Here is a 54,631-nt window from a genome sequence, read left to right as displayed (position 1 = left end):
CAGGTGCGCGGTCAGCTGGCGCGATGCCGCCTGCTCATCCACCCGCAGTACGCTGACGCCGAGCGCCGGATCGACGCTGTCCAGCATCAGGAACGGTGTTCCGCTCTCCTGCAGCAGTTCGATCCACGGGTGGCGGTCGACGCTGATGTAGATCAGCCCGTCCACCTGCTGGCTGAGCAGGGTATTCAGCAGCTGCAGCTCGCGCTGGCGGCTGTCGCCGGAGTCGCCGAGCAGCATCACCATATCGTTCGCCAGCGCCTCCTGCTGCAGCGCATGCGCCAGTGACGCGAGGAACACGTTACTGACATTCGGCAGCACCAGACCGTAGGTCTTGCTGGTGCCGGAGGCAAGCGCCCGCGCCACGTTGTTCGGGCGATAACCGGTTTTTTCAATCGCCGCCAGCACCCGCTTCCGCGTGGCCTGTGCTACCGGGCGCGGGCCGTTATTCACCACATAGCTGACCACGGCAACCGAGGTTCCGGCCTCGCGGGCAACATCGGCGCGGGTGGCGCGTCGGGGTAGAGGTTTATCCAATTATCAGTTCCTTGTGAAAACAACAAAGCTGGCCGGGGAAAAACCCGGCCAGCTTAACTGCCCCCCTGCGGCCGTGCTCAGATCGCATCTTCCGGCGCGTTGAGATCGCGGCCACGGGTTTCCGGGGCAACAAAAGTGGTCAGGAAGCCGACCGAGGCCATCAGCGCAAAGTAAGCGGCGATCGGCCACCAGTGGCCGGTCCAGGCCAGCAGCGCGGCGGCAACCAGCGGCGCGGTGCCGCCGGAGAGGATCGATCCCAACTCTTTCGCCGTCGCCATCTTGGTGTAGCGGTGGTGCACGCCAAACATCTCCACGCCCCACGCCGCCTGCACGCCGAAGATCCCCAGCGAGGCCAGCCCCATCCCGGTAACGATAGTGGCGATGACGATCGCCGGCTCACGCGAGTCGAGCAGCATAAAGGCCGGGAAGGCGTAGAGGATCAGCAGCAGACAGAAGCAGCGGTAGGTAATGCGGCGGCCAAAGCGGTCCGACAGCCAGCCGGCCAGCGGAATAATCAGGAAGCCAAGCAGCGAGGCGATAAACACCGCGGTGGTGGCGACAGATTTATCCACCGCCAGCACCTTCACCACGTAACCGATAATAAAGCCCTGCGCCAGATAGGAGGGGCCGTTCTCACCGATGCGCAGGCCGACCATCACCAGGAAGGCGCGGCTGCGGCGCCAGAACCCACGGGTGTCGGCCACCGGCGGGCGGGCCAGCGCCTGCTGACGCTGCGCCAGCACTTCGGCCTGTTTACGCTCAAACACCGGGGTTTCGCGCAGGTTGCGGCGGATCCACAGCGCCACCAGCGCAATCAGCGAACTACAGAGGAACGGGATACGCCAGCCCCACTCCTGCAGCGACTGCTGATCCATCTGCAGCACCGCCAGCCACACCAGCGACGCCACCAGCGTACCGCTGTTCGAGCCGAGGGCGATAATCGACGACACCAGGCCACGACGCTGCGCCGGGGCATATTCCCCCAGCATCACCGTGCCGCCGGAGAGTTCCGCACCGGCACCAAAGCCCTGGCTGAAGCGCAGGATCACCAGACAGGCCGGTGCCCACAGGCCAATTGACGCGTAGCTGGGGATCAGACCGATTAAGGTAGTGGAGAGGCCCATCAGGATAATGGTGGAGACCATCACCACCTTGCGGCCTTTGCGGTCACCCAGCCAGCCGAAGAACAGCGCGCCGATCGGGCGGGCAACAAAGCCAACCGACCAGGTAGCAAAACTGGAGAGTAACGCCATCGCCGGGGTGGCGTTGGGGAAGAAGACGTCGCCGAAGATAATACCGGCGGCAAGACCATAGAGTGCGAAGTCGGCGTATTCCATCGCCGTGCCAAGCCAGCAGGAGAAGGTGGCCCGCCAGAAATCCTTGCGGCCTTCCGGGGTGGCTAAACGTTCATCTGCCGCCGAACCGGCCGGCAATGCTGCTTCCTGCGCAACGTGCTGAGGTGTAGACATGAAAAGTATCCCTGATGTGAGAAGTACGGTTCGCCCTGCCGCTGGCACCACCGCTTCCCGTCGGGAAAGGTGCCAGTGAGAGGACTGGTTCAATCATTACGACGAAAGGTGAAAGTAAGGTTCCCTGGTGTTGGAACACATATCCGCTACGCGTCTGCCGGCTTTATAATTAGCCAGTCATATAAGTAACGCGAAACAAATTCTTAACCTTCACGCCGCGATTAACCCTCCGGCACCGTGAATTTTCACTACGCCACTATTGTATCTACGCGTGTAGATAAATCAAGGCAGCAAGAGGGTAATGATCAGTTTTTCTTGACATTCACAACAACGGAAAACGGGAAAAACGAATAAAATCAATGCAATGATCTGCGTGAAAAATATGCATTTTTTTCCTGCTGCGGGGAAATGCCCCTGTTTAAGGCAAATTTCCCCGCCGCCCCCGGCCGCTGCACGCACGTTGTACCCCGCACAGATTTCAGCCAGATGACAGTTCAGGAAAACTGCGGCGTTTTTTTGGGTATGGCGGAAGTGGATAGCGGGGCTGTTTCGTCAGCGATCGGATTTACGGCTACGCAGGACAACGGGTTAGTTTTGGGGTTTGTCATCCCACTCCCCAGCCGTTAAGCTCTTTGCCTTTGTCGCTAACGGACCAATAACCATGACCATTACGCTGATGCGCCACGGCAAGTCCGCCCACCCGACCAGCGGCCGCTTTTCCTGCGGCGAGATGGTGGCCTGGTGCATCGCCTACGATCGCGCCGGCATCTGCGACCAGCCACCGGCATCCAGCCTGCAGGCCGCTCAGCAGGCCGGCATCCTGGTGTGCAGCCCGCTGCCGCGTGCACGCGCCTCGCTGAAGGCGCTCGGCAGACAGGCACAGGAGGTCGCCACCCTCTACCGCGAGGCCGAACTGCCGGTGCCGCCGCTGCGCTTCCCCGCCCTGCCGCCGGTGCTGTGGCTGGTGCTGCTGCGCCTGCTGTGGCTGTGCGGCTACGCCCGCCAGGCTGAGTCGTACAAGGCGGCCTGCGCCCGTGCCGCCCGCGCGGCGGATAAGCTGGCCGACTACGCCACCCAGGGTGACGTGCTGCTGGTAGGGCACGGAGTAATGAACCGGCTGATCGCGCGGGAGCTGCGTAAGCGCGGCTGGCAGGGTGAGAAGCCCGGCCGTCGCCACTGGGGGTGTGCGGTATATCGCGGGCCTGGGGAATGAGTGCGATAACAGGGGACGTGTTTAAATCAATCACCTGCCGCTGATACAACACAGACTACAGGTAGCGAGTAGGTTGTAGGGTTCAGCGCGGAGTATGTGATGCGTCCCGACGTGATTTAATCTGCGATCCCCAGCCGCTGGCGCAGCGCCAGCCGCGAGTCGGCCAGCCGTTCGGCTGCGCGAACGTCATCCGGGATGGCGCGCGCCAGCGCCATCGCGCCGATCATCTCCGCCTGCACCGAACGCGCCTGCCGCTCAGGGTCAGCCAGCCCCAGCCCGGCAATCTCCCTCGCCAGCAGCCCTTCCAGCGCCTGAATACCGAGAGCGAAACGCTCTCTTGCCGCCTCCGGCAGACGCCCCGCCTCCCCCGCCAGCGACGGCAGCGGGCAGCTGGCCTGCGGCCCGGTGCGCGCCACGTCCGAGAGATACAGGTCAATCAGCATCCGCAGCCTTTCAGCGGCGGAACCGGCGGCAGACAGCCCCTGCAGACTCTGCGCAGCGTCGCTAAACATCTGGTCGACAACGTGCGCCACCAGATCGTCACGCGAGCTGAAATGGGCATAAAACCCGCCGTGGGTCAGCCCGACGCGCTTCATCAGCGCCGCAACGCCAATTCCTTCCGTACCGACGACGCGCATAATCGCCGCCGCCTCCTCAAGGATGCGCTGACGGGTGCGTTGTTTGTGGCTGGTCTCTGACATTGTTCACCTGCTGTATGCCTGACAGGGCGGAGCTATCAGAGTAATTATTATGACCGTCATATTCAACCGCCGCCGCGTATTGACATTCAATATGATGACCATCATATTAAGCCACAGACAAAAATGATAACCATCATATTCAGGAGAGACCCATGACTCAGCAAGGCACAGCAGCGATTACCGGCGCATCCAGCGGCATCGGCGCCACCTACGCACAACGTCTGGCACAGCGCGGCTACGATCTGCTGCTGATCGCCCGCGATCGCCAGCGGCTGGAACAGCTCGCCGCAAAACTGGCGCACGACTACGGCGTCAGCTGCCAGGTTCTGGTGGCGGACCTGACCCGCCCGGAGGATCTGGCGACAGTCGGGCAGCGCCTGCGCGATGACGCCAGCATCAGCCTGCTGGTCAATAACGCCGGGATGAGCGTGGAGGGGGATTTCCTCGACAGTGACATTGAACGGGTGCAGAGCATGCTGACGCTGAATATGCTGGCCCCCACCCGCCTCGCCCACGCGGCGGGCAACGCCTTCAGAGCGCGCGGCGCGGGAACGCTGATTAACGTCGCCTCGGTGCTGGCGCTGGTGCATGAACAGGCCAATGGCGCCTATAACGCCAGCAAGTCCTTCGTGCTGACCCTGAGCCGTTCGCTGACGCAGACGCTCAGCCCGCACGGCGTGCAGGTGCAGGCGGTGCTGCCGGGCATTACCCGCACCGAAATATTTGACCGCGCCGGCCAGTCGCTGGACAACATCCCAGCGCAGATGATTATGGAAGTGGAAACGCTGGTCGACGCCGCGCTGGCCGGGCTGGACCTGGGCGAAAGCGTCACTATTCCCTCGCTGGAGCGGCTGGAGAACTGGCAGGCGTTCGACGCCGCACGCGGCGTGCTGCTGCCCGACCTGTCGCTCAGCCAGTCCGCTTCGCGGTATCGCAATGGTGATGGGAGCAGCAGCGGGCAATAACAGGCTCGGCTATGGCTGTGGCTGTGGCAGAGGCAAGAGCAATGGTGACGATGGCAGTGAGCTGTAGGATGTAAGCTGTGGGCTGGGGCTGTGGGCTGTGGGCTGTGGGCTGTGGGCTGTGGGCTGTGGGCTGTGGCAACTGTAGTCCGTGTCGGAAACGATAGAAGCGGTTGAAATCTAACCCGTTTCAATCGCACGTTTTTGCCTTAAAAAGCATCATCTGGCTGCTAAACGCTGGATCGCATCGCTCAGTTACTTTATAATCCTGCGCCTCAGGCCCCATAGCTCAGTTGGTTAGAGCACGCGACTCATAATCGCTTGGTCGCTGGTTCAAGTCCAGCTGGGGCCACCAAATTTTAGCTTTAAAATCATATACTTAAGCCACCTTTCAAGGGTGGCTTTTTTGTTGGTAGTTTTCGAGTGGCGATGAAATGGCGATGGATTTTCAGCGCCACATGCCGTTTCTGTCGCCAGCGCTTAGCTGCTATCTTACTGGATTAACTTTTGTTACCCGAACCACTAACAAGGACAGGTAATGAAATCCCTCCTGGCAATCGCAATTCTTTTAACCCCTTTAGCTGCATCAGCTGATTTTGTTCATCCGTTAGATTTCGATGGCTCAGAAGCTCAAAAACAAGAGGTCCTTGGTTACATTGAGGATCGCGTTAAAGCAGACTATTGCGACGGTCAGCTGGATATGTGCCAGCCATCAAATCTTAGAATGATGGAAAAGCAAAACCTGCGCGCATTCAAGATGCTGACGCAAGCCAAGGATCGCGCCATTTTGGATAAAGTCATTGAGGACTACTGCGAGGGCGGGCTTGATATGTGCACTTATGACACTATCAATATGATGTACAACCAGAACGTCAAAGCCAATCAGGAAAAGTTAGCCTGGTAAAAAAACATGCCCGCTTTCGCGGGCAATGTCAGTGCAGTAGTGATGGCTGAATTCCGTGACTCGTGTGAAGCGGCACTTTGTTGACAGCCCCCGGAGAAACAATTATCTGCACGATTGTTTCATGGGTTTTAAAAGTGCAACTGCAGTTAATATTCGTGCATTGGTGATAGCGTTCTTTTGTCTCGTCAGACATGTATCGGCTGCTTTTAGCATGAGCGGCGGTCTGGCATAGCGGGCAGTGCATAATCTGGTCGTTCTCCCTGTTGGCGTCCAAACTTAATACCCTTAATTCACATAAAGAGCAACAAAATTCACTTATTGTGAACAACCTTTACTCTGCCTCATATCCAACATTTTTTATCAGTACCTCAAAGCTAAGCGCTGTCGTAAAACCCCGCTCGCTTAAGCTGTGCGTGACCTTACTGATTACCCATGGCTGCGCATCGATCACCGACTTAAAGCCACTGACGGCCACCGGCGTTTCAGGAAACAGGTCAGCACGCCCCATTGCCAGGGTAAGCGAGAACTCAGCCACCCCGCGCTGCAGCTTGTCCCACTTTGCCTTAGCCGCACGCATTGCCGCCGCCTGCGTGGCGTAGACCGTGGTGATCGCAAAAACGTTATCCTCACTCCCGGCCATGTACTCGCCCTGCCTGGCTTCGACAGGCTTTACCACTTTCGCCGCCGGATGCTGGGCTTTCTGCGCGCTCTGTGTTTTTGGCTTGCGCTTCACCTTAACCTTTTTCGGCTTCGGGTCTTTCGTGTGCAGCCAGCCCGCAGTAACACCGGTGTACGCGCCACGGTCAGCAATGCTGAAACTGTGCTGGTCACCGTCCTGGCGGGTTAAGGTCACCTGCGGAATCGGCTTCCCGCCAGCGGTGACACCACCGCCCGGCCTGATAAGCAGCAGCCGCCCGGCTTTAATCGCCGCCACGGCACCGTTAATCGTGGCGATGCGCGTCAGGAATGCGGCGTCAGTCTCCTGGGTCTGGTCGATGTGGCTGACTTTAATCGCGGCCAGCCCGTCACCGACCATCGGGGTGAGATTGTTGCGCCTGGCGACCTGAGCAATCACCTCTCCCAGCGTCGTATTATGATATGACGCCTCCCGCCGGGAGTTGAGCGAACCGCGAAAATCGGCACTGCGCGCCCGGATCGTCATGGCATCCGGCGCGCCGTGGTGCTCAATCTCATCGACCGTAAAATCGCCCTTACTGATAAGGGGTAGCCCCTTCCAGCCCAGGAACAGGGAGATCACCGCACCGCGTGGCGGCATGGCTACCTGCCCGTCGGCATCATCCAGTTCAATATCAAGCTGATCCGCTTCAAAGCCGCGGTTGTCAGTCATGGTTAGCGATATCAGGCGGGGGCTGATGTCCGCCGTAATATCCTTTGAATTTACCCTGACCATAAAGGCCGGACTGCGTGGCGCGCCGGCGGGCATGGCGAGACTGCTTACCCCGGTCATCCCAGTAACCCCCCGGCCTGGCTGATAAAACTCCCCGCCGACGCTTTCACGCTTTCAATGGCTGACGTCACCTGGCCCGGCAATGAGCTGATGCCACCGATCAACCCGTCGGCCTGTTTTTTCATATCGCCAAACATCGATGTCAGCGACTCGTCAACGCGCAGCATGCTCAGTGAAAACATGATTTTGCTGGCCGAGCCGTCAGAATAAAAATCGCTGCTGGTCGCGGAAAAGCTTTCAATCACGTACATTCCGTAGATCGTGCCGTTCCCGCCGATAAGCGGCCAGGCGCGCCCCTCGTCGGCCAGTAGCTTAATCGTCAGCAGTGAGATAGCACCGCCCGTTATCTCCGGGCGCAGCTCACCCGACAGCGTTATTTTTTCGTCACCGACGCCGACAAACTGCGCGGCGGCGCGCTGGCCAACACGGCTGTTGGTCGGCCAGCGATAATCGGCATTCTGCTGCAGCTCGCTGTACGGCAGGGTCTGGCGCATAAACGGGATCAGACCGTAAATCATCATCATCTGTTAATCACTCCATCCCATTTTAGTGTTCTGCGCGGCCCGCTGGCTGCGTGCATCCCGCTGCTTTTGCTGCGCAATCAGCGCCAGCGCGTCATCCTTGCTGATGCCCGGCGGCATATTGATGTGATAGGTATCGTTGCTGGTGACGCTGCTTGTACTGCTACCAACGCCGGGTGAAGAGACGGGACGATACCCCGCGCCGCCGTTTGCCAGGCTGTACTGCATCCCCGGATACTGAGCGCCCGCCGGGGCATCTGTCGGCAGGTTGTCTTTGAGTTTCTTCGACTTGTCGTCAACCATGCCGAGCTTTTTCAGCACCCAGTCAATGCCGTCCTGCAGTGCGGTAAGCGGTGACAGCACAACATTAATCCCTGCCGCCAGCAGCTCGCCAAACTGCTTGCCCATATCACCGGCGGCCTGCAGCCCGCCCTGCGTCATCTTCACCGGCTCAATCAACCCCTTGAACTTATCCCACACCCAGCCGAGTTTCTCGCCCAGCCAGTCAAACACCGGCTTGAGCGGTGAAAACGCGTCTGAGATTGGCCCCATTGCGGCCGTAAACCCCTGCACCATCCCAGCCAGAAAGGCGCCGATCGGCTCCCAGTATTTACGGATAAGCAACGCCCCACCGACGATTGCAGCGGCAACCGCGATAACCGGCAGGGAAATTGCGCCCAGCGCTGCGGCCACGGCACCACCGGCAATGCTGAATCCGGCGCTGAGGAATCCCGCCCCGGCAATCAGCGCATTGATCCCGGCCATGACCGGCCAGACAACCAGCCCGACGCCGCCCAGCACGGCAACCAGCGCCGCCGCCGCACCGGCAACCATGACAATCTGCTGTGCCAGCTTAGGGTTAGCCGTCACCCACGCATTCACCCGATCGAGCCAGCCCGCCGCCGCCTGGGTCAGTTTGCGCAGCACACCATCATCATCATTGAACAGATTGAAGCGCAGGCGGGACATGGCCCCCTGCAGCCGCCCGATATCGCCCTGGAGGTTATCGCGCAGCGTGTCGCCCATGCGCTCCGCCGCCCCGGACACGTCGCCCAGCTTGTTCTTTGTTCCCGCCAGCGCGGCGAGGAAGGCGGGGATCTGGTCAACGGACAGGTCTTCGATCGGCGTGCCGAACAGCGCAATCGCCTGGTTTGCCCGCGTCGCCGGGTCTTTGATTTTTAACAGGCCCCGCGCTGTTTTCTGCATCGCAACGCGCGCTTTCTCTCCCCCTCGCGCAATGTCGCTCGACATTTTTTTCGCATTAAGGCCGATAGCTGCATATGCCGCGACGCTGTTTTTTGACATATCCGATCCACGGATGCTGAACTCTTTGACCGCATCACCCGTTTTATCCAGCGCAAACTTCCCCTGCTGCGCCATATCAACCAGCAGCGTCATGGCTTCAGAGCCACTGAACCCCATGTTACGGAAGTGAGTGGAATACTCGTGCAGGATTTCCGGCAGCTCACCGCGCATCTGCGTTGACACGCGCTGCATCCCGGCAACCATCAGATCAAACGCCTCATCGCTGTTTTTAGCGAGTCCGTTTTTCATCATGATCGCCGCAATCTGGATGCTCTCCGTTGTGTCGCTACCCAGCGCGGTCTGAATGTCCAGCGCCTTGCGTGATATGCGATTAAGCTCACTTTCCCCGACGGCACCCAGCGCGCCCAGGGTACTGCGCACCGCACCGACCGCCTCCGCAATCTGATTGATATCGTTACTGGTGCCGCTGGCGTTAATATCGCGAATGACGCGGGTGTACTGCTCCCCCCTGCCGCTGTCCTCACCGTTCTGAGCCGCGATGCGGTCACCCTGTCCGTCCGTTTCCACCGCCGGCGCGATCATCCGGCTCCCGGCATACAGGGCTGCAGTCCCCAGGCCCAGCGCGGCGGCACTGGTGTTACGCACGCCCGCCACAACCGCTTTGCCCTTCTGATATCTCTCGCTGACGCGGTTCAGTTTCTCCTGTTGTTTGTTGAGCTGCTCCAGCGCCTGACGCTGCCTGCCCAGGCTGAGCGTGGCCTGGGCTGACTGGCTTCTCAGGCGCTGCTGTTCACTGCTCAGGTTGCGGGTTGAAATGCCCGCCGCTTTGAACGCTTCGCGCTGTTGCTGCACGGACAGGCGCAGGGAATTGCTTTTCACCTGGAGGTCGGACGCCGCCTTACGGGCCTGCTCCAGCGCACGGGTCTGCTGCGCCGTCGGTCTTTCGGCGTTGCGGAACTCAACGGCCAGCGCCTGCGCTTTAGTTTTTGCTGCAGCAAGTGCGCGGTCGGTGACAGCAAGCTGCGCGCTGACCTGGCGGAAACTGTCAATCTTTCCGGCCTGTGCATCCAGCGCCCTGATGCTGTCCTGCGTTTCGCGGATACCGCCAGACAGGCGGCGGGTTTCGTTCTGAACGGCTTTGAAGGGGCGTGTCGCCTGGTCTACGGCTTTCAGCAACACCTGCAGCCGAAGGTTATTACTCATCGGGGTTTACTCCGCTGCGGATCATCGCCTGGTGCCGCCAGTCGAGCAGGTCGGCCAGCGGCATGATGTACATCTCAGAAGGAGGCCAGTGAAAAATCGTGGCAACGTCGGCCATCAGGTCATTGACCGTCAGCGTTCTGGGCCAGTCTACTCTTCCGACTTCGGCGACAAAAAACCGATAATGACCCCGGCGATTGAGATCAGGTCTTCGGGTGCCAGATTCAGGCACTCCGCTTTTGTCAGCGTGGGCTGGCTGATGCGGGGCAGTACCATCAGCAGCGCGTCAACGTCCGAACCGGCAAGGTCAGCCAGGCGGACGCCGCGCAGCGCACCGGCGTTCGGTTTACTCAGCTCAATCCGGCCGATTTCGGTTTCACCACGTTTTACCGGGCTGGCCAGCGCAATCACGTTTTCTTTCTGTTCCATCGTGTTATCTCTTTTCAAAGGAAGAAAGGCCAGCGCCGGGCGCTGGCGCTGTTATCAGACCAGGCCGAGGTTTTTACGGCGCTGCTCCAGGCGGTCAACGCCGTCAACGATTTCAACCATGTTCACGGTGTCGATCTCAATGAGCGCCTTGCCGTTCCAGGTGAGTTTGAAATAGGTGTTTTTGGTCGTGATTTTGGTTTCGGTATCTTCACCCTGTTTGGCTTCGCCAAAATCAAACGCCTGATGACGGCCGCGCACCTCGATCTCCACCGCGATTTCTTCGCCGGTGTCGTCGCGCTGGTAAGACCCGGCGAAGCGCAGCGGCACGGCGCTGCCGCCCCACTGTTTCAGCACCAGGTCATCCATACCGCCAATCGTCCACTCCATATCCAGCGCGTCATCATCCAGGCCGTTATCAATAAACCCGGCACCACTCATGCCGCCACCGCGATAGGTATCCAGCTTGCGCGACAACTTCGGCAGCGTGACGGCGCTGACCACGCCCTGATAGCTGTTTGAATCATTGAAGAGGTTCAGCCCCTTCAGCTTGCGAGGTAAGGCCATTTATCCGGCTCCTTAGCTGTTAACCGATGCGGCGAAGTTCGCCAGATAGGTGTCAGTGATGCGCTGGCGCAGCGTCAGATCTTCCAGCGGCGGGACGGGGGTGTAGTCGTAGTCGATAAACAGTTTCCCCGCCTTAAGGGTTGCCGTGTCGTTGGCGCTTTCGTCATACCAGCACGACGCGCCCAGCAGGTAACCGGCGCTGACCATTTCGCGGAATTTGGCATTGATACCCGCGATAATGTCGCGTACCAGCGTTGGCGTCAGCGGCTTATCGTTGGCCCACATGTGCGCCTCGGCGATGGTGTCCGCCAGCACCTGCGCGGTGCGGGTGTAGTTCTCAAACGCGAAAAGCGGATCGTCACTGCAGGAGCGGTTGCCCCAGAAGCGGAAACCGTCTTTGCGGATAAGCGTGGTCACGCAGGCTTCGTTGAGCAGGTCGGCATCGGTGCCGCTCTGCTGCAGATCCCAGAATACCGAAGCGGATACGCCGGTCACGCCATTGACGCCAACGTTTGACAGGGTTTTATGCCAGCCGGTGTCATTGTCGATTCTGGCGCGCAGGCCCAGCGCGCGGGCGGTTGCCCAGGCGGTTTCTGAGGCGTTGGCCGTGGTGTTCCAGGCGAGAAAGTCCGGCCAGATAACCATCAGCTCACGCTGGCTGAAATTTTCGCGGTAGGTGATCGCATCTGAAATGGTCTTGCAGTTCCAGGCCGCGACGTAAGCAAAGGCGCGCAGCTGCTGCGCGATGCTGGCGAGTGCGGTTGCGACCGGCAGCGAGTCCAGCCCCGGTACCCCGAGAATGCGCGGCTTAACGCCCAGCTGGGTCTGCGCGCTGAGCAGCGCCTTCATGCCGGTGTAGCGCCCGTTTTCGTCGGTGCGACCGATGATATTGGACGTGGTCTCCGCGTCGGTCGTGCCCGGCTTCACGCGCACCACGACGACAACGGGTTTCGCTTGGTCGGCGATGGCCTGCAGCGAGGCGGACAGGGTGCCTTTGGTTCCGGCTTTAGCAATCGCCGCCCGCGGGTTGGTCAGCAGTACCGGGGTATCAAGGGGGAATGCGGCGGCGTCAGCATCTTCTGCGGTGCAGACCATGCCGACAATTGCCGTGGATACGGTGGAGATAGTGCGCGTGCCTTCGTTAATTTCGACGACACGGACACCATGATGAAATTCAGCCATCTGATGCGCTCCGTTAATTAGGTGCGCTCAGATTGTCAGCTCAGGCAGGACGGTGCATCCGATTGGCGTTCGGCCACGGCTCAGCGGGCAGAACCCGCCGGGCAACCTATTTACCGGCTAAACCGCCTCCTCTTTGACACCGGTGATCTGCTTCTGGAGTACGCTTCTCACCTCGCCGTTAATCTCAACGAGGCAGCAGTAGTTAAACGGCGCGTCCATTTCACTGACTGCAATCACCACCGCTTCAGTAATGCCGTTGGTGGTATTAAACGTAATGACGCAGCCTGCCGTGACGTTTTCAACCGGCATCCAGCCTGCGCTGGTATCCGCTAACAGGGTTTCCGGCTCGCTGCCGGTTTCGTTAATATCTGACATCAGGACATTCCCCCATGACCGACCGCATAGTTGTTGAATACCGGCGTGTTAAATACCACGCTCAGAATATCTGTTTCGCCGTCCGTTCCGGCGGTGTAACTGGACGACGTGATATAGCCCACACCGGCGGAATCTTCGCCCGCCACCTTAATTTCTTTCTGAATGGCACGCCTCGTACCGCTCGGATCGCAGCTGAGCCAGAGCACGGTCAGCGCCGGATTAAGCCCGCCCTTGCCTGCCGAGAGCATTACCGGTCCCTGGTAACGGTAAGGCACCGGGATAGTTCTGCTGGCGACGGCGGCCAGCGTGCCTTTTCCACTGATAACCGCCGGGGCTGATACGCCGTTTTTAAAGGAGGTGATCCCGCCGCGTAACATTGCGCTGAGGTCAGTATCTGAACCACCCACCTGGCGACCAGATGCCCCCTTGTAGTTGGTGTTGTAACCCAGTACCGACGAGTTTGTTTCTCCCTCATTGGCGATGATGGTCATCCCGGATTTCGGCGAGGCTCCCGAATCAGACGCTGAGGTGTAGTTATAGGCCGGGCCATCTGCACCGCCGCCATTATCGTCCAGCCCGTGCCTGAAACGGTTACTGGAAATAACGCCCGCGTGCTGGTAGTCAATCTGAAGGTGCGCCGACATATTGTGCGGCACCTCAACATAAGAGTGATGCCCCGGCTTCGAAACCGCCCAGCGCCCGGTCGTACCATCCCCGCCGCAGCCGTTGCGCGCAAAATAGTTTGAGCTGACGACCACGCCCCAGGCACCGTGATTGATATGAACCCCGGCAAGCGCGTTACGATCCAGCGTTGCGCCGATAAGCTGACCTTCTCCGCCCAGGCGGATACCGTAACCGGCATTCCACTCAAAGCGACCGCCGATGTTTTTCCAGAAATTCCCGGCAGTCCAGGCCCCCCCGGCTCCGCAGAACATGCCCACACAGTCGATCATGCTGCCATCGGAGGCGTTGCCGGTCATGTCATCATTCATCGTGCTGTATCCCCACCCTCCGGCCAGGAAGGAGTGACAGGTAATGACCTTCGACGTAATGCCCATCAGCATGTTGTCTTTAGCGAAACCGAGCGCAGTGACGCTTACCGCTTTGGCTCCTGACAAGAGGTGAATGCCATACTGTGCATTGAGGTTTGCCGGGTTTGATTTACCGGCAGCGATGGCTTTAGCACCGTAAGATGCATCCTGAAAATCAATCAGGTCGTAGCGCTCCGGCCTGGCAAACAGATCCTCAACGACACCATGCTTACCAATGATAAGCCCCCGGCTTTTCTCACCGCTGTGCATCGTCTGGATCAGGGTCAGACGCCCGGCGTTCTGCTCCAGGATACCCTGCCCGATAGCAGTATACAGACCGGAACTCATGCCCCTGAACGCACTGCCGTCCGGCGTGGTAATGTCCTGAGAAATATTAAAAATCCCGTTCTGCATCTTAAATTCCATCGAGCCACACTGCACCATGTCCAGCAGGTACGGTGTGACGTCGACGTCATTATTTCCCCCGCGGATCTTCGGCAGCTTGTCGCGTGGCAGGAACATCACATCACGGGCCGGGCCACCGTTGGCAATTTCGGAGGTGATTTGCAGGAAAGCCGCAGAACCGTACTGCGGGTGCGGATTATCTGCCGCCACATGTGTACGCATCAGTTCATCGGTATGTTCGCGCACCGTAAGCACGTTTTCCTCAACATACTTACGGGTGGCAAGCACCACCGACGGGTCGATTTTCAGCGTGATGGCGGTCGTACTGCTGACGATAATAATCATCCGCACGGTTTGCGTACGGCCAGACCCCTCCTGCAGCTTTGGCTTGTAGGTGTCCGGGCAGTTGGCGACCGCCAGCAGGATGCCCTCAGAGTCAAACAGGCCAATTTCCCTGATCCAGAATCCGCCCTCGTCCTCAGGAATAACCTGCTCAACCACAATCTGGCTGCTGTTGTCTTTGTCGATATTGAGGCTGTTAATCAGCGCCCGACGCTGTTCACCAATAAGCGCCGTCTGCGCCGGGTCAGGCACCGGCACACTGCCGCCTCCGTCACCCACTGCCATATGCGTAATATTTACTTTCGTGCCGAGGGCCGCAGCATTTGCCAGCCGTGCGGCCCCCTGACTGGTCAGAAGTGCATAGAATTTAGCTGCCATCGTTAACTCGCATTGTGTCGATTATATGGATACCACTGGCAACCAGAGGTGAAGCTGATGCCGTGATGGTTTCAGGAAAATAGGGGTAAACAACCAGTTCCTCACCGAGATAACAGGCCACGCCGACGGGCGCGGCTCCTGTCGAATCCAGCGTAAGATTCAGCCCGGACATATGGCGGCTGGCAGGCTTGGTGTCACCGATTAGCCGGTCAAGCTCCTGATACAGCTCATCCGTTATCCCGACGTCTTTAACGCCGATATCCAGATGAAACGTGCCAGGCTCACCGCCGGTCTGCCACCATTCATCAATGCTCAGGCTGAATCCCAGCGACTCCACCACGCGCCGCAGCGCGCCCACGGTTCCCTTATGACGGTGAATAAACATGGATGACGCGACGATTTGCCGCTTTTTCGCCTCGCTCCATTTCTCGTCCCAGCGATCCACGGAGAACGCCCAGGCGAGATAGGGCAGGAAAATTACCGGGCAGGTTTGCGGGTTCCACAGGTCGCGCAGTGGCACGCCCAGGCTGCTGATGCCACTACCGGCCAGCGCCGCGTTACGCTCATACAGTGATGATCCCGGCGGCAACAGGCTACTCATCAGAACCGCCTGAGATAATGGTGTAGCCGGTACAGTTCGCGGCCTGCGTTTCATCAAGCACCATGTCGGCCAGCGGCGCGGCCAGTTCAACACGCTGCACGCCCTGAACGTGGAGTGCGGCATAGATTGCCGATCGCCGAATATCCCGGCCCAAGCGTCGCTGCTCGTTGATGTAGGTCTGCAGCCTGGTGTCCGCAGCGGAAAGGATCGGTTCAACCGCCGGGCCGGGATACACATACAGCGTTGCATCAATCCGGTATTCGACTATCTGCGCAGATTGCACGGTCAGCCGGTCCCCCACGGGGCGGATATCTTCATCGTTCAGCGCTGCCGTCACGTTTGCCAGCAGATCGGCTGCTGCCGTTCCGTCACCCTCGCGGGAAAGGATCGTGACCACGACCACAGCACCGGACGGGCTGGTAACCGATGCATCCGCCACGCGTCCGTCGGCTTCGCTGGCGTGTTTTTTATAGGCTCCTTTCGGACCGGCCACGCTCATCCCCTCAAAGGCTCCGGGGATGCGTTCGCGAAAATCCGCGTCGCTTTCGTATACGGCCTCTACGGGTGGCACCGCTTCATCATCTGCAGGGGAGATAACCAGACGCTGCATGTTGAAATTGGCCGCCAGCTGGTCAAGGTCGCTGCCTGTCGCATACGCCACCATGACCGCAAGCGCCGCCTCATTGATGCGCTGGCGCAGGATCAGCTCACGATAGGCGTTCTCCTGCAGCAGCTTCACGATGGGTTCAGACTCCAGCGCCAGCGCGTTTGCCACCGCCTGCTGTTGTTCGGCAGGGTACAGCGAAATCAGTGTGGCCTTGCGTTCGGCCAGCAGGGTTTCATAGTCCAGCTCTTCGACCACGGTCGGCGCGGGCAGCTGGCTGAGATCGATAGTCGCCATGATTCAACTCACAGGAATGGTCAGGGAAAAATCGGTGCCGGTATTTGCACGGCTGCCGGTGATTTCCACCACCGCGCTGCCGTTGTAGTCCGGTTCATAGGTGATGGCCGTTAGTTTTACCCGCGGCTCCCACTGGAGGATCGCCATGTAGCACGCGGACATTATCTGCAGCGGCATCGCCGGGTTTTGTGGCTGGCCGATCAGCACCGAAAGTAGTGAACCGTAGTTACGGCGCATCACCCGGGAGCCAATCGGCGTCACCAGAATATCTCTGACCGACTGGCGGATGTGCTCAATGTCAGCAATCGCCAGGCCGGTGTCGCGGTTCATGCCGCTGTACTTTTCGCCGGTCATTGCGGGCCGTCCGTTCTGCCACCGCCGCGCTCAATGCCGCCGTGGTCATGGTCGTCTACTACCACCCCGTTAGAGCTGAGCTTTCCGCCGGAATGAGTAATATTCCCCTTCATCTCACCGCCTTCTGTCACCTCCAGCGAGGCCGTAATCAGCTTTTGCGTGCATTCCACCACGGGGGTATCCAGCAGCACGCGGGTAGCGGCCTGGATCACCGCCTCCTTAATGCCCGACGCAGTAAGCACGCCGGTGGCCGGTTCATACTCGATCACCGCGCCGTCAGGGAATGACCAGTGCAGGGCATCGGCGGATGCCGACGGGGCCGGATGTTCATCGGAGAAAACGGCGGGCAGCACAAAGCCGGTATCCAGCTCGCCGCCCAGGCATAAAATAAGCACCTGTTCGCCAACCGATGGCGCGTTCCAGCTGCGGGTGTTACCGGCGCGGGCGGTCAGCCAGGAAAGCCAGCCAGTGGTGTTATTCCCTGTATCGACACGGCATAACCCGTCGTCCAGTTTTACGGCGGACACGGTTCCGATGCGGATCAGGTTGCGCAGCAGGCGCATGATTTCGTGGATTTGTTCGTTCATGCAGGCATAATGAAGGCATCGCTCAGGGGTTGGCAAAACAGGTCTGTCTGGTGGTGCATGACAGAACACTTCAACGCAAGGAATTCTATGAATACTAATTTTTTCTCCCAAGAAGCCACTAACCAAGCAATAAGAAATTATTTAGAAAAAATCTCAAACGCAGATACACAATCAGATTTTGATGTAGAGAGAAATGAACACCTCTCAACAATTTTAAATAGTATGATTAAAAACAAAACTCAATGGGACAATGACGCGCCAGTATTTATCAAAAGACACTCAGAAGATTTTATGGCTCTTTTAACTGAAAGAAGCATGCATAATGATCGAGTAGATATTGTTTACGCCATTGCGTTTAACCTTATCTTGGAATATTATTTAAACTCCCACCAAGAATTAGGGTCAGAATTAGAATCGATAAAAAAATTCACAATCAACAACATTGATAACTTTAGCGACTTTGCCAAACCCGGATTAAAATACAGCCTGTATGAGCTACCACTTTACCTAATGAAAAGATTAATATCAGGGGAAGAAGCAAGAGCCATAAAACTTTTAAGTTCAACTATTGAAAAAGCTGAAGAGTTAAAGAAAAAATGGGATGGGGAAATAGAATTAAAAAAAAGAGAAGTCGAAAAACTTCAATCGACACTTGATAGACAAAACGATGCATTCAACTTTGTCGGTCTTTATGCTGGGTTTAGTAAAATAGGGAAAATGAAATCAGAGGAATATAAGTGGTCAAAGATAACCCTTTTCACTTTGGGGGCGTCAATGCCAATTATTATTGCAGCCTCAGCCGTAACATTCATTAAGCTCAATATACAACTCAAAGAAACGATTGACCTGATAAAGTTAATACCATCCACATCTATAACCATACTTCTTTTTTATTATTTCCGCGTCACCCTGTCAAACTATAATTCAATTCGCGCACAAACCATGCAAATCGAACTAAGAAAAAGCCTGTGCAGATTTATACAACGATATGCTGAGTACTCTAAAGAAATAAAATCAAAAGATGCAAATTTACTTGTAAAGTTTGAGGAGGTGATATTTTCAAACATAATGGTATCACCCGAGAAAATCCCATCCACATTTGATGGACTTGAACAAATGGCAGCATTAATAAAATCCCTAAAAGGTGGGAACTAAGATAATAAAAGAGTGAAGTTACATTCATCATTCGTGTGAGATGAACTTTATAATTTCACTCTCAATCATCTGCTGGTCAGCATCGCTGATACCGAGTAACGGACGCGCCTCATAAGGCGTAGCTTTCGCCCCCCGCGATGGCCGGTCACGCAGGCCATAGTGATGCACCCGCGCCATACGCTGCACGCTCCCGGCGAATTCGACGACCGCATCACCGTTTACGCCCTTGGCTTTCAGGTACTTTGCCGTGCGCAGCTTCGCGAACATCTCACGCTTAACACGCCCGCGCTTTCCTCTCAGCGGTTGCTCTTTGCGCGGCTTAAACGGCGTGCCGTCCGGTGAATGCTGGCGCTTGATGTTTTGCTGCTGACTGGCGCGCAGGCGCTTTGCGGCACTGGCCGCCAGCTGCCGGACAGCTGAGGGTGAAAGGTTGCCGATCAGATGCCCCAGCCGGTTCTGAAAGTCATCCAGTCCGTTCACACCCGACCCCCGCTAACCGGCACACCGTTGGTGTAAATCTGATAAGGGGTATTATCCGGCAGCGGCGGTTCACCAACGTGATCAACATGAAGCGCGCCGTCCACTGACCGGACAATCACGCGCTCAGTCAGCTGCAGGTCAATACTCAGATCACAGGTTGTGTCACTGAGCACGTCAGCCTTAAACGTGAAGCCGGTACGGCGCTTTTCTTCCGTCGCCATAATGTCAGGCTGGTTCTCACGCAGCCAGGCCAGCACCGGTACGATAATCAGATCAATATCCCCCGCATAATCGGTAACCAGAATATTGAGCTGATACTGATACTCAAACGACAGTGAGCTGGCGAGCGTGCTGACAATGCGCCCGCTGTCGACAAACATATTGAGGCTTTCAGGGTTGCGCTGCAGCAGCGGGCTGCTGGCCGTCATGGCCTCGCGTAACTGGTTCGGTTTCAGCATCGTGTTTCTCCTGGCACTCTTTGATGATTTCCACCTGCAGCCCGCAGGATGCAAGCGCGGCCTCTAACTGCCGGTTGTCTGCCGCCAGATCGCCGGCGGTTTTAAGGCTGTTGCCCGGCATCGGGCAGCTGACCACGCGAGGACAGCCAATCCAGATAATCTCGGGCGTTTCTGAATGCCGGTCTGGCGTGCAGCCGGATAACATCAGCAGGCAAAGCAGCATCAGACCAGTTGCGCAGGGCCGGGTTAGCATGGATTTCCCTCTGTATTTGCAGCTCACGCCCCAGGGCTGCATCACCGGCACGCCCCTGGAGTAACCGCAGCTCGGCCTCTCGCCTGCTGCTCTCTTTTTCCTGCACCTGCAGGCGGGTGATAGCCTTATCACGGCTCTCAATTCCGGCTGACAAGGTGCCGATCACGCGCTGTGCGCTGGTCAACTCGCCGCTGACCTCATTCAGCCGCCAGCCGGTGTACGCCAGCGCCAGCAGCGCCAGCGCCAGCACGGCAGCAATCAGGCGCGACATGTTGTCACCGGGTCGTTAAACATCAGCCTCAGCACCCGCGCTATCACCATGGTAATCAGGTAAATCACCAGCGAAACCAGGCTGCCCGTCGATACCAGTAAAACGATAACCAGCAGCCATATAACCCAGCGACCGTAAGGACTGGATACCCCGATAAACCTGCCCGCCACTGACGTGACCAGCGTCTGGATCAGGCGGCCGCCGGGCAGCATGGTTTTCATCAAAGGCGTACCACTCAGGCACAAGTAGACAAAAGCAACCCACAGCAGCACATTAACCAGCGAAGCCAACAGGCTGGCCGGTGCAACCACAGAGAGAATGATCCCCATCATCGATAAAGCGGTGGCAAGACCGATATACAGCAAACGTTTCATCATCAAACCCCTTTTAAACACCAGTTAATTTCCCGCTCGCGGCGGTTCTCCAGCCCTTTGTTGCGAACACCTTTCACAAACACCCAGCGCGACAGTTGCAGGCAGGCATCGCGCCATTCACCCTGGCGCAGATACGCTGCCAGCGTGGAGCTGCAGGCGGCAAACACGCCGACGTTAAAGGCGAACGACACCACGGCGTCATACACCTGCTGAGGCATGCGCGCATCAATACAGGCGGCCAGCCCGCGCTGCACGCGCAGCACGTCCAGAATCAGGTTTACCGCTGCCTGGCGCTCGGTGATGATGCTTTTCGGCGTTACGCCTTCGGTGTGGCCGATGCCGTTAGTCCACACCCCGGCGCTGCACTGATAGGGTTCGGTGCGGCACCCTTCGGCGTCAGCAATAAGCTGCAGCCCCTGTTGCGACACCTGCAGACTGCCGTACTGCGGCAGCAACGCGGCGATGGCCAGCACGGCGGCCACGGAGCAACGCTTAACGATCTGGCTCAATAATCACCCCCGGCGCAGCGCGGCGCTGCAGTTCGTAGGTTTTGCGGCGGTAGTGCCAGTTGATAAAAAACGTCGCCACGTTAATCAGCAGCGTGACCACTGCGACCACGGAGCCAATCATAAAAGCGATGTCCTGCGGTGTGTGTCGGCTCGCCCACATCAGGATCACGCCGATAACGTAGTTGATGGCCGATGTAATTCTGTCCATTGATTAGTCCCACAGGTTGACGGTCTCAGCCGATGACGACGCGGGCAGATCGGGCAGCACCACCTCACACCCGTGAGGGAGCACCGGCCCATGCCCGGCCAGTCCGGGGTTTGCAGCATAAACAAGCTCTACCACCTGCTGCGTACGCCCGTAATGTCGGTTGCAGATCTCATCAACGGTGTCGCCCTGCTGCGCCCGGACTTTCATCACAGCAACCCAACGATGCAGCTCGGCTTATCGCCGATACGGCTGATGCTGAAACGCGCATCACGCCAGTACTCATCTGCCGTGGTTTCACTCTCCCCGGCTTTTTTCGCGCCGCTGGCGCTGTAGTTGCGGTAACGCTCGACGATCACGGCAGACGTGGCGGCATAGACGGCGGCAAAGTAGTGCATGACTTTCTCACTCTCCCCGTCGAACGCTTCCGCCTTTACGTCTGCCAGCGTTGCCGCGCCGCCGGACATCTTTTCGGCGCGCCAGTCATACAGCTCGGCATTCACCTCCGAGATTGCCGTTTTCACCGCCAGGCGCAGGCGCTCAGCTGTGACCGTTCCCTCAAGCTGCAGCGCTGCGCGGAGTTTCTGCAGGTCAACATCGGGCCAGAAAAAGGTGTTCTTTACCGGCGGCTCGGCGCTTTCTGCCGGTCGCGGTGCGGTTGCAATTACCGTTGTCATTGTTGGCCTCTGAATAGGTGGGCGGTGGAGGATGGCGCAGAAGCCTGAAAGGCCATTGCCATCCTGCCGCCCGGCGCGGGGCGCGTTCTGTTAGCGGCTGGCAGCCTGCTTTCTCAGTTCCGTAGCCAGCCGCTCAATGTCCTTTTTAACGCCGCTGCCCTGGTGAAGCTGCAGCGCACGTTTTAGGTGTTCTATCGCATCCAAAGCCCTGCCCGCATCGCGAAGGACATAGCCGATAATCTTGTGCAGCTTGGCGCGCACCTCATCGGGCATATCTTCCGCTTTCGTCAGCTCAAGCGTTGCCAGCAGCGGGGCGATATCGACCGCCTTTTTTGCCGTCCAGGCGCGGGTCGCCGCCTCGGCCACTTCTTCGGCCAGCAGGTACGCCGTGCTGTTGCGCTTGTAGGTGTCCGTCGGCACCAGGCCGTGCTGCAGCGCATAGCGGGCAATCTCCAGCGCGGCCGCCACGTCACCGACGTCAAGACGCCAGATCATGACGGTCATCAGGATGGCATCCTGTGCGCCTTTCCCGCTCTCCAGCACCCCGGCCACCCACGGCAGATAGCCCGGCAGCATCAGCCGCTTCATGTCGGCTTTGCGCTCGACAGAGCGCACCTTTTTCAGCTGGCGCTTATCTTCGTTGAGTTTCAGCAGCATCAGCTCATAGCCGTTGGCGTGGCGCAGCGGATTATCCTGCTGCTTTGCGGCCTCGATGGCCTGCTGGCGCATCTGGTGACGTCGGGCAGGGCTTAACATGCGTTACTCTCCTGCCGGTGGCGTTTCTGCCAGCGGGGTGAAGTCGCCCAGCTTGATGTTTTCGATCAGGCAGCCCGCCGCGTAATCCTCGATCACGTAGTCTTCGTTGATAGACTCGTAGTTTTCGATGCGGTCACGCTTAGCCACCTCATCCAGCAGACGACGATGAGTACCTTCCTGCCAGTAGATAGACAGGTTATCCAGGCGGGTGATCAACAGCGCGTCAGCCGGGAAGTAAGGCACGCGCACCGCTGGCAGGTTACCGATACGCTTCTGGCTGATAATCATGTCCGCCGCCAGCTGCTCGGTGTTGGCCTGCTCCTGGTTGACCAGCGGGAAGTATTTGTCAGCCAGCAGCTGGCGACCGCAGATAACGACCAGCTCAGGGTCTTCCTGGAACCACGGCGCGATCAGGGTGTTGGTGGCATCCATTACCAGCGCGTCAAGGTTGGCGTAGTCGCCTTTTGTACCGATGCGGATAACGTCAGAGATCACGGCACCGTCATCACCGGTGATTTTACTCATCACGCGGGTCGGTGCATTGTTGCGATACTTCTGCAGCCAGCCGACGGCCACATCCTGCAGCATCGGGTACTGTGCACGGTTTGACGTTTTGGCGCGCTTCACACCGTTAAAACCAATCATCAGGCGATCGAGCGACTGGCGTTTAATGATGGCGTCGCGCATCCGCGCCTGGAAATCTTCATAGCGCGCCCACAGGTCAAGCTGGTTGTAGCGGATATGAAAATCGTAGTTAATCTGCACGCACTCATAGCCTTCTGAGTCCAGCGCGGAGAAATCAGCGGTTTCACGCTCGTCACCACCGGCAGTATCGGCGGTGCTGGCGATAGAGCCGGACACGCCAATACCAATTTTCGCACCCTTCATCTCTTCAACCGGCACGATATTAATCAGGGTCAGAAACGCGGATGACTCCTGTACGCGGTTCATCAGCGTTTGCGTTACCGACGGTTCCACGGTGAATTTTTTGTTCATATCGCCGGTATCAACGCCGTTCAGCTCAGCCAGACGGGTCATAAAGGCGTTAAATTTAAAGCGGGTTTTCGTGCGCATTGGCGCTCCTGTCAGTTCATATTCAGTTAATCAGTGGGTGCCGGGCCGGTTCAGGATCAGCAGTCGGTTTGCAGCACCGCTCCGGCATCACCGCCCTGGGCGAGTGGGCGACGGGCAGAAAAATCACCATCATTTCCCTGCAATTTTGCGGTCAGTGCGCTGAGCGTCTGTGAGTCATTGCCCGCCTGCGTTTCAAGCTGCGCAAGTCGTTTAGTCAGCTTTGTCTCAAGTGCATTCAGTGCCTGCTGCTGTGTCTCACCGTTGTTTTGCACCTGCTCGGCCACCGCTGTAACCGCCGCGCTAACGTCGCTGAAACGCTCGTCGTCGGTTTTCTTTTTGGCAGAGAAAAGCGAGGTGACGCGCCCCAGCAGTGACAGGCCGGGTTCGGCTTCTTCGGTAAACTCGATCGGGGTTTCTTCTGCGGCGGTAAACAGGTTGCCGGGGTGCTGTTTACGCGACGCCAGCGGGTTAGCTTTGGCCGTGGCGCTGAAGCTGAGGTATTCGGTGCCGAGGCTCGCCGGGTCATCGGTAACGGCCAGACCAACCAGATAGGCTTTTCCGGTGTCGGCAAACTCCGGGTTGACCTCGATTGAGGTATAAATTTTCTGGCGCGCTTTGGTCAGCTCTACCAGTTCCGGCGTCGGGTCAATGTCGCCATAAAGCGCCAGCTTACCCTTCAGCGGCCCCTCGGTAATTTCTTCTGCCGTCAGCGCGGTAACGTCGCCATAGCGGCGGAATGGCGTGTCCGGGCTGTAGCCCTTGATGTGCTCCATATTGATGCGAGCACCGTACACAGTCGGGTTATAGCTCGCCGCCATTTGGGCGATCCAGTCGCGGGAAATTACGCGCCCGTCGGTTGTTGCGCCTTCAACTGCGATACGAAAACGCTTTGCTTTGATAGCTGCCATTAATCAGGCTCCGGTCAGTGGATTGGTTCAGGTCGGGGCCAGTTTCACCGCACACCCTCCATCCCTCAACGAAAGCCAGCCCGGCCATTCACCAGCGAACAGCCACAGCGGGCGCGGGCTTTTTCGCCCCGGTAGCCTTGCTTTCATGAACATGACACCCGGCACCATCATCACCGATCCCCGCCGTCAGGCGGCCCTGCTGTACTGGCAGGGCTTCTCTGTGCGCCAGATTGCGGAGACGCTAAACCAGAAAACGCCAACCGTGCAGAGCTGGAAGCTGCGCGACGCGTGGGAGGACGTCGCGCCCATCAGTCGCGTTGAGGCCAGCATGGAAGCCCGGTTGATTCAGCTCATCATGAAAGAGGTCAAGGGCAATGGTGACTACAAGGAGATAGACGCATTAGGCCGCCAGATTGAACGCCTGGCGCGGGTAGAACGCTATCGAGGCTCTGGCAACGAGGCGGATCTCAATCCGAACGTGCGCAACCGCAACCGGGGCGAACGCCAGCCGGTGATTAAAAACGTGTTCAGCGAGGAGCAAACGGAGAAGCTGACCGGCCTGTTTATGGAGGGCTGCTTTGAATATCAGCGGCACTGGCACAAGGCCGGTCTGACTCACCGTATCCGCAACATTCTCAAATCCCGTCAGATCGGCGCGACGTTCTACTTTGCCCGCGAGGCGCTGATCGACGCCCTGACCACCGGACGTAATCAGATTTTCCTGTCGGCCAGCAAGGCACAGGCGCACGTATTTAAAAACTACATCATCGACTTTGCCCGCCAGGTAGACGTCGACCTGAAAGGCGATCCGATTGTGCTGCCGAACGGCGCGCGCCTGATTTTCCTCGGCACCAACGTGCGCACCGCGCAGAGCTACACCGGCAACCTGTACCTGGACGAATATTTCTGGATACCGAAATTTCAGGAGCTGCGCAAAGTTGCCAGCGGCATGTCGCTGCACAAGAAATGGCGCACCACCTACTTTTCAACACCCTCGGCGCTGTCGCACAGCGCCTATCCGTTCTGGTCGGGCGAGTTGTTCAACAAAGGCCGCCGCAACCGGGCCGACCGCGTAGAGCTGGATCTCAGTCATAGCCACCTGGCCGCCGGCGCGCTGTGCGCTGACGGCCAGTGGCGGCAGATTGTCACCGTTGAGGACGCGCTGACCGGCGGCTGTAACCTGTTCGACCTGGATCAGCTCTCGCTGGAATACAGCCCGGCGGAATACCAGAACCTGCTGATGTGTGAATTCGTTGACGACGAGGCCAGCGTGTTCCCGTTTGCCGAGCTGCAGACCTGCATGATCGACAGCCTGGAAGAGTGGGCCGACTTCAACCCCTATTCGCTGCGCCCGTTTGAGTATCGCCCTGTGTGGATTGGCTATGACCCGTCACACACCGGCGACAGCGCCGGGTGTGCGGTTATCGCGCCGCCACTGGTCGCCGGTGGCAAGTTCCGCGTGCTGGAGCGCCACCAGTGGCGCGGCATGGACTTTGCCGCGCAGGCGCAGTCAATCAAAGAGCTGACGGAAAAATATGTCGTTGAATATATCGGCGTCGATGCGACCGGCATCGGCCAGGGCGTTTTCCAGCTTGTGCGCCAGTTCTTCCCGGCGGCGCGGGAAATCAAGTACACCCCGGAAATCAAAACCGCCATGGTGCTGAAAGCGAAAGACACCATCACCAGCGGCCGCCTGGAGTACGACGCCGGGCATACCGACATCACGCAGTCTTTCATGGCGATACGTAAAACCATGACGGCCAGCGGCAACCGCTCCACCTACGAAGCCAGCCGCAGCGAAGAAGCCAGCCACGCAGACGTGGCCTGGGCAATTATGCACGCTCTGCTCAACGAACCGCTTACCGCTGCCAGCGGCGGCATTAACCCCTCTTTCATGGAATTTTACTGATGAGCAAACGCAAAGGCCGTAAGACCTTCACCGCCCGGCAGCAGCCGACAGATAACCAGCAGGTACAGAGCAGCCAACCGTTTGAGGCGTTTTCATTTGGCGAGCCCACCGCCGTGCTGGATAAGCGCGACATCATGGATTATGCCGAGTGCGTCGGGAATGGCCGCTGGTATGAACCGCCGGTCAGCTTCCACGGCCTGGCCAAAAGTATGCGATCCGCGGTTCACCACAGCTCGCCGCTTTACGTTAAGCGCAATATTCTGGCGTCCACCTTTATCCCTCACCCCATGCTCAGCCAGTTGGAGTTTAGCAAACTGGTGCTGGACTATCTGGTATTCGGTAACGGCTTTCCGGAGCTGCGCCGCAACGGTCTGGGCGATCCGTGGAAGCTGGAAGTTTCACCGGCTAAATATACCCGCCGGGGAGTTGAAGAGGACACTTACTGGTTTGTAAACGACTGGAAGGAGCCGCACCAGTTTGGCAAAGGCGCGGTGTTCCATCTGATCGAGCCGGATATTAACCAGGAGCTTTACGGCCTGCCGGAATACATCAGCGCGCTGAATTCCGCCTGGCTGAATGAGGCGGCCACGCTGTTCCGCCGCAAGTACTATCAGAACGGCGCGCACGCGGGTTACATCCTGTATATGACTGACGCAGCGCAAAGCAGCAGCGATATTGACCGCATGCGCCAGGCGATGCGCGACACGAAGGGGATCGGCAACTTCCGTAACCTGTTTATGTACGCACCGAACGGCAAGGCCGACGGGATTAAGATCCTGCCGCTTAGCGAGGTCGCTACCCGTGACGACTTTTTCAACATCAAAAAGGCCAGCCGCGACGACCTGCTGAGCGCCCATCGCGTGCCGCCGCAGATGATGGGCATCATCCCCGAAAACTCTGGCAGCTTCGGGGACGTGGAGAAAGCAGCGGGTGTTTTTGTTCGCAACGAACTCACCCCACTGCAGGAGCGCATGAAAGAGATCAACGCCTGGCTGGGTGAAGAGGTGATTACCTTCCGCGAGTATGAACTGCCATCACAGTAACCGCTGACCGGCGGCCAGACCTGGCCGCTGCCTTTCCCGGCACCACATCCCAAAAACCCCGAAATGACATCAGGCCACCAGACCGCCTCAGACGCATTCTGACGCGTCCACCCCGACGCACCCGCACGAACCCGCCCACGCTAGAACATCCCGCCTGCGCACCGCTGACGCGGCCTGCGCATACATGTTTTACCCCTCCGCGCGCAATGCTATCCCCGCCACGCCTGCCCGCTTCGCAGTGAGCTTTTAATGCAAGTGCATATGCTATTCAAAACCGCGTCAGCTATAGCCGTGACTGAAGTGGCACCGGCTTTGAGCATCATGCAAAATCATGCATGTAAATGCACTTTTCCATATAAAATATTTAAGATTTTTTGTCGTAGTAAAAGTTTGTTTGGTTTAATAGAAGCATAATAGTTTGATATCAAGGTATCATAATCAACCACTATGATGTCAGGCCTACAACGCAAAGCCTGCTGCACTTGAATCCTGTCAGTGTTTTCAAGGTTGCCTACTATCAAAATTTTTTTTGGGTTAAAAACCCGAACATTATATCTTTCCAAAGCATGTTGGTTGTTGCCGGGAAAAGAGAAATACTCCGCATAATTATCTAGCTGAGCGATACCTTCATTAACATCATCGATAAATCTACGCCTATTTCTGTCCGCCTTAGTAACTTTCTTCCTATTTAAAAGACCTCGTTTAAAGTCACATATATCATAAAACCCATCTGCTCTTTTCAAGAGAGCATCAGGATTGATTGCCTCATCTTCGTTGTCAGGTGTTTTCTCAACCCAACGAAGTAACGGCTCATAAACCATACCTTTATAACCTAAAGAATCCAATATAATTTCAGGATTGGCATTAATGTAATCACCAATTGTTGTTTCAAGGATCTTATCGTTAAGTACAAGATTAATAAGGTGCGATGCTCTGACCCAAGATTCATTCAAGCTATTCGTAAAATTCTGCACGCCAAAAATGAACCCATCATTATTAGCAATCAAATCATTAACTCTCTGGACGATAAAAGACTCAGTCGATTTATTACTAAAAAAAAGCTGAAATGATATATATTTCGCCCTAAAAAACACACCACTTCGAGATGCAAGCACCACATTTGAAATTAAACCAGAACCAAAGTCATCTGTGAAATCGAACGCATGAGTAGCCTCTCCTTTGAAACAAAATTGCGTTTTGAATTCATCGATTATTGGGTGCCTTTGTACATCGTAAAAATCTAACGTTTTTTCATTTGAGAAAAGGAAACCTCTGAAAGAATTATCGTCAGACATCGAAATAATTGCCTGTGAGGGAAAGTCTCCATGACTCAATAAAGTTAAATCCTTTAAATTACCATAGCTTCTTTTCTTAACCTTTAGAGGGCTAAACTTTTTAGTTACCCCAAGAAATTCCACTGAGAAAATCTTTTCCTCTGACTCCACACACAATAACATGGTTGGATAACATATCTTCACCCTTACCCCATTGCCATCTATTATTCTTCCTTCTTCGTGTTTTTTCTCAATAAATCTAAAATACTTATTTAGCATTGTCTCGCAGAGCACTGAAAACTCATTCAAATTCATTCAATCACCTCTCCAGAAAAAACATTTGGAAACAATAGAAGTCAGAAAAATAATAAATCAACACATCTTGCACAACAACTATTTATTTATAGCTTTAATCATTATTATTTTTTAAGATAAGAATTAAAGAAGAATAGCTTTCCGCCTCTCTTATATCACGATTATTGAGAATATCAACAATCAAGTTCAAAGCAATCTCCCTATCACGCTCCATGCAGATAGCATCAGAGGCTAGTCTAGCGATTAACTCAACTCGTTCGAGCATAACATCTTTGTATAAATCCTCACCCACTTTATCCTCCTGCACGAAAGCACTGTATGGATAAACAGTATCATGCATATCGGATGTTGAAAACAATTTTTGTAGAAAATCATAATGTTGAGTTTTTTTCGCTCGAGCTGACAACTATTTATGAAGGTAATTGACTAAACCAATAGCACATTAGCAGATACTTAGTTATCGTATCCTCAACTGCACCATTTTAGACCAATTAGCCCCTTTATCCTTGGGCTTACCCGCAAACACCTCTCCACTGCTCACCCCACGGAACCATAACCCGCAAACTTTTGTATCTACTCCCCGAATAACTCGCAGAGCCATACCTCGGCTTATCTTCTCACCAGTTATCTCCTGGATCTCACTGATTGCTCTAGCGCAAGCCGTCTCAATTTTAGGTCCCCGATCGAGCGAGCGAGGCACTTTGTCTGGTTCTTCCGCTCTTATTTTCCTCAATAACTGCCGCCGCTCACGGTCACTTATCGTATTGAAGTCCAAATCAGCCACTGGTACGGGCTGCGTCAGATCCTCAGATCCCGATCTCCCCGTACAGTTATTGACAGAACTCCGAGAGGACGCGGGCGCGCCCTCAAGGTCAAAACCAAAATCAAGGCCAGAACCAACGGACAACACCGACGGCAGACTTTCGGCACTGTCAGCCGCCACGCTGGCAGCTTTTTTAGGCACAATCTTCCACTGAGTAAGCCGGGTAAGTATCGGCGTGTCTTCACCCACCTGGGTGGAGTAAACGCCCTTGATGCGGATTGTCTCTTCGCCGTACTCGTTCAGCTCGCTGCCTGCCTGGTACCAGGTACGCACGGCCAGATCGTCGCGGCGCACAAACGGGCCACCCTGCGCGTTTACATATTCAGCCCACTGCCCCTGATCGGCAGCATCATGCACGGCAGCAAACTCAACACTCAGGCCGTGCGCCACTTCGCTGTCAGCCATGCGGCGCAGCTCGCGGTAAACCGTCACCGGCGCGCCGCCTACAAACTGGAACTGCCGGATATGCCAGCGCGCCGCCCAGGCGGAAACCGCCGGGGCCGTATCCTTCAACGCCTTCCCGCTTTCGTCGTCCAGTTCCCCGTCCAGCGCGTAGCCGTCGATATTCTTGGAGATATATTTAGCAACGTAGCCGGTCGCGCTGCCCTTCTCGGGATCGATGGCTTCGGCATGGAAACGTGCTTTACGGGCTTTATCAGAAGCCAGCTCGTGCGTATCTTCCTGGAAGGCGTAGTCACGGATAATTTCACGGACGCGCTGCACGTCTTCCGGCAACATAAACATCAGCATGTGCCAGTGAGGGGTCGCGTCGTGATGAGGTTCGGCCACGCGGATACCGAAGATGCGGATCTCTTCGCGGTGCAGCTTGGCGCGCACCTTCTGCCAGACGCCGCACAGGTAGCGCTGAGTATCTGCCGGGCTGGCACCGTTCCATTTGCGGTTACGGTGCCCGGTCTTGATATTGGCGTGAAAACGAGATGGCGCGGTGATGGTGTAGAAATCCCCCACGAACCCCATTTCATTGCAGATATTCTCAAAGCCGCGGATACGGGTCATCAGCTCGCAGCGGCGGATCGCCGGGTTTGCCACGCTACCATCGTACTTTTCGATCAGGCTGATTCGGTTACCGTCATCGTCCTCCAGCTCCATTCCCTTGAGAAATTCGCGGGTGCGGCGCTTCTGCTCGCGCCACTCGATCACGGTCATGGTGCTGGCATACGGCGTGTGCTTTTTGCTGACGTTAGCCAGGGCGATCTGCAGGTGCTCCCTCCATGATGCAGCCAGCCGGCGCAGGCGGCCTTTCCACCATTTCTCGGTTTTCATACGGTGAATGGCTGGTACAACATCATCCGGGCAGAAAAACTTAGTGCTGACCTTATCCCACAGCGGCGGGGTCTGGCCCAGCTGCCGGGTGATGGCCGCTGCCGTCATATAGGTGCGCCAGACGTGTTTGTAGTCAGACGCGCCCTTTACCTGCTCATGCGCCTGCACCATTTCCGCCAGGATAAAATTAGCGACATCACCGGCCAGCAGATCCACATCAGCGCGTGACATATCGGCCAGGCGGTTAAATCGCCTGATAATCTCCCACAGCCCAGCTGCAGCGCTAACACCCCGATCACCGGCAGGCGCTATACCGGCCAGCATGCCAAACATATCGGGATGCATGTCATTAACCCGGTACTGAGCATTAACGCTTTCAACACGCGGCAATGTGCGCTCAACGAATGTTTTCGTTAAGTACGCATTGGCGCGGGCTAATCCCTCTTTTTTCTCCAGACCGTTCATGCGGCGCTTCACGTCCATCTGGATCAGAAGCGGCTGCGCCTCCAGCAGATCACGCGCACGCGAAAGCGCCGCGAACATCTGTGCGCGGCGTTGAATGTAGGAATTAGTGAGATACGGCTTGCTGATGGCATCCCCTGGGGTGTTCCAGGGGTATGCGTAGGCTTGTTGATTATCAACGACAGCATTACAGTTGGCACTGTTTCCAAAGGAAGGAGTTTTTAATGTCGTCTTATCCACCGCTTAATCGTCCTTATTATGACGATATGATGAAAATGCACGCGGCCGAATCTGCACCTCGAGGCGCTGTAAGGCTCTTATCAGCGAACGAAATGTATGCCGCATGTGACGCGTTTTTGAATCTGACGAGAAACTACGAAGAAGGTCGTTGGCTTCCCTCAAAACCCTGTCGAAATGAGATTGCTCGTCGGCTCCAATGGTGCGTTGAAGCAAAGTGGATACCTCGCGAAGAATGGACAGGAGCAGTGCAGCGCGCATTGAATAGCGTGCTCCAACCGATCCGGCACACCCATACACAAGGATTTCCTGAGTGGGTGACAGAGGGATCTCTAGAGTCAGATATTCACAATTCTGTTCGTGCAACACGCAAGACAGTTGAGCTTTTTGCTCTTGGCGATCGGCGATACGTGCCAATGCAGACAGAACTTTTTCTGCTTCCCGCTCACTTCGGCGAATTTCTTGCTTCTCTGGTCGCTGGAAATGTATATCCGATGTGGCTTGCGCAGGTTGATAGCGAAGATACTCCGGAGTGCCGCGATGGTCAGTACCCGATATATACCCAGCGAAAAGATTAATCATCGTCGTTTTATTATTAGCTGACTTAAGCATGGCGCGTCACCACTGCATTATCAGTTGCATTAAACCCGCGCCATTTAGCAAAATTACCAGACGACACTGCAATAACCTCTACAGCGCTTTTCCCCTCACCAGCTGCCACACCAATGCTGCGCGGTGCTGTTACCTGCACGACCTCAAAGCTGGCATACAGCTCGCGCACCAGCTGCGTGTCGCTGTTCGACACAACTACCGGCACCATATCTTTGGAGAATTGGGTAAGCACCCCGGCCAGAAACGCCTGATCACCCGCGTTAAAACCTCCGGCGCTATATTCGGTAAAAGTGCCGTCATATGGCGGATCGCAATAGACCACATCACCGGGCATCACCGCCGATAACGTCTGTTTGTAGTCAGCACAAAAAATCAGTGCGCGCTGCGACTTGATGGCAAATGCTTTTATTTCTTCCAGCGGGAAATATGGCTTGCGGTAGTTTCCGTAAGGGACGTTAAAATCGCCTTTCTGGTTATAACGACACAGCCCGCGATAGCCATTCCGGTTAAGATAAAGGAAGTATACAGCTCGGGTTAATCGTGTCGGCCATGTTCTTTCATTGAACTCTTCGCGTATGCGATAATATGCGACCTCAGATCGATTCTCCTTAAAAACAGCATCAGCAAGAGTAATAAATTTCTCCGAGTCAGACTGAATTTGCTGATACATGTTAATCAGATCAGGATTGATATCCGCAATCAGATACTCTTCATAATCCGTGTTCATCATTACGGAACAGGAACCCGCGAAGGGTTCCACCAGACGACGCCCGGCTGGCAGGTGCTTAACCAGGTCAGGCATGATGCGGGATTTGCTGCCAACCCATTTCAGAACGGTGTTCATACAGCAGCCCCCCGGTAATGTGTCGATTTCAGCTCGTCCACTTCTTTGCAGGCCACGCACAGCGTTACACCGTCCAGTGCCTTTCGGCGAGCTTCAGGGATAGGCGCATCACAACTTTCACAGAAGAAAGCGCTCAGTGCGACCGGGCGCTGTGTGGCATTAGCGATATTGCGGGCGAGGTTCTCAGCTTCGCGCTGCTGAACCAGATCCATAGAGTCAGCCATTAGCGCGTGCCTCCCTTGCTTCGTTCTCATAACGCTCCGCTTCTGCGCGCAGCATATCTGCCACAAAGAATCGTGATTTCGCGCGGTGCTGAACTTCATTAGCCAACGCAGAAAGGCGGCGGGCAAACTTAAAACCAACCTCAGCGCGTTCATCAACCCTTGCTTTATTAATCAAATCGATCAGCTTAACTACGTCTGCGTCAAACTCTCTTGTCTCAATATTTCTCATAGTATTTCTCCAGATTCAGGAAAAAGAATGCCCGGCGGGTTTACCGCCATAATTAATATTGTGGTTTTAAACTAGGCTATCGGATAACTTAAACTTACCGGGCAATAATTCACCCCAGCGGTTTAATTTATTCATTGCGGTGATAATCAGCTCGCGCCGATGTAAATCAAAAGACTCGAACGGCTTGCCAATTTCATTGGCTGAAAATGTGCCGGGTGCGCTGCGGTTTACCAGCGTCATAACGCAGAATTTATAATCCTCACCCTGACGGTTGAAAAAGTTCAGCGTCCGGTTTCTGTTTTTGGAGAACATTTCCTGACGAGCTTCGCGAAACTCATCAAAGGACATTTTATCAACGCGGTTATGCACCAGATAAATCTTTTTTGGAGCGACCGGCAGATGCCTGATGTTGCCTTTTAATGCGGTAGCGTAACGAGCCATATCAACCCCCGAAAATGCCGACTATGCGAGCAAGAATATTTTTCCGTCTTACGTTAGCCATGCCACGCAGGAGCTCAGATTGTTCGTTGCATGGATGCCACTTTTTCCCTTTATCGCCAGAGATCCAGCCGTGACCGTAGGCCATTGACGGGCTTTGACGCTTTAACATTGGTGCCACTGAAATAGCCATGACCACCTCAACTTAGCGCGATTGAAGCGCTGATACCGCTGAGCGCGTCCACGGTGTTAGCCAGGGCTGGGTTTGACTGCACCCGGGCATGAATACTCAGGCCGATCAGCGTCAGGCAGCGGATACCAGCATTGACGTTTTCCATGAAAGCGCTCTTGCAGGATGGCGTCATTTTCTTACCGGATACTGCGGCGGCCGCCAGCTTGCCGATCTCAGCCGTGGCCTGCATAACGTACTGCGGAACGCGCCCGGCCTGCGCTTCATTAACCGGAACCGCGGGCATGCACTTCATTTGCGCCAGCAGGCCGTCGATCAGCGCCGCGTCCTCAGTCACATCAGTGATGGCAACAATCTCCATCGCGGTGAGCTGATGCACCTGATCCGGGTTGAGCTTGTTGCGTAGGGTCTGCTGGTTCATACCCAACGCCTCGGCCAGTTCACGGATGTTATGGCGGCTGGCGAACACCCTGCAGGCGCTATCGAAATGTGGTTGTGTGGAAGTCTGATAATCAAACATGCTGCATCCTTACAATTCACTTAGAGTGAATTACGCGCCGAAAACCAGTTGGAAACGTGAATGCCCCAGCGCTTTTCTGAGTTGTTCTTCTTTCCAGCGGGCATAGTAAATGCGGATAGGGCCACCGGCCTTCTTGCAGCCTTTGCGAATGTTGCGAGGTTCAATTGGTACGCGAGGATTGTCACCGGTAGTCCAGCGGTAAGCAGTCCGTTCAGAAACGCCCTCAAGCTCTGCAAACTGTTGCAGGCTAACAATAGGAGCGGGAACTTTGATGATTGCGATCTCAGAAGGCATATTGCATGATTCCTCTTTTGAAAATACCTGACAGTGATTGCCAAAGTTTTGCCGACGTTTGCCATTAACTGCCACCATTCACAGTGATACTAATGCTAATTTTAGTATCTAGCAACAAAGGAATGCTAAATTTAATGATAGATGCTAATTTTGATAACGAAGCGTTACTAAATAGGATCTGTGAGGTTTATGGGTTTACTCAGAAAATCCAGCTAGCCAACCATTTCAAAATCGCGGCAAGCTCTCTACAAAACCGTTACAAGCGCGGCAATATGTCATACGATTTTGCTGTTCTGTGCTCCCTGGAAACTGGAGCCAGTCTCAACTGGCTGATGACCGGAGAGGGTCATAAAGACTCTTCCGCCAATGAGGCCGATACATCAACAGCACTACCCTCATTCACTTTAAGTGATGGCATCCTTTCCAATATTGGCACTATCAATGCTGACAACAAGTTTTTCAGCAAACCCCTACGAAATGCCTTCTGTCTCAAAAGCGGTAACAAGAGCTACATCACAGAGAAAGATGCCTCTCTGACTGATGGCTTATGGGTGGTTGATGTTGAAGGAGCGGTTAGCCTGAGAGACTTAACGGTTCTGCCTGGCAAGAAATTACATGTTGCGGGCGGCAAGGTTCCTTTTGAATGCGCGACAGACGAAATCAAAATGCTGGGGCGTGTGGTTGGTGTTTACAGTGAGATCAACTGATGGCAATTCGTAAGAATCCGGCAGGAGGCTGGATCTGCGAGCTTTACCCTAATGGTGCAAAAGGTAAACGCATCAGGAAGAAATTTGCCACCAAAGGGGAAGCCCTGGCCTTTGAGCAGTACTCAGTTCAAGCGCCCTGGCAGGAAGAACGAGAAGACAGGCGCACTCTAAAAATGCTGATAGATGCATGGTTCAGCGCGCACGGCATCACTCTTAAAGATGGCATCAGACGCCAGCAAGCAATGAGCCACGCTTTTGAATGTATGGGCGAACCACTGGCACGCGATTTTGATGCACAGATGTTTTCCCGCTACAGGGAAAGGCGTTTAAAAGGTGATTACGCTCGTTCCAACAGAGTGAAGCAGGTTTCACCACGCACATTAAATCTTGAGCTGGCTTACTTCCGGGCAGTGTTCAATGAACTTAACCGCCTTGGAGAATGGAAGGGGGATAACCCGCTCAAAAATATGCGCCCCTTCCGTACAGAAGAAATGGAGATGGCCTGGCTAAACCACGACCAAATTTCGCTACTTCTCGGAGAGTGCAAACGGCATGACCATCCTGATTTAGAAACTGTGGTAAGAATCTGTCTCGCCACTGGCGCTCGTTGGTCTGAGGCCGAGAGCCTGAAAAAAAGTCAGCTCGCGAAATACAAAATCACATACACCAACACGAAAGGCAGAAAAAACCGCACAATTCCCATCAGCAAAGCGCTTTATGAATCCCTGCCTGATGATAAAAAAAGTCGTTTGTTTAGTGATTGTTATGGCGCGTTTCGGTCTGCTCTGGAAAGAACAGGCATCGAACTTCCCGCAGGACAACTTACTCATGTTTTGCGGCACACCTTCTCCAGTCACTTTATGATGAATGGTGGTAATATTCTGGTCTTGCAGCGTGTGCTCGGTCATACTGATATAAAAATGACTATGCGATATGCGCACTTTTCCCCTGACCACCTAGAAGATGCAGTTAAATTAAATCCGTTAGCAAATAATTGATTAAAAAATCTCAATAAGGATATAGTAATGGCAGCAAAACTTTTCACATGCCAATTATTCGAAAGCAAAGGGTTAAATAAAGCGATATATTTTTCTGGATTAACCTATAACCTCATCATTCATCCATATGTTTATGGCGAACCTCTAGCATCCATTCAGCCTATATACTACCTTGATGAATTAGAAGCTATTGCGAGGTTAAGAATTGAGCCGCCAAGCCCAATCTCAGAAAAAGAAATAGAGTATTTAATAGATAATTATTTATTCGAATACTCACTCTTAAACATCAATTCAAGAATGTGTTCAAAAATAACAAAACCTGCATTTTGGCCTTTCGATTCAAACGATCTATATCAATATCATGACAATAAAAACACCAGAGCTCTAACACTAGATCCACTTAATGACGATAGTATTGTAAGTTTACAAGATTCTTCAGGAAAAGAATGGGATTTCACTGACTTTTGCTTCGCAAAACCATTAATTTTCAACCATCTATCGAATTGCGCCATAAATATCAAGAAGCTCTATAATGAGAAAATAAATGTTATGATTACTCCTGACTCTCACCGAGATGGATATATGGGGAAATTGAGGTTAATTGAAAGTGAAAACGAAGTTTTAGATTATACACAGGCTCTTGGCTTAGAAAACAAAATATCGTTCCATAGGATAATAAACGTTGATACATTTGAGATAGAGTCTGAAATTATATCAGGCGACGTTATAGATATTCCCGTTAAAAAAATAACCACAAACAAAACCTATTCACCTTTGTTACTTTCATATTATTTTTCTGGATTAAGAGAAAGAAATCCGTTACTGAGCTTTACTGGTTATTATAATGTCTTGGAATATTATTTGGAAGACGCAGCGCCAATCATGGGACTTACAACTGATCGAACAGAAAAAGAAAATTTAAGACACGTAATTAATTTAATAACCAATCAAAATGAAATTTATCAATTCATAATAAATTCCTCGAGAAGACTAGTTACAAAAATAGGACAAGATATTATTTCATCTTCAGGTGTTAGGATCGCTGGCGTTAATGTTCAAGACGAACCAACATTAATGACTAACATTAGCGACTGGCTCTATAAAATACGTTGTGCAGTAGTACACTCAAAAAAAAGCAGGAGAGGACAAACCGAAGCTATCTTTGAACCGTATTCTAGTGAAGCCGATAATATACAATCAGCTTTAATTGTGATCAAATGGCTATCTCAAAAATGTATCTTAAAAGATAATGAGTTAACAAACGCTCTACCATGAACCAAAGCTATAGAGTGGCGATAAAGTGGCGATAGATATGGCGGATAGTGGGTAATCATTGGCAAACAGATGCAAACTATGTCAATGATAAATAAAGCAACCTATTGATTTTAGGTTGTTCCGGTAGGAACTCATAATCGCTTGGTCGCTGGTTCAAGTCCAGCTGGGGCCACCAAATTTTAGCTGTTAGAACAGCAAGTTAAGCCACCTTTTGAAAGGTGGCTTTTTTGTTTGTGTGAGAGAGTGTCGCAAAAGTGTCTCATTAAGCACCCAGCTTTTTGGCCTGGTCATCTTTGCCGCCTGAGTATCCCTGAGGCCTTCGAAAAGGCCTCGCCGTGAGGACAGGAACTGTCTAAGGAATTGCGGGCGCTCCAAATATCCTTCATCACTCGCATAATTATCGATGCATTAACACCTGTAGAGCCAAAGTTGGTGCAGCAGGTGCCTCTATTAGCTGGTTCAGCTGTTGCCAGCTTTTCTCTGCGAGCTGTTGACTGGGCTGATTTTCCAGAACGTATTCTTCCCGCTCAATTTCGGCATTCAGGATAAATACATCCAGTTCTTCCTCTGTGATAGTGGCAGTTACATGTAACTGATTATTTAATTCAGAATTAATTTTCAACTCAACACCCTCTTTTTATTACCAACCAACTTTTTAGGTAATGCTGTTACTTTTGACATTAATATGTCTGTAATTTATTAATCTGATGGAAAAAATCCCTGCGAAGCAGGATTTCATTAAAACATTAAAATCAATTGGTTATATAAAACCCCCTCTCCACTATCAGCATTCTTGCTCTTGATAGATTGCACTCCCTGGTTACTTTACCGTCATTCAGTGAGTAATCGCATGCACAAAAATTGCTCATTCAGTCAAAAGTTACCAATCTGTGGGGCCAGTAACTAAAGAGTTAGTTCACCAAGAATCCGCGATGCTGATGCTGATGCTGATGCTGATGCTGATGCTGATGCTGATGCTGATGCTGATGCTGACCAGAGCATAAGAAAATTGAATGTGATTAGGTGAAAAAAATCCACTACATTCAAATTTCGAATTTTGAGCGCAGTTCCGGTAAAGGCTGAGATTTCTCGCCGTCGTTTAAGGTTCGAAACCTGTCAACGATCGTTGCTTCACCAGCGAACTCCGCACAATCCCAACAAATCCCCCTCAAGGAAGAGCAAATGCAAATCGAGCAACTAAACGTCCTGACAGCGAGCCATAACGAGTTAAACGAGCTGGTATCCCTGTTAACCGACTGCGTGGAAAGCGGTGCCTCTGTCGGGTTTCTCGCCCCGCTGGAAACCGGGGAAGCACAACGCTACTGGCAGGGGGTTGCCGCCGATCTGGCTGAAGGGGGGCGCACGTTGCTGATAGCCCGTGATGCAGGCCGTATCGCCGGGGCCGTGCAGATTAGCTACTGCGGAAAGAAAAACGGCAGCCACCGCGCCGAAGTGGAAAAACTGATGGTGCATACGGCGTTTCGTCAGCGTGGCGTGGCACAACAGCTGATGGCCGAACTGGAACGACAGGCGCAGGCTAATCAGCGCACCCTGCTGGTACTGGATACCCGCACGGGGGATACGGCGTCAACGCTGTATCGCAAACTGGGCTATCAGGCAGGCCATATCCCCGGCTTTGCACGCAGCTCGGCAGGTGCGCTGGATGGCACCACCTTCTTTTACAAAGCCCTGTAAGTCACCAGCTGCTCATTCGCGCTAACCGCCACCACCAGCCCCTCCCCCACCAGCACCCGCAGATCGCGCCGGGCGGTTTGAGGGGAGATGCCCAGCGCCTCGGCGACTTCCGCGCCGGTAAAGGTTTTGCCGGGCGTGGCTGACAGCACGTTGACCAGTGTCACCTGGCGCGGGGTCAGACGGCGGAGCGCGCCAGATTCGAACAGGCGGCGATCCAGCGCGGCGCGGCGATTAACCAGCGAGTCGATATGTTCCAGCAGTCCGTTAACCGCCCGGGTGATAATACTGGCCTGATAATCAAGGAAGTAGGTCAGGTCCATCCCGTCCGTTTCGGTGTACTGGTAGCTGTGCGCATATCTGGCCGGCGCGTTGTGCAGCAGGCTGCTGATCGACAGGTAGCGAAAGGCCTCGTAACCCGACCTGAGCATAAACCAGTAGAACAGCGCGCGGCTGGTGCGGCCGTTGCCGTCGCGGAACGGGTGCTCATGGGCGATCATAAAGTGCAGGATGCTGGCGCGGATCATTGGGTGAACGTAGTCGGTCGATTCGTTAGCCCAGGCGCAGACGGCCTCCAGCCGGCTCAGAATGCTGTCTGCCGCCGGTGGGCGATAAATAATCTCGCCGTCCCGGCCGGCAATCACCACGTCGTCAGTCTCGCGGAACAGCCCCGGCGTGTAGGTTTTGTCATTAATCCCGCTCATCCCCACCGCGTGAAAGTGGCGGATCAGATCCACGGTCAGGGGTTGCTGCAGATGCTCCGCAATCTCACTCATCAGCCGGGCGTTACCGGCGATCATCTGTTCACCTTCCGTGCGCGCGCGCCGTCCGCTGGAGAGCATCTCCCGCGCCACCAGCGTGGTGGTGTTCGCGCCTTCCAGCTGTGAACTGGTGATGGCCTCACTGAACCGCAGCGGGGCCAGCTCTGCGCCGCTGGCGCTCAGGCGGCGGCGAATATCATCCAGGGCGGGGCGGGTGGTGTATCTGTCGACCTGCTCCAGCGCGGCAAGGATGCTCTGCGTCAGGTTAAACCCGGCCTGCTGCCCCCGTTCGTTGCGGTACGCAATGCGCTGGATGGCCGCGTTGCGGGCCATACGCGTAAAGTGCCAGGCCATCGCGGGATCGTCGCCAGGCGCAAGACGATACTGAAAATCATCAAACGGCAGATAGCGGCCTTTATCATCAACCAGCCGGTTATAGCGGTTGTAATGCGTCAGCGTCGCCATGCTGATGTCTGAGCTCAACGGAGGTGAGGGGGGGCGGATGATTGCCATAAACTACGCTCAAAAATTGAATATTGGTTCTAGTTTAGACATTGAAGAGCGGTTACAGCAAAATTTTCGCTTCATTGATGATAAAGGTTCGCAAACTCTCTCTTAACGTTTAGCCGCCAGCTCCCTCATCTGGGCCTGCAGAGAGTCGTGCACCTGCTGGTTATTCATGTTCAGCCTCTTCCTGTGTGCAGGCAAATGAAAAAAGGCCCCACAGGGGCCTTGATTAGTCTTTTAGCGTAATGAATCAGAACGAACTCCAGTTCTCATCCCCGCCCCCGGTCTTCGCCGCAATCAGCGCCGGCTGCGGTCTTTTCAGCTCAGGCTTACGCCCTGCGCCGGGCCCGGCCGATCGGCCCGCATCCGCGTCACCGCTTCTCTCGCGCAGCTTAAATTCGCCCACCAGCTCCGCCATTACCGCGGCCTGTGCCGACATGGCGTGGGCGGCGCTGGCGGACTCTTCCACCAGCGCGGCGTTCTGCTGGGTGGTGGTGTCGATCTGGCCGATAGCCTGGTTAATCTGGCGGATGCCGTCGCTCTGTTCGTGGGCGGCGCGGGCGATGTCGTTGATCAGCCGTTCCACGTCGCCGGCGTTGCCGACCATCTCGCGGATCACCGCACCGGTCTGTTCAATCAGCTGCCGCCCGGTTCCGGCCTGGGTTACCGAGGCGTCGATCAGCGCTTTGATATCTTTCGCGGCGGTGGCGCTCTTCTGCGCCAGGCTGCGCACCTCACCGGCGACGACCGCAAAGCCTTTGCCCTGCTCGCCGGCGCGGGCGGCTTCCACCGCCGCGTTAAGGGCGAGGATATTGGTCTGGAAAGCGATTGCCTCAATGACGTTGATAATCTCCGACATTTTCTGTGCAGACTGGTGGATGCCCTGCACCTGTTCGGTGGTTTTCTGCATCATGGCGGTGTTGCGCTGCATAATGCCGCCCCCTTCCGCCACCAGCCGCTGCACCTGGCGGGCGTTGTCGGCGGTGTTTTCCACCGTGGCGGTCAGCTGCCCCAGCGCCGAGGCGGTCTGCTCCAGCGCGCTGGCCTGCTCTTCGGTGCGTGAGGAGAGGTCCTGATTGCCCGCCGCGATCTGTGAGGCGGCACTGGCCACCGAACCGGCGCCGCTGCGGATCTGGCCCAGCATCTGGCTGACGTTAATCGCGGTACTTTTCAGGCCGGTCAGCAGCGCGCCAACGTCATCCCGGTGATAGCGCTCCTTAAACGCGGTGGTCATATCGCCGCGCCCGCTCGCTTCAATTCCCGCCAGCGCCTCGGCCAGCGGCCGCGTAATGCTGCGCGAGATCGCCCGCATCACCAGCATGCCGGCGATCGCCGCCAGCAGCGCCACCAGCGAGAAGATCAGGTTGTTGCGGTCAAGCCCGGCGGCCAGGCGGTCCATCTCGCCGGCCAGCACCACGTTGAGGTCGTCCAGCAGCAGCTTTTGCTGCGCGTCCAGCTGTTCCAGCGCACCGGCACCGGCGGTTTTTTCCAGCGTCTCCGCGTGCGTTTTGAAGTAGTGCTGCTGCTGGCTGACGAATTTCTCCCACACCTGGCGGTCGCCCTGCAGATCTTCCGGCACCACGCTGTCGATCATCGCGGCGATCCTGCCCTGCAGTTCGCGATAGGCGTTCATCGCCTGCGGATCGCGGCTGGTGACGTAGTTTTTATTCACCCCGGCGATGGCCAGGTTGCTGTCGTAGAGATCGTTGACCGTCGCCGTGCGCGCCATCGATCCTTTAATGGTCGAGTAGCTGTACTGGTTAACGGCAAACAGCAGCACGATAAACGCCAGCAGGGTGCCGAACCCCACCAGCAACTTTCTGGAAACAGACAAATTACTCAATAGCGACATGGCAGGGATCATCCGTAAAATGAGGAAAATTGCTGAAGTTATCGGCAGTCAGGCGCTGAACTTAATAGTGAGAGGGAGAAAAAGTAACGATAAATGATAATGTTACGACTTTATTAAACGAAGTCGCTATCGATGGTTAATCAGCCAACCGATCGCGTCAGTTTGCCGATCGGCGATCTCCGGCAGGCGAATTTGCGGTGATTAGCGGCAGGCCGCTTCAGCATTAATGAAGTGTTTTACCGCGCGGCGCGATCGATTTACTCATCCATCGGCACCGCGCTTCAGGTTATGATATCGCCCTTCATGAAAACCCTGGCATAAACGATGTTAAAACTGGATAAAACCGATCGGGCGATTCTGGCCGAACTGCAAAAGGATGGCCGCATCGCCAATAATGCGCTGGCCGAGAAAGTCGGCCTCTCCCCCTCCCCCTGCCTGCGGCGGGTGAAGGCGCTGGAGGAGGCGGGCGCCATCGAGCGCTACGCGGCGATCCTCAACCCGAAGGCGGTGGGGATGGAGATGACGGTGTTTGTGCGCATCTGGCTGACCAGCCAGGATGCCGATACGGTGGATCACTTCTCGCGTGAGGTGCGGGCGATGCCGGAGGTGGTGGAGTGCCATCTGATGGTCGGCGACTGTGATTTTATCCTGCGGGTGATGACCGCCGATCTGGCCGCCTATCGCCGCTTCCAGACCGAGTATCTGACCCGCATTCGCGGCGTGCAGAGCGTAAAGACCGACCTGCCGATGCAGACCATCAAGCAGACCACCGAGATCCCGCTGCGTTAAGCCGCGCCCGGCGGCCCGTCACCGGCCATCGCTGACCGGGTCAACGGCTGCAAATCCGCAGTGGGCTGGCAGCCCGGCAGTACGGTGGCGAAGCGGACTACAGTCGCGCACACCGTACGGCGGTTAAGTGAGCGACTACAGCGCAGGCAGTACGGTGGCGAAGCGGGTTACAGTCGCGCACACCGTACGGCGGTGAAGTGAGCGACTACAGCGCAGGCAGTACGGCGCGAAGCGGCTTACAGCAGCGCGCGCAGCACGGCGGTGGCGGCCACGCTGATCGCCACCACCGGCAGCAGCGAGAAGCGCATCGCGGCCAGCAGTGACACGGCCAGCGCCAGCAGGTCGGCCGGGTTAGTGGTGACAAAGTGCGGCGCGATAACGGTAATCAGCACGCAGCCGGGCGCGGCATCCATCACCGCGCGGGTGCGCGGCCCCAGCGTGCGCCGCCGCAGCAGCAGATAGCCGGCGACGCGGGTCAGATAGGTGGTCAGCGCCATCAGCACAATGGTCAGGGTGGTCAGCGAAATCATGACTTCTTCCCGAACAGCAGAATCGCGGCCAGCCCACTGATTGCCCCCACCGGCACATAGGCCGCGCCGGGCACGTAGTGGTAGGTGGTGGCTGCCGCCACCAGGCTGACCAGCCACGGCAGCGCCGCCCGCATCCCCTTCCACATTCCGCGCAGCAGCACAAAGAACACCGCCGGGAAGGCCATATCAAAGCCCCAGCGGCTGATATCCCCCAGCGCCGGGCCGACGATCACACCCGCGGTGGTGGAGGTGATCCACACCAGCCACAGCGCCCCCGCCAGCCCGGCGTAAAAGCCGCCGCTGAAGGCCGGCCCAATACCGGCGGCTCTGCGGCGCGCGCTGTCGGCCATGCTGATCGCCCAGCTCTCATCACACATAAAGAACAGCGCGGGCAGAACTTTACGGGCGGGCAGATGGCTGAGGTACGGCGCCAGCGACGCCCCCATCACCAGATGGCGGCTGTTAACCAGCAGGCTGACCAGCACGATGGTCAGCACCTGCGGCGGCGAAGTCCACAGCGCCAGCGCCGCAAACTCCGAGCCGCCGGCAAAGTTCAGGCCGGTCATCAGCCCGAGGCTGGCCACGGAAAGGCCTTTCTGCGCCGCCTGCGCACCGAGCAGCAGACCAAAAGGCAGCACGCCGAGCATTACCGGCAGGGCGGCGATCGCGCCGCGAGAGATTTCGGCGGATAATCCGGCCGTTCGGCTACTACAGGACTCTGAAATCGACATCGGGGCCTCCGTTAAGGCCCGCTATTATAAGAGGATCCTCTTAGAATCGGGTTGCGATTGTTGACAAAAAGCGCGCGTAAGCAGGAATAAAAATGCGCATAGTGCAGTAAAAGCAAAAGATAATTGCGCTGGTATACGCCCATCGAAATACCTTGTGCTAAAGAGCCTGACTTTTTCTTCACGCTTGGGCCAGTCATCCTTTTGATCACCTTCTTCCAGAACCGCACAGGATACATTCCGCCAGCTTATGACGGTGGGCGGGCGGGCACCTGGTGCCTCGCCCAGCCCGACAGTTATCTTTGGAAGGCGGATTTCCGCTTTAGGGTCACCGCGCCTTCCGCCACCAGCGCCAGTACCGCCAGCCAGATAGCGATATAGGTTGGCCACTGGGCTGCGGGAATGCTCTCCCCAAGCAGCAGCGACACGACCACCAGCAGCACCGGTTCCACGTAGATCAGCAGGCCAAAAAGCGACAGGTTGAGACGCGGTGCCGACAGCGCCTGCAACACCAGCGCCGCGGCGCTGATCGTCCCCAGACCGGCAATCAACCACGGCAGAGCGGCCGTCCACTCGGTGGACGCCGCGCTGTGCAGCACAAACAGCAGGCTGACCGGCAGGCTGAAAGCCATATCGATCCAGGTCGCCCCCAGCGTGTTGGTATCGGTAACGCGCCGCAGCCAGAAATACCCGGGATAGCCAAGACAGACCACCAGCGCTGGCCATGAGAGCGTACGCGCCACCGCCAGCTGGCAGGCAATGCCGATCACCGCCAGCACGCAGGCCAGCAGCTGAAGACGGCTGATGCGGTCTTTAAAGGCCAGACGGCCGATGATCACCATGCTGATCGGCAGCAGAAAATAGCCGAGCGAAACGTCAAGGCCGTAACCGTTGATTGGAGCCCACATAAACAGCCACAGCTGGGCACCGAGCAGCAGCGCCGAGAGCAGGCGTTGCGCCAGATAGCGCAGGGAACGGCACGCAAGGCGGGTAATCAGCCGCACCTCGTGCCAGCGCCCGCTGGCCAGCACAAACAGCGCCATGCACGGCACGGTCAGCAGCATCCGCCAGCCGTAGATGGCGTCGCCGTTTAGCGGGGCGAGCAGGTGCGTCCAGGCATACAGCAGCGCGAACAGCGCCGACCCCATCACGTTCAGCAGCACGCCGCCTGAACTGTTTAACCCACCGGTCTGCGCCATAATGCCGTTACTCCTGTCCGTGTCCTGTTGTTCAGCCTGGCCACGACCAGGCCGCTTACCCGCATGCTACGGGCATGGCAATTTATTGCATTCAGGCCGATAATTGGGCGCAAAATACGTACTCAAAATGAGAAATTTTCCCGCAATGAATAAAAACCCCGCCCCGGATAGCTTCGACCTGGCCCTGCTGGCGCTGCTGCAACAGGACAACAGCCTGCCGCTGCGCGAGCTGGCAGAAAAAGTGCATCTCTCTACGGCATCGGTGCAGCGGCGCATTCAGCGGCTGAAGAAGGCGGGATTTATTCTGGCCAGCACGGCGGTGCTGGATCCGGATAAGGTCGGCCAGGCGATCACGCTGATCGTTGAAGTGCACGTCGATCGCACCCATGCAGACGATCTGGCAGCGCTGAAGCAGCAGTTTGCCATCCCGGAGGTGCAGCAGTGCTATTACGTCACCGGCGATGCGGACTTTATGCTGGTGATCACGGTGGCCACCATGACCGAATTCCAGCAGCTGGCGCAGCGGCTGTTCCACGATAACAGCAACGTCAAATGGTTCAGAACCACGGTAGTGCTGGAGCGGATTAAAGCCACGCTGCAGGTGCCTTTAAAGAGACCCGCCTGACTTCCGTTAATAGCGGATAACTGAACGAGCTGGCAGAAGATGACGTAGTAAAACCCGCCAGCTTAGCGATTTTATTAATTAGCCCTGCCCTGACGGCCATGGATTTAAACAGAATAAACTGAAAAGGGTGCTCACAGATCGCAGCTTCAGCAACTGACAGGCGGAGCCGAAGCCCCGCCGACAGGTTGTTTTACCGAATGGATTCGTAAGCCATTTCGGCAACAACCCGGATACTGTTCTGACTGAATGACACGCCGCAGCGGGCATTTTTTGCAATCATGGTGATGATAATAATCATCACGCAGATCGCGACCAGACTGATAGTATCCGTTTCATGCGGTTTCATCGTTCTTACTCCTTGCCTTTCGGCCAGCAGAGAACTAACCTGTAGTTGTTGAGGCTAGCAGGTTAGCCCCGGGTTAATGAAAATTAATTCGGGGCTTTCACATTTCTGACCTGCAACATGCTCAGGACAGAAAGATCCAGAGCACCCGCCAGAGAGTCTACGCGTAAACCTTCCAGTGTGAATAAAATAAAACCTCCTGGCTATTTTATCTTTCAATTTTATAATATACATCGCAAAAAAAATGAAAGAAAATGATAACTTCAAAGATAATATCACTGCCTTTTAAAAAAACCATTAACAGGATTGCGTTATAACCCCAGCCAATAACAACCCTAAATATTAATTCAAATACACATAGTCGTCTGCATAACATAAAAATATACTAAGCAAATAACACTCTTTACTTATGAAATAAAGAGTAATCTTTTACATCATCGCTTTACGTGTAATATTAATTATAAAAAATAATTTACTTCTCTCACAATAAAATTAATCGTTGATGTTCATACAGGTATCAGCCCTCTTGCCCCCAGCGCGATAAGCTCCAGCACCTCTGCACCTCTGCACCTCTGCACCTCAGCACCTCAGCACCTCAGCACCTCAGCACCTCAGCACCTCAGCACCTCAGCACCTCAGCACCTCAGCACCTCAGCACCTCAGCACCTCAGCACCTCAGCACCTCAGCGCATGTTTAATATATAAAACAAATGCTGCAAACATTTTAATCATACAACTCCATGTAATTATTGAAATTTACTTAATAACCTTGTTTTTAACCTCCCTTTTCGGCCCAATTCACACTCAACATCTGTCCATTTTTTCGCGTATTATCCCGGCCAACAATAACAACACTGAACACGCCTCACCCGGAGAAGACGATGACCGACGCGCACGCGCAGCCCGCTACTGCAACAGTAGATATGGCAGCTCTCTACCGCAGGATCACCTGGCGACTGATCCCGTTTTTATGCCTGTGCTATCTGGCGGCCTACCTTGACCGCATCAACGTCGGGCTGGCGCGGCTGCAGATGTCCAGCGATCTGCAGCTCAGCGACGCCGCGTTTGGCCTCGGAGCCGGGCTGTTTTTTGTCGGCTATATCCTGTTTGAAGTGCCGAGCAATCTGATCCTGCAGCGGGTCGGTGCCCGTGTGTGGATCGCCCGCATTATGATCAGCTGGGGCCTGCTCTCGGCGGCGACGCTGCTGGTGCAGACGCCGACGCAGTTCTACTGGGTGCGTTTTTTACTTGGCGTGGCGGAAGCCGGTTTCCTGCCGGGTGTGCTGTTCTACCTGACCCGCTGGTATCCGTCGTGGCGGCGCGGGCGGATTATCGCGCTGTTTATGCTTGGCCTGCCGCTGTCGAGCCTGATCGGCGGGCCGCTGTCCGGCTGGATCATGACCCACTTCGATCGGCTGCACGGCCTGCGCGGCTGGCAGTGGATGTTTCTGCTGGAGGGCCTGCCGAGCGTGGTGCTGGGCGTGATGACGCTGTGGCTGCTGCCCGATGGCGTGATGCAGGCAAAGTGGCTGAACGGTGAGGAGAAACGGCAGATTACCCAGGAACTTGCCGCCGACCAGCAGCAGGCGACCGGCAGTAAATCACGCCTGCGCGATGGCCTGCTAAATATCCGCGTGCTGATGCTGGGCGGCATCGACTTTTCCATTCTGCTCAGCGCCTATGCGATTGGTTTCTGGTTACCCACGCTGATTAAAAACGCCGGCGTCAGCGATATCGGCCTGATCGGCTGGCTGACCGCTATTCCCGGCCTGGCAGCGGTGTTGGCCATGCTGCTGATCGGTTACAGCTCTGACCGGCTGCGCGAGCGGCGCTGGCATATTATCGTGCCGTTTATCGTTGCGGCGACGGCGCTGGCGGCCAGTACCTTCTTCAGCGGCAGTGTGGCGGTGACGGTACTGCTGTTCGCCGTTGCTCAGGCGATGGTGATCGGTGCGGTACCGGTGTTTTTCAGCCTGCCCGCCACCTTCCTGCAGGGCACCGCGGCGGCGGCCGGTTTTGCGCTGGCCTGTTCGCTGGCGAATATTGCCGGGCTGGTGAGTAACTCAATTATGGGGCTGGCGCTGGATCTGACCGGCAGCAGCAGCGGCGCGCTGTGGTTCTTCGCCGCCTGCCTGCTGCTCAGCTGCCTGCTGGTGATTGCGCTACCGGCTAAGCTGGTTAACCGCTGACCGTCCGCTGGTGACTGCGCTACCGGTAAAGCGGGTGAACCGCCGATCGCCCGCTGGTGACTGCGCGCTACCCATCGTTCAGGATTCACCTGCGACGAACCGATCCTGCGTGGCGTTATTCACCCACCACCAGCCAGCCCGTTCGGCGATCAACTGCCGGTGCCAGGCCAGCAGCTGCGGCGGCGTGATCCGACTGAAATGCGCCGCTGACAGGTCATCCTGGCCGTAGCGCTGCTGCAGCCAGTGCTTCAGCGACTGCGCCATGGCACCCGCCGGTTGCTCTGCAAGTTCGCCCAGCAGGCTGGCGCTGCGCGCGGCAAGGCTCTGTGGCGTCAGGGCCGCCAGCTGTGGCGTCATACCCTGCAGGAAAGCCTCAATCCGCCCCGCCAGCTCATCGACCAACACCCGCGGCGACTGCAGAATAAACAGCACGCCGCAACGCCCCGCCGCCTGATAAAAGCGGCAGCTGACCGCATAGCCGATGTTCTGTTCCACCCGCAGCTGCTGGAAGAACGGCTGCGCATAGCAGGCGGCCAGCAGTTGCCAGGCCGCCAGGCACTCGGTGCTCTGCTCCACCAGCGGGCAGAACAGCAGCAGCGCATGCTCCCGGCTGTCGGTGGTGACTGAGCGATGAACTCCGCGATAAAACGGCATTGTTGCCTGCACCCTTGCAGCATCAATTTCATCCGTAGCCGACGTTGAGGGTTCTGGCTCACCAGGAAGCTTCAACAGCACCGCTGAGTCAGCGCTGACTGCCCCTGAAATCCCCGCCGATCCTGGCGAGATCAGCTTCCTTTTAGCAGCAGGCGCATCAGGAACCTGTGAAGACAGGTTCACCGCAGCAGCAGACGCGTCAGGAACCTGTGAAGACAGGTTCACCGCAGCAGCAGACGCGTCAGGAACCTGTGAAGACAGGTTCACCGCAGCAGCAGGCGCGTCAGGAACCTGTAAGGGCGGATTAACCGCTGCAGGGAATGCCGTCAGCAGTCGGGCCAGATCGGCGTGCAGCGCCTCGCTGCCGCCGTAAAGCGCTGCCTGCCACACTCCGCCGGGAAAAACGTCGTCGCTCAGGGAGCCTGCGCTCTCCTGCAGCAGTGCAGGAAACTCCGCCAGCAGTGCCCTGACCGCAATGTCCCCACGATCCCTCCCCCTGCGACGCTGCGCCTCACGTTGCCCGGCGCCCAGCGCCGCCGCAGGCAGATTATTCAGCCGGGCGTTGATTGCCGCCAGCGCCGTCTGCATTAACGCCGCCGGGGCGGACAGCTGCAGCAGCCACAGCCCCTGCTGGTTGCTGAACAGCAGTTCTCCACCCTGATGCGCCAGGCTTCCCGCCAGCGGACGCAGCGCGGTCAGCAGGATATCACCCCATGGCGCGGGTAGCGGGAGGATGGGGGATAACAGCAATACGGCAGCTTCTGTGTCGTTGGGAGGGTGCAGCCCATGATGCGGCAACGCCACCGCGTTATCCGGTAAGACGATTGGCGTTGACCGTTGCGCCTGTGGGAAGAAACGCAGCCGACCGGGGGCGGCGTTATCTGCGGATTCTGCGGATTCTGCGGACTCTGCCAACTCTGCTAACTCTGCTAACTCTGCTAACTCTGCTAACTCTGCTAACTCTGCAGGCTTTTCCGATTCTATCGCCAGTGCCAGCAGGAAACCCTGCTGCGTCTGCCGCGCATCCACCGCACGATCGGTGACGATAAGGCTAATCATCCCCTGCGGTGAAAACTGCCCCAGCAGCGCCAGCCAGCGATCGGTTTCACACTCGCGCAGTGCGAAGGCCAGCGTACTTCCGGTGGAATGCCCGGGCGGCGGGAAGGCCAGCGAACTCCCGGTGGAATGCCCGGGTGACGGGAAGGCCAGCGTACTCCCGATGGAGTGCCCGGGCGGCGGGAAGGCCAGCGTACTCCCGATGGAGTGCCCGGGCAGCGGGAAGGCCAGCGCCCGGTCACGCAGCTGCTCCAGCGGTGCCTGCCGGCTGAACTGGCGTAAGGCAAGCCCGGCGTAATGCGCCCGCTGCGTTTCACTCAGCAGCGCCAGCTGCCCCAGCCAGTGGTGCAGACGCGCTGCCAGCTTTACGCCATCCTGGCGCTCGCCGCCGATGAATTCAAAGCACACCAGCTGCTGCTGCGGGCTCTGATAAGGCAGCAGCAGCCGCACGCCGTCAGCCAGCCCCTCTTCTCGCAGCGCGGCCATCAGGCCGCCTTCCGCCTCATCCAGCAGCAGTTGGCGCAGCAGGGTCATTTCCTCTGCAAACCGCCCATCAACAAGAAATGCGAAGCGCAGGCATTCGCCGGCAGGCAGCCGTAGCGTAAGACGCCGCTGCCTGCTGAGCCGCAGTCCGGGCAGTGGCGATATCCCGGCAACGCCAGCGGCTGAAAAACGCGGTTCGCTGCACTGCGATTCGTCAGGTGCTGAAAGCAAACGATCGCCGTGCAGCGCATCACCGGGTACTGAATGCAACCAATGACTGTTGAGCACATTACCGGGTGCTGAAAGCAAGCGATCGCCGTGCAGCCCGTCACCAGGTACTGAAAGCAAGCGTTCGCCTTGCAGCGCATCACCGGGTACTGAAAGCGGCCGATCGTCCGGCGGCATATCGTTTGCAGAAAACAGCCGGGCCGCATCCTGCGCCAGCTGCCATAACTCATCCGGCGGCTGCGGTCCCTGTAGCCACAGGGTGCAGTTCTCCGCCCTGTAGTGATCCCGGTGGAACTGCCGCAGCGCCTGCTGCAATACGGCCGCATCTTCACCAAAATGGTCGCGATCGCCAACGCGAAAGCGCTGCCACGGGTGCGTTTCAAAGGCGGCAGTCAGCGCAGCGTCGCATAAGGTTTCGGCGCGGTCGGCCAGAAGGCGGCATTCGGCATCGATGGTCGCCACCTCCTGCGCGATGGCCTGCTGCTCAAGCAGGGGAACGGCCAGCATATCGCTCATACGCAGCAGCGCGTCAGGCAGCAGCGAAGCCGCGCACTCAAAGAAGAAAGCGGTGTCAGCTTCACGGGTGGTGGCGTTGAGCCTCCCACCCCGGGCGGGCAGCCACGCCATCAGCCTTTCGTCGCACCGGAAGTTCTGGCTACCGGCAAACAGCACGTGTTCCAGCAGATGGGCCAACCCGGGCCACTCAGCGGGTTCATGCAGGCTGCCTGCGTCCACCCGCAGCAGCGCAGCAGCGCGGGTCGCCTGCGGATCATGAATCACCACGATCCGCAATCCGTTATCCAGCTGCCGCTGCTGCGTCACCACCGGTCAGACCTTGAAGATCAGCTGCGAGTTAACCCGCTCAGAGTTAGCCCGGTTGCGGAACTGCAGCTGGTTAATCTGCACGTTGGTGCAGTTGGCCTGCTCGCGCGCCGCCAGAATTTTACCGTGATGCTCTGATTTGCTGCATACCGGGTCGGCGTTATCGGCGTTGCCGGTCAGCATAAAGGCCTGGCAGCGGCAGCCGCCGAAATCCTTCTCTTTTTCTGAACAGGAGCGGCACGGCTCCGGCATCCAGTCAAAGCCGCGATAGCGGTTAAAGCCGAACGAGTTAAACCAGATGTCGTCCAGACTCTGCTCCAGTACCGACGGGAACTGCACCGGCAGCTGGCGGGCGCTGTGGCACGGCAGCGCGGTGCCTTCCGGCGTGACGCTGAGGAAGATTGCCCCCCAGCCGCCCATGCAGCCTTTCGGCCGTTCTTCGTAGTAGTCCGGCGTCACAAACAGCAGGTTGGCCAGGTTGTCGCTGGCCGCCATCTTCTCGCGGTAGCGGTGCACCACCGCTTCGGCGCGCTCCAGCTGGTCGCGGGTCGGCAGCAGCCCTTCGCGGTTAAGCTGCGCCCAGCCGTAAAACTGGCAGGTGGCCAGCTCAACGTCATCTGCTTCCAGCTCGATGCACAGCTCAATAATCCGGTCGATCTGATCGATATTGTGGCGGTGCAGCACAAAGTTAAGCACCATCGGGTAGCCGTGCGCCTTTACCGCTTTCGCCATCTCCAGCTTCTGCTGGAAGGCTTTCTTTGATCCTGCCAGCGCGGCGTTCAGCGTTTCGTCACTGGCCTGGAAGCTGATCTGAATATGATCCAGCCCGGCTTCGGCAAAGGCGTCGATCTTCTTCTGCGTCAGGCCGATGCCGGAGGTGATCAGGTTGGTATAGAAGCCGAGATCGCGGGCGGCGCGGATCAGCTCAGGCAGATCCTTACGCACCAGTGGTTCACCGCCGGAGAAGCCGATCTGCACCGCGCCCATCGCCCGCGCCTGTTTAAACACCTCGATCCACTGGGCGGTGGTCAGCTCTTTTTCCTGCTGCGCGAAGTCCAGCGGGTTAGAGCAGTACGGGCACTGCAGCGGGCAGCGATAGGTCAGCTCGGCCAGCAGCCACAGCGGCGGCTTTACGCCGGTATCAGTCTGCTTCACGTAAAATAATCCACTTCTGCTCACGCGCCGCCGCGAAGAAATCGGTCACGTCATCATCGACGCCGCCCGCCTCCGGAAAACGGGTGTTCAGCGCCTGAATAATCTCTGCCAGGCTGCGTTTGCCGTCGACCAGTTCGAGGATCATCGCCGCGCTCTCGTTGAGTTTCGCCATGCCTTCCGGGTAGAGGATCACATGGCAGTTCTGTACCTCTTCCCACTGCAGGCGGTAGCCGCGGCGGAACGTCGGGATAGTTTGCGGGTTGCTCACAGCAGTTTTCCTTTATGCCAGACCGGCTGGTCGGTAACGGTATGATAAGGCGCACGGTTCAGGGAGTAGGCCATGGTCATCGCGTCCAGCATGCTCCACAGGATGTCCAGCTTGAACTGCAGGATCTCCAGCATGCGCTGCTGTTTTTCCACCGTGTTGCAGTACTCCAGCGCCAGCTGCAGCCCGTGCTCCACGTCGCGCCGCGCCTGGCTCAGGCGGCCGCGGAAGTAGCCGTAGCCCTCCTCTTCGATCCAGCCGTAGTGCTGCGGCCAGCTGTCGAGGCGCGACTGGTGGATCTCCGGAGCAAACAGCTCGGTCAGCGAGCTGCAGGCCGCTTCCTGCCACACCGCACGGCGGGCAAAGTTGACATAGGCATCCACCGCAAAGCGCACGCCGGGCAGCACCATCCGCTCGGAGAGCAGCACGTCACGCTCCAGCCCCACCGCTTCGCCCAGCCGCAGCCAGGCTTCAATGCCGCCGTCGCTCTCTTCATGGCCGTCGTGATCGAGGATGCGCTGCACCCACTTGCGGCGCGTCAGCGCATCCGGGCAGTTGGCCATGATCG

General features: G+C 56.4%; 63 protein-coding genes, 1 tRNA gene and 1 pseudogene (2 of these 65 cut by a window edge). 15 read left to right on the top strand and 50 right to left on the bottom strand.

Translation table 11 applies throughout. The features are described 5' to 3' along the window. A protein-coding gene (locus ASF13_RS10365; protein ID WP_056235754.1) for a LacI family DNA-binding transcriptional regulator crosses the window boundary here: on the bottom strand, positions 1-534 show its 5' portion. 501 nt of this gene lie to the left of the window's left edge; 534 of the gene's 1,035 nt are visible here — the first part of the coding sequence; it begins with the start codon at positions 532-534; its stop codon lies beyond the left edge, outside the window. 77 nt (positions 535-611) lie between these two features. Then, a complete protein-coding gene (locus ASF13_RS10360) occupies positions 612-2,003 on the bottom strand; it encodes an MFS transporter (protein ID WP_056235751.1) in 1,392 nt (463 codons plus the stop codon). Positions 2,004-2,664: 661 nt separating this feature from the next. Between ASF13_RS10360 and ASF13_RS10355 the strand changes: the two genes are divergently transcribed. Then, positions 2,665-3,216: a histidine phosphatase family protein gene (locus tag ASF13_RS10355; protein ID WP_056235748.1), complete on the top strand. Its 552-nt coding sequence runs from the start codon at positions 2,665-2,667 to the stop codon at positions 3,214-3,216. 116 nt (positions 3,217-3,332) lie between these two features. Here ASF13_RS10355 and ASF13_RS10350 read toward each other — a convergent pair whose 3' ends face one another. After that, the gene (locus ASF13_RS10350; RefSeq protein ID WP_056235747.1) at positions 3,333-3,917 is read right to left on the bottom strand and encodes a TetR/AcrR family transcriptional regulator; all 585 of its coding nucleotides are present in this window, start codon (positions 3,915-3,917) and stop codon (positions 3,333-3,335) included. A gap of 152 nt (positions 3,918-4,069) precedes the next feature. Here ASF13_RS10350 and ASF13_RS10345 point away from each other — a divergent pair, with 152 nt between their 5' ends. From ASF13_RS10345 to ASF13_RS10335, 3 genes are all read left to right on the top strand, one after another. Further along, entirely contained in the window at positions 4,070-4,882 is an 813-nt protein-coding gene (locus ASF13_RS10345) for an SDR family oxidoreductase (protein ID WP_056235744.1), read from the top strand. A gap of 275 nt (positions 4,883-5,157) precedes the next feature. Continuing rightward, positions 5,158-5,234: transfer RNA gene (locus ASF13_RS10340), tRNA-Ile, on the top strand. 183 nt (positions 5,235-5,417) lie between these two features. Further along, the gene (locus ASF13_RS10335) at positions 5,418-5,783 is read left to right on the top strand and encodes a hypothetical protein (RefSeq protein WP_056235742.1); all 366 of its coding nucleotides are present in this window, start codon (positions 5,418-5,420) and stop codon (positions 5,781-5,783) included. Positions 5,784-5,811: 28 nt separating this feature from the next. Here ASF13_RS10335 and ASF13_RS23465 read toward each other — a convergent pair whose 3' ends face one another. The 14 genes and pseudogenes from ASF13_RS23465 to ASF13_RS10270 all read right to left on the bottom strand — a co-directional run bounded on the left by ASF13_RS23465 (position 5,812) and on the right by ASF13_RS10270 (position 17,387). Continuing rightward, positions 5,812-6,030, bottom strand: coding sequence for an ogr/Delta-like zinc finger family protein (locus tag ASF13_RS23465; RefSeq protein ID WP_072166357.1), 219 nt, complete (start codon positions 6,028-6,030; stop codon positions 5,812-5,814). A gap of 84 nt (positions 6,031-6,114) precedes the next feature. Next, the gene (locus tag ASF13_RS10330) at positions 6,115-7,251 is read right to left on the bottom strand and encodes a phage late control D family protein (RefSeq protein WP_056235739.1); all 1,137 of its coding nucleotides are present in this window, start codon (positions 7,249-7,251) and stop codon (positions 6,115-6,117) included. Beyond that, positions 7,248-7,775 carry a phage tail protein gene (locus tag ASF13_RS10325; RefSeq protein ID WP_056235736.1) on the bottom strand — a complete coding sequence of 176 codons (528 nt, stop codon included), beginning with the start codon at positions 7,773-7,775 and terminating at the stop codon, positions 7,248-7,250. Before ASF13_RS10325 ends, ASF13_RS10330 begins: the two co-directional genes overlap by 4 nt. Before the next feature lie 3 nt (positions 7,776-7,778). Next, positions 7,779-10,241, bottom strand: coding sequence for a phage tail tape measure protein (locus ASF13_RS10320; RefSeq protein WP_056235732.1), 2,463 nt, complete (start codon positions 10,239-10,241; stop codon positions 7,779-7,781). Beyond that, positions 10,234-10,356: a GpE family phage tail protein gene (locus ASF13_RS10315; RefSeq protein WP_056235728.1), complete on the bottom strand. Its 123-nt coding sequence runs from the start codon at positions 10,354-10,356 to the stop codon at positions 10,234-10,236. Before ASF13_RS10315 ends, ASF13_RS10320 begins: the two co-directional genes overlap by 8 nt. Before the next feature lie 32 nt (positions 10,357-10,388). Then, positions 10,389-10,667, bottom strand: a complete 279-nt coding sequence (locus ASF13_RS10310) for a phage tail assembly protein (RefSeq protein ID WP_056235725.1) — start codon at positions 10,665-10,667, stop codon at positions 10,389-10,391. 54 nt (positions 10,668-10,721) lie between these two features. Next, the gene (locus ASF13_RS10305; protein WP_056235723.1) at positions 10,722-11,231 is read right to left on the bottom strand and encodes a phage major tail tube protein; all 510 of its coding nucleotides are present in this window, start codon (positions 11,229-11,231) and stop codon (positions 10,722-10,724) included. 12 nt (positions 11,232-11,243) lie between these two features. Further along, on the bottom strand, positions 11,244-12,413 hold the full coding sequence (locus ASF13_RS10300) for a phage tail sheath protein (RefSeq protein WP_056235720.1): 1,170 nt from the start codon (positions 12,411-12,413) through the stop codon (positions 11,244-11,246). 117 nt (positions 12,414-12,530) lie between these two features. Continuing rightward, positions 12,531-12,788 carry a hypothetical protein gene (locus ASF13_RS10295; protein WP_056235717.1) on the bottom strand — a complete coding sequence of 86 codons (258 nt, stop codon included), beginning with the start codon at positions 12,786-12,788 and terminating at the stop codon, positions 12,531-12,533. 1,550 nt (positions 12,789-14,338) lie between these two features. After that, a pseudogene (locus ASF13_RS24920) lies at positions 14,339-14,944 on the bottom strand (phage tail protein); the annotation flags it as partial. Further along, complete coding sequence (locus tag ASF13_RS10285) at positions 14,934-15,545, bottom strand: phage tail protein I (RefSeq protein ID WP_056235714.1); 612 nt, start codon at positions 15,543-15,545, stop codon at positions 14,934-14,936. The pseudogene ASF13_RS24920 and the gene ASF13_RS10285, both read right to left, overlap by 11 nt. Continuing rightward, on the bottom strand, positions 15,538-16,446 hold the full coding sequence (locus ASF13_RS10280; protein WP_056235712.1) for a baseplate assembly protein: 909 nt from the start codon (positions 16,444-16,446) through the stop codon (positions 15,538-15,540). The genes ASF13_RS10285 and ASF13_RS10280 overlap by 8 nt, the downstream gene beginning before the upstream one ends. Before the next feature lie 3 nt (positions 16,447-16,449). Beyond that, positions 16,450-16,800 (bottom strand): GPW/gp25 family protein, encoded by a 351-nt coding sequence (locus ASF13_RS10275; protein WP_056235709.1) that lies wholly within the window; start codon positions 16,798-16,800, stop codon positions 16,450-16,452. Beyond that, positions 16,797-17,387 carry a phage baseplate assembly protein V gene (locus tag ASF13_RS10270; protein ID WP_056235704.1) on the bottom strand — a complete coding sequence of 197 codons (591 nt, stop codon included), beginning with the start codon at positions 17,385-17,387 and terminating at the stop codon, positions 16,797-16,799. Before ASF13_RS10270 ends, ASF13_RS10275 begins: the two co-directional genes overlap by 4 nt. Positions 17,388-17,474: 87 nt before the next feature. Between ASF13_RS10270 and ASF13_RS10265 the strand changes: the two genes are divergently transcribed. Next, a complete protein-coding gene (locus tag ASF13_RS10265) occupies positions 17,475-18,542 on the top strand; it encodes a hypothetical protein (RefSeq protein WP_056235702.1) in 1,068 nt (355 codons plus the stop codon). Between the two features lie 27 nt (positions 18,543-18,569). Here ASF13_RS10265 and ASF13_RS10260 read toward each other — a convergent pair whose 3' ends face one another. The 12 genes from ASF13_RS10260 to ASF13_RS10210 form a co-directional block, all read right to left on the bottom strand. Then, a complete protein-coding gene (locus ASF13_RS10260; RefSeq protein ID WP_056235700.1) occupies positions 18,570-19,022 on the bottom strand; it encodes a phage virion morphogenesis protein in 453 nt (150 codons plus the stop codon). Beyond that, positions 19,019-19,480 (bottom strand): phage tail protein, encoded by a 462-nt coding sequence (locus tag ASF13_RS10255; RefSeq protein ID WP_056235697.1) that lies wholly within the window; start codon positions 19,478-19,480, stop codon positions 19,019-19,021. Before ASF13_RS10255 ends, ASF13_RS10260 begins: the two co-directional genes overlap by 4 nt. Beyond that, entirely contained in the window at positions 19,413-19,685 is a 273-nt protein-coding gene (gene lysC / locus ASF13_RS24915) for an Rz1-like lysis system protein LysC (RefSeq protein WP_235514984.1), read from the bottom strand. Before lysC ends, ASF13_RS10255 begins: the two co-directional genes overlap by 68 nt. Continuing rightward, positions 19,582-20,004 (bottom strand): Rz-like lysis system protein LysB, encoded by a 423-nt coding sequence (lysB, locus tag ASF13_RS10250; protein ID WP_056235693.1) that lies wholly within the window; start codon positions 20,002-20,004, stop codon positions 19,582-19,584. Before lysB ends, lysC begins: the two co-directional genes overlap by 104 nt. Further along, on the bottom strand, positions 19,992-20,381 hold the full coding sequence (locus ASF13_RS10245; RefSeq protein ID WP_156365580.1) for a hypothetical protein: 390 nt from the start codon (positions 20,379-20,381) through the stop codon (positions 19,992-19,994). The genes lysB and ASF13_RS10245 overlap by 13 nt, the downstream gene beginning before the upstream one ends. Next, positions 20,381-20,887: a lysozyme gene (locus ASF13_RS10240; protein WP_056235688.1), complete on the bottom strand. Its 507-nt coding sequence runs from the start codon at positions 20,885-20,887 to the stop codon at positions 20,381-20,383. Before ASF13_RS10240 ends, ASF13_RS10245 begins: the two co-directional genes overlap by 1 nt. Continuing rightward, positions 20,871-21,095, bottom strand: a complete 225-nt coding sequence (locus ASF13_RS10235; RefSeq protein ID WP_056235685.1) for an HP1 family phage holin — start codon at positions 21,093-21,095, stop codon at positions 20,871-20,873. Before ASF13_RS10235 ends, ASF13_RS10240 begins: the two co-directional genes overlap by 17 nt. Positions 21,096-21,098: 3 nt before the next feature. After that, on the bottom strand, positions 21,099-21,302 hold the full coding sequence (locus ASF13_RS10230; RefSeq protein WP_056235683.1) for a tail protein X: 204 nt from the start codon (positions 21,300-21,302) through the stop codon (positions 21,099-21,101). Next, a complete protein-coding gene (locus ASF13_RS10225; RefSeq protein ID WP_056235680.1) occupies positions 21,302-21,769 on the bottom strand; it encodes a head completion/stabilization protein in 468 nt (155 codons plus the stop codon). Before ASF13_RS10225 ends, ASF13_RS10230 begins: the two co-directional genes overlap by 1 nt. 90 nt (positions 21,770-21,859) lie before the next feature. Then, positions 21,860-22,525, bottom strand: coding sequence for a phage terminase small subunit (gpM, locus tag ASF13_RS10220; protein WP_056235678.1), 666 nt, complete (start codon positions 22,523-22,525; stop codon positions 21,860-21,862). A gap of 3 nt (positions 22,526-22,528) precedes the next feature. Beyond that, positions 22,529-23,599: a phage major capsid protein, P2 family gene (locus tag ASF13_RS10215; RefSeq protein WP_056235675.1), complete on the bottom strand. Its 1,071-nt coding sequence runs from the start codon at positions 23,597-23,599 to the stop codon at positions 22,529-22,531. Between the two features lie 56 nt (positions 23,600-23,655). Next, positions 23,656-24,507 carry a GPO family capsid scaffolding protein gene (locus tag ASF13_RS10210; RefSeq protein WP_056235672.1) on the bottom strand — a complete coding sequence of 284 codons (852 nt, stop codon included), beginning with the start codon at positions 24,505-24,507 and terminating at the stop codon, positions 23,656-23,658. Positions 24,508-24,652: 145 nt separating this feature from the next. On the opposite strand from ASF13_RS10210, the gene ASF13_RS10205 reads away from it, so the two are divergent. Beyond that, positions 24,653-26,416 (top strand): terminase ATPase subunit family protein, encoded by a 1,764-nt coding sequence (locus ASF13_RS10205; protein ID WP_056235669.1) that lies wholly within the window; start codon positions 24,653-24,655, stop codon positions 26,414-26,416. Further along, positions 26,416-27,459, top strand: a complete 1,044-nt coding sequence (locus ASF13_RS10200) for a phage portal protein (RefSeq protein WP_056235667.1) — start codon at positions 26,416-26,418, stop codon at positions 27,457-27,459. The genes ASF13_RS10205 and ASF13_RS10200 overlap by 1 nt, the downstream gene beginning before the upstream one ends. A gap of 329 nt (positions 27,460-27,788) precedes the next feature. Here the strand turns inward: ASF13_RS10200 and ASF13_RS10195 are convergent, their stop codons facing one another. The 3 genes from ASF13_RS10195 to ASF13_RS10185 form a co-directional block, all read right to left on the bottom strand. Next, positions 27,789-29,048 (bottom strand): Shedu anti-phage system protein SduA domain-containing protein, encoded by a 1,260-nt coding sequence (locus ASF13_RS10195; protein WP_056235664.1) that lies wholly within the window; start codon positions 29,046-29,048, stop codon positions 27,789-27,791. Positions 29,049-29,142: 94 nt separating this feature from the next. Next, positions 29,143-29,340 (bottom strand): hypothetical protein, encoded by a 198-nt coding sequence (locus ASF13_RS10190; RefSeq protein WP_235514981.1) that lies wholly within the window; start codon positions 29,338-29,340, stop codon positions 29,143-29,145. A 165-nt stretch (positions 29,341-29,505) separates the two neighbouring features. Beyond that, complete coding sequence (locus tag ASF13_RS10185) at positions 29,506-31,746, bottom strand: replication endonuclease (RefSeq protein WP_235514989.1); 2,241 nt, start codon at positions 31,744-31,746, stop codon at positions 29,506-29,508. Between the two features lie 95 nt (positions 31,747-31,841). On the opposite strand from ASF13_RS10185, the gene ASF13_RS24290 reads away from it, so the two are divergent. Further along, entirely contained in the window at positions 31,842-32,432 is a 591-nt protein-coding gene (locus tag ASF13_RS24290) for a hypothetical protein (RefSeq protein ID WP_156365579.1), read from the top strand. Positions 32,433-32,458: 26 nt separating this feature from the next. Here ASF13_RS24290 and ASF13_RS10180 read toward each other — a convergent pair whose 3' ends face one another. The 7 genes from ASF13_RS10180 to ASF13_RS10160 form a co-directional block, all read right to left on the bottom strand. Beyond that, positions 32,459-33,310, bottom strand: coding sequence for a Dam family site-specific DNA-(adenine-N6)-methyltransferase (locus ASF13_RS10180; RefSeq protein WP_056235659.1), 852 nt, complete (start codon positions 33,308-33,310; stop codon positions 32,459-32,461). Continuing rightward, entirely contained in the window at positions 33,307-33,534 is a 228-nt protein-coding gene (locus ASF13_RS10175) for a TraR/DksA family transcriptional regulator (RefSeq protein ID WP_056236376.1), read from the bottom strand. The genes ASF13_RS10180 and ASF13_RS10175 overlap by 4 nt, the downstream gene beginning before the upstream one ends. Beyond that, complete coding sequence (locus tag ASF13_RS23460; RefSeq protein ID WP_072166346.1) at positions 33,527-33,763, bottom strand: DUF2732 family protein; 237 nt, start codon at positions 33,761-33,763, stop codon at positions 33,527-33,529. The genes ASF13_RS10175 and ASF13_RS23460 overlap by 8 nt, the downstream gene beginning before the upstream one ends. A 66-nt stretch (positions 33,764-33,829) precedes the next feature. Then, a complete protein-coding gene (locus tag ASF13_RS10170; protein WP_072166345.1) occupies positions 33,830-34,204 on the bottom strand; it encodes a hypothetical protein in 375 nt (124 codons plus the stop codon). A gap of 1 nt (position 34,205) precedes the next feature. Continuing rightward, entirely contained in the window at positions 34,206-34,394 is a 189-nt protein-coding gene (locus ASF13_RS23455) for a phage filamentation protein Fil family protein (protein WP_072166344.1), read from the bottom strand. 7 nt (positions 34,395-34,401) lie between these two features. Next, on the bottom strand, positions 34,402-34,911 hold the full coding sequence (locus ASF13_RS10165) for a phage regulatory CII family protein (RefSeq protein WP_056235658.1): 510 nt from the start codon (positions 34,909-34,911) through the stop codon (positions 34,402-34,404). 30 nt (positions 34,912-34,941) lie between these two features. After that, entirely contained in the window at positions 34,942-35,205 is a 264-nt protein-coding gene (locus tag ASF13_RS10160) for a hypothetical protein (protein WP_056235656.1), read from the bottom strand. Positions 35,206-35,339: 134 nt separating this feature from the next. Between ASF13_RS10160 and ASF13_RS10155 the strand changes: the two genes are divergently transcribed. Genes ASF13_RS10155 through ASF13_RS23450 form a run of 3 tightly spaced genes read left to right on the top strand, consistent with a single transcriptional unit; the run spans position 35,340 to position 38,185 of the window. Continuing rightward, positions 35,340-35,912 (top strand): phage repressor protein CI, encoded by a 573-nt coding sequence (locus ASF13_RS10155; protein ID WP_082502332.1) that lies wholly within the window; start codon positions 35,340-35,342, stop codon positions 35,910-35,912. Beyond that, complete coding sequence (locus tag ASF13_RS10150) at positions 35,912-36,910, top strand: tyrosine-type recombinase/integrase (RefSeq protein ID WP_056235651.1); 999 nt, start codon at positions 35,912-35,914, stop codon at positions 36,908-36,910. The genes ASF13_RS10155 and ASF13_RS10150 overlap by 1 nt, the downstream gene beginning before the upstream one ends. A gap of 27 nt (positions 36,911-36,937) precedes the next feature. Next, a complete protein-coding gene (locus tag ASF13_RS23450) occupies positions 36,938-38,185 on the top strand; it encodes a hypothetical protein (protein ID WP_072166343.1) in 1,248 nt (415 codons plus the stop codon). A gap of 397 nt (positions 38,186-38,582) precedes the next feature. On the opposite strand, the gene ASF13_RS23445 is transcribed toward ASF13_RS23450, so the two are convergent. Continuing rightward, a complete protein-coding gene (locus ASF13_RS23445; RefSeq protein ID WP_156365578.1) occupies positions 38,583-38,807 on the bottom strand; it encodes a DUF1778 domain-containing protein in 225 nt (74 codons plus the stop codon). Between the two features lie 560 nt (positions 38,808-39,367). Here ASF13_RS23445 and ASF13_RS10145 point away from each other — a divergent pair. Continuing rightward, entirely contained in the window at positions 39,368-39,880 is a 513-nt protein-coding gene (locus ASF13_RS10145) for a GNAT family N-acetyltransferase (RefSeq protein WP_056235648.1), read from the top strand. Here ASF13_RS10145 and ASF13_RS10140 read toward each other — a convergent pair. Together ASF13_RS10140 and ASF13_RS10135 are read right to left on the bottom strand one after the other, a co-directional pair. Continuing rightward, positions 39,865-41,151 (bottom strand): Fic family protein, encoded by a 1,287-nt coding sequence (locus tag ASF13_RS10140; protein ID WP_056235645.1) that lies wholly within the window; start codon positions 41,149-41,151, stop codon positions 39,865-39,867. The genes ASF13_RS10145 and ASF13_RS10140 overlap by 16 nt on opposite strands. Before the next feature lie 244 nt (positions 41,152-41,395). Continuing rightward, positions 41,396-42,979 (bottom strand): methyl-accepting chemotaxis protein, encoded by a 1,584-nt coding sequence (locus ASF13_RS10135; protein ID WP_233208925.1) that lies wholly within the window; start codon positions 42,977-42,979, stop codon positions 41,396-41,398. A 342-nt stretch (positions 42,980-43,321) separates the two neighbouring features. On the opposite strand from ASF13_RS10135, the gene ASF13_RS10130 reads away from it, so the two are divergent. Further along, entirely contained in the window at positions 43,322-43,786 is a 465-nt protein-coding gene (locus ASF13_RS10130) for an Lrp/AsnC family transcriptional regulator (RefSeq protein ID WP_056235641.1), read from the top strand. Positions 43,787-44,022: 236 nt separating this feature from the next. On the opposite strand, the gene ASF13_RS10125 is transcribed toward ASF13_RS10130, so the two are convergent. From ASF13_RS10125 to rarD, 3 genes are all read right to left on the bottom strand, one after another. Next, positions 44,023-44,316 (bottom strand): AzlD family protein, encoded by a 294-nt coding sequence (locus ASF13_RS10125; RefSeq protein ID WP_056235637.1) that lies wholly within the window; start codon positions 44,314-44,316, stop codon positions 44,023-44,025. After that, positions 44,313-45,047, bottom strand: a complete 735-nt coding sequence (locus ASF13_RS10120) for an AzlC family ABC transporter permease (protein WP_056235635.1) — start codon at positions 45,045-45,047, stop codon at positions 44,313-44,315. The genes ASF13_RS10125 and ASF13_RS10120 overlap by 4 nt, the downstream gene beginning before the upstream one ends. Positions 45,048-45,340: 293 nt before the next feature. Then, complete coding sequence (gene rarD / locus ASF13_RS10115; protein ID WP_056235632.1) at positions 45,341-46,243, bottom strand: EamA family transporter RarD; 903 nt, start codon at positions 46,241-46,243, stop codon at positions 45,341-45,343. A gap of 145 nt (positions 46,244-46,388) precedes the next feature. Here rarD and ASF13_RS10110 point away from each other — a divergent pair, with 145 nt between their 5' ends. Next, entirely contained in the window at positions 46,389-46,868 is a 480-nt protein-coding gene (locus ASF13_RS10110) for an Lrp/AsnC family transcriptional regulator (protein WP_056235629.1), read from the top strand. Positions 46,869-47,058: 190 nt separating this feature from the next. On the opposite strand, the gene ASF13_RS24285 is transcribed toward ASF13_RS10110, so the two are convergent. After that, positions 47,059-47,214 (bottom strand): Hok/Gef family protein, encoded by a 156-nt coding sequence (locus tag ASF13_RS24285; protein WP_146005448.1) that lies wholly within the window; start codon positions 47,212-47,214, stop codon positions 47,059-47,061. An 878-nt stretch (positions 47,215-48,092) separates the two neighbouring features. On the opposite strand from ASF13_RS24285, the gene ASF13_RS10105 reads away from it, so the two are divergent. Then, on the top strand, positions 48,093-49,400 hold the full coding sequence (locus ASF13_RS10105; RefSeq protein WP_056235626.1) for an MFS transporter: 1,308 nt from the start codon (positions 48,093-48,095) through the stop codon (positions 49,398-49,400). A gap of 78 nt (positions 49,401-49,478) precedes the next feature. On the opposite strand, the gene ASF13_RS24910 is transcribed toward ASF13_RS10105, so the two are convergent. The 4 genes in view from ASF13_RS24910 to pqqC are tightly spaced (at most 3 nt apart) and all read right to left on the bottom strand, a layout consistent with a single transcriptional unit that may run on beyond the window. Next, positions 49,479-52,646 (bottom strand): insulinase family protein, encoded by a 3,168-nt coding sequence (locus tag ASF13_RS24910; protein ID WP_056235624.1) that lies wholly within the window; start codon positions 52,644-52,646, stop codon positions 49,479-49,481. A 3-nt stretch (positions 52,647-52,649) separates the two neighbouring features. Continuing rightward, positions 52,650-53,798 (bottom strand): pyrroloquinoline quinone biosynthesis protein PqqE, encoded by a 1,149-nt coding sequence (gene pqqE / locus ASF13_RS10095; protein ID WP_101505459.1) that lies wholly within the window; start codon positions 53,796-53,798, stop codon positions 52,650-52,652. Next, on the bottom strand, positions 53,785-54,066 hold the full coding sequence (gene pqqD / locus ASF13_RS10090) for a pyrroloquinoline quinone biosynthesis peptide chaperone PqqD (RefSeq protein ID WP_056235618.1): 282 nt from the start codon (positions 54,064-54,066) through the stop codon (positions 53,785-53,787). Before pqqD ends, pqqE begins: the two co-directional genes overlap by 14 nt. After that, positions 54,063-54,631, bottom strand: the 3' portion of a protein-coding gene (gene pqqC / locus ASF13_RS10085) for a pyrroloquinoline-quinone synthase PqqC (protein ID WP_056235615.1). 187 nt of this gene lie beyond the right edge of the window; only the last 569 of its 756 coding nucleotides appear in the window; the start codon falls outside the window, past its right edge; the stop codon is at positions 54,063-54,065. Before pqqC ends, pqqD begins: the two co-directional genes overlap by 4 nt.

It is taken from the genome of Erwinia sp. Leaf53 (assembly GCF_001422605.1).
Taxonomy (GTDB): domain Bacteria; phylum Pseudomonadota; class Gammaproteobacteria; order Enterobacterales; family Enterobacteriaceae; genus Erwinia.
The sequence above is the reverse complement of the archived record's forward strand: the minus strand, read 5'-3'. Positions and strand labels throughout refer to the sequence as shown.

Coding starts and splice junctions, on each gene's coding strand:
- ASF13_RS10305 (WP_056235723.1), bottom strand. CDS start 11,231: ATGGCCTTACCTCGCAAGCTGAAGGGGCTGAACCTCTTCAATGATTCA.
- ASF13_RS10300 (WP_056235720.1), bottom strand. CDS start 12,413: ATGGCTGAATTTCATCATGGTGTCCGTGTCGTCGAAATTAACGAAGGC.
- ASF13_RS10210 (WP_056235672.1), bottom strand. CDS start 24,507: ATGGCAGCTATCAAAGCAAAGCGTTTTCGTATCGCAGTTGAAGGCGCA.
- ASF13_RS10330 (WP_056235739.1), bottom strand. CDS start 7,251: ATGACCGGGGTAAGCAGTCTCGCCATGCCCGCCGGCGCGCCACGCAGT.
- ASF13_RS23450 (WP_072166343.1), top strand. CDS start 36,938: ATGGCAGCAAAACTTTTCACATGCCAATTATTCGAAAGCAAAGGGTTA.
- ASF13_RS10285 (WP_056235714.1), bottom strand. CDS start 15,545: ATGAGTAGCCTGTTGCCGCCGGGATCATCACTGTATGAGCGTAACGCG.
- ASF13_RS10320 (WP_056235732.1), bottom strand. CDS start 10,241: ATGAGTAATAACCTTCGGCTGCAGGTGTTGCTGAAAGCCGTAGACCAG.
- ASF13_RS10315 (WP_056235728.1), bottom strand. CDS start 10,356: ATGGCCGACGTTGCCACGATTTTTCACTGGCCTCCTTCTGAGATGTAC.
- ASF13_RS10230 (WP_056235683.1), bottom strand. CDS start 21,302: ATGAAAGTCCGGGCGCAGCAGGGCGACACCGTTGATGAGATCTGCAAC.
- ASF13_RS10355 (WP_056235748.1), top strand. CDS start 2,665: ATGACCATTACGCTGATGCGCCACGGCAAGTCCGCCCACCCGACCAGC.
- ASF13_RS10225 (WP_056235680.1), bottom strand. CDS start 21,769: ATGACAACGGTAATTGCAACCGCACCGCGACCGGCAGAAAGCGCCGAG.
- ASF13_RS10130 (WP_056235641.1), top strand. CDS start 43,322: ATGTTAAAACTGGATAAAACCGATCGGGCGATTCTGGCCGAACTGCAA.
- ASF13_RS10270 (WP_056235704.1), bottom strand. CDS start 17,387: ATGAACGAACAAATCCACGAAATCATGCGCCTGCTGCGCAACCTGATC.
- ASF13_RS10180 (WP_056235659.1), bottom strand. CDS start 33,310: ATGAACACCGTTCTGAAATGGGTTGGCAGCAAATCCCGCATCATGCCT.
- ASF13_RS10310 (WP_056235725.1), bottom strand. CDS start 10,667: ATGGAACAGAAAGAAAACGTGATTGCGCTGGCCAGCCCGGTAAAACGT.
- ASF13_RS10150 (WP_056235651.1), top strand. CDS start 35,912: ATGGCAATTCGTAAGAATCCGGCAGGAGGCTGGATCTGCGAGCTTTAC.
- ASF13_RS10120 (WP_056235635.1), bottom strand. CDS start 45,047: ATGTCGATTTCAGAGTCCTGTAGTAGCCGAACGGCCGGATTATCCGCC.
- gpM (WP_056235678.1), bottom strand. CDS start 22,525: ATGTTAAGCCCTGCCCGACGTCACCAGATGCGCCAGCAGGCCATCGAG.
- ASF13_RS10140 (WP_056235645.1), bottom strand. CDS start 41,151: ATGGCAATCATCCGCCCCCCCTCACCTCCGTTGAGCTCAGACATCAGC.
- ASF13_RS10265 (WP_056235702.1), top strand. CDS start 17,475: ATGAATACTAATTTTTTCTCCCAAGAAGCCACTAACCAAGCAATAAGA.
- ASF13_RS23460 (WP_072166346.1), bottom strand. CDS start 33,763: ATGAGAAATATTGAGACAAGAGAGTTTGACGCAGACGTAGTTAAGCTG.
- lysC (WP_235514984.1), bottom strand. CDS start 19,685: ATGTTATCCGGCTGCACGCCAGACCGGCATTCAGAAACGCCCGAGATT.
- ASF13_RS10295 (WP_056235717.1), bottom strand. CDS start 12,788: ATGTCAGATATTAACGAAACCGGCAGCGAGCCGGAAACCCTGTTAGCG.
- ASF13_RS10345 (WP_056235744.1), top strand. CDS start 4,070: ATGACTCAGCAAGGCACAGCAGCGATTACCGGCGCATCCAGCGGCATC.
- ASF13_RS10235 (WP_056235685.1), bottom strand. CDS start 21,095: ATGGACAGAATTACATCGGCCATCAACTACGTTATCGGCGTGATCCTG.
- ASF13_RS10280 (WP_056235712.1), bottom strand. CDS start 16,446: ATGGCGACTATCGATCTCAGCCAGCTGCCCGCGCCGACCGTGGTCGAA.
- ASF13_RS10350 (WP_056235747.1), bottom strand. CDS start 3,917: ATGTCAGAGACCAGCCACAAACAACGCACCCGTCAGCGCATCCTTGAG.
- ASF13_RS10360 (WP_056235751.1), bottom strand. CDS start 2,003: ATGTCTACACCTCAGCACGTTGCGCAGGAAGCAGCATTGCCGGCCGGT.
- ASF13_RS10275 (WP_056235709.1), bottom strand. CDS start 16,800: ATGACCGGCGAAAAGTACAGCGGCATGAACCGCGACACCGGCCTGGCG.
- ASF13_RS10335 (WP_056235742.1), top strand. CDS start 5,418: ATGAAATCCCTCCTGGCAATCGCAATTCTTTTAACCCCTTTAGCTGCA.
- ASF13_RS10215 (WP_056235675.1), bottom strand. CDS start 23,599: ATGCGCACGAAAACCCGCTTTAAATTTAACGCCTTTATGACCCGTCTG.
- ASF13_RS10165 (WP_056235658.1), bottom strand. CDS start 34,911: ATGTTTGATTATCAGACTTCCACACAACCACATTTCGATAGCGCCTGC.
- ASF13_RS24290 (WP_156365579.1), top strand. CDS start 31,842: ATGTCGTCTTATCCACCGCTTAATCGTCCTTATTATGACGATATGATG.
- ASF13_RS10195 (WP_056235664.1), bottom strand. CDS start 29,048: ATGAATTTGAATGAGTTTTCAGTGCTCTGCGAGACAATGCTAAATAAG.
- ASF13_RS10175 (WP_056236376.1), bottom strand. CDS start 33,534: ATGGCTGACTCTATGGATCTGGTTCAGCAGCGCGAAGCTGAGAACCTC.
- ASF13_RS10255 (WP_056235697.1), bottom strand. CDS start 19,480: ATGCTGAAACCGAACCAGTTACGCGAGGCCATGACGGCCAGCAGCCCG.
- lysB (WP_056235693.1), bottom strand. CDS start 20,004: ATGTCGCGCCTGATTGCTGCCGTGCTGGCGCTGGCGCTGCTGGCGCTG.
- ASF13_RS10245 (WP_156365580.1), bottom strand. CDS start 20,381: ATGATGAAACGTTTGCTGTATATCGGTCTTGCCACCGCTTTATCGATG.
- ASF13_RS10125 (WP_056235637.1), bottom strand. CDS start 44,316: ATGATTTCGCTGACCACCCTGACCATTGTGCTGATGGCGCTGACCACC.
- ASF13_RS10325 (WP_056235736.1), bottom strand. CDS start 7,775: ATGATGATGATTTACGGTCTGATCCCGTTTATGCGCCAGACCCTGCCG.
- ASF13_RS10170 (WP_072166345.1), bottom strand. CDS start 34,204: ATGGCTCGTTACGCTACCGCATTAAAAGGCAACATCAGGCATCTGCCG.
- ASF13_RS10145 (WP_056235648.1), top strand. CDS start 39,368: ATGCAAATCGAGCAACTAAACGTCCTGACAGCGAGCCATAACGAGTTA.
- ASF13_RS10200 (WP_056235667.1), top strand. CDS start 26,416: ATGAGCAAACGCAAAGGCCGTAAGACCTTCACCGCCCGGCAGCAGCCG.
- ASF13_RS10155 (WP_082502332.1), top strand. CDS start 35,340: ATGATAGATGCTAATTTTGATAACGAAGCGTTACTAAATAGGATCTGT.
- ASF13_RS10110 (WP_056235629.1), top strand. CDS start 46,389: ATGAATAAAAACCCCGCCCCGGATAGCTTCGACCTGGCCCTGCTGGCG.
- ASF13_RS23455 (WP_072166344.1), bottom strand. CDS start 34,394: ATGGCTATTTCAGTGGCACCAATGTTAAAGCGTCAAAGCCCGTCAATG.
- ASF13_RS10160 (WP_056235656.1), bottom strand. CDS start 35,205: ATGCCTTCTGAGATCGCAATCATCAAAGTTCCCGCTCCTATTGTTAGC.
- rarD (WP_056235632.1), bottom strand. CDS start 46,243: ATGGCGCAGACCGGTGGGTTAAACAGTTCAGGCGGCGTGCTGCTGAAC.
- ASF13_RS10105 (WP_056235626.1), top strand. CDS start 48,093: ATGACCGACGCGCACGCGCAGCCCGCTACTGCAACAGTAGATATGGCA.
- ASF13_RS24285 (WP_146005448.1), bottom strand. CDS start 47,214: ATGAAACCGCATGAAACGGATACTATCAGTCTGGTCGCGATCTGCGTG.
- ASF13_RS10205 (WP_056235669.1), top strand. CDS start 24,653: ATGAACATGACACCCGGCACCATCATCACCGATCCCCGCCGTCAGGCG.